General features: G+C 69.8%; 48 protein-coding genes and 1 riboswitch (2 of these 49 only partly in view). Of the genes, 19 read left to right on the top strand and 29 right to left on the bottom strand.

The annotated features are described in order from the left end of the window. Nucleotides 1-446 carry the 5' portion of an LOG family protein gene (locus tag I004_RS0109620; RefSeq protein WP_028435307.1) on the bottom strand. 79 nt of this gene lie to the left of the window's left edge, so only the first 446 of its 525 coding nucleotides appear in the window; it begins with the start codon at nucleotides 444-446; its stop codon lies off the left edge, out of view. A gap of 22 nt (nucleotides 447-468) precedes the next feature. Between I004_RS0109620 and I004_RS33160 the strand changes: the two genes are divergently transcribed. Further along, nucleotides 469-2,472 carry an NAD-binding protein gene (locus I004_RS33160; protein ID WP_486579881.1) on the top strand — a complete coding sequence of 668 codons (2,004 nt, stop codon included), beginning with the start codon at nucleotides 469-471 and terminating at the stop codon, nucleotides 2,470-2,472. 93 nt (nucleotides 2,473-2,565) lie between these two features. On the opposite strand, the gene I004_RS0109610 is transcribed toward I004_RS33160, so the two are convergent. Further along, a complete protein-coding gene (locus tag I004_RS0109610; RefSeq protein ID WP_486579880.1) occupies nucleotides 2,566-4,296 on the bottom strand; it encodes a glycine/sarcosine N-methyltransferase in 1,731 nt (576 codons plus the stop codon). A 227-nt stretch (nucleotides 4,297-4,523) separates the two neighbouring features. On the opposite strand from I004_RS0109610, the gene I004_RS0109605 reads away from it, so the two are divergent. After that, a complete protein-coding gene (locus I004_RS0109605; protein WP_028435305.1) occupies nucleotides 4,524-5,537 on the top strand; it encodes a rod shape-determining protein in 1,014 nt (337 codons plus the stop codon). A 128-nt stretch (nucleotides 5,538-5,665) separates the two neighbouring features. Here I004_RS0109605 and mnmA read toward each other — a convergent pair whose 3' ends face one another. Next, nucleotides 5,666-6,919 carry a tRNA 2-thiouridine(34) synthase MnmA gene (gene mnmA / locus I004_RS0109600; RefSeq protein ID WP_078510975.1) on the bottom strand — a complete coding sequence of 418 codons (1,254 nt, stop codon included), beginning with the start codon at nucleotides 6,917-6,919 and terminating at the stop codon, nucleotides 5,666-5,668. A gap of 111 nt (nucleotides 6,920-7,030) precedes the next feature. Here mnmA and I004_RS0109595 point away from each other — a divergent pair, with 111 nt between their 5' ends. Further along, nucleotides 7,031-7,711, top strand: coding sequence for a peptidoglycan recognition protein family protein (locus tag I004_RS0109595; protein WP_037975628.1), 681 nt, complete (start codon nucleotides 7,031-7,033; stop codon nucleotides 7,709-7,711). A gap of 19 nt (nucleotides 7,712-7,730) precedes the next feature. Here the strand turns inward: I004_RS0109595 and I004_RS0109590 are convergent, their stop codons facing one another. The 5 genes from I004_RS0109590 to I004_RS0109570 all read right to left on the bottom strand — a co-directional run bounded on the left by I004_RS0109590 (nucleotide 7,731) and on the right by I004_RS0109570 (nucleotide 15,443). Further along, nucleotides 7,731-10,466, bottom strand: a complete 2,736-nt coding sequence (locus tag I004_RS0109590) for a penicillin acylase family protein (protein ID WP_051344914.1) — start codon at nucleotides 10,464-10,466, stop codon at nucleotides 7,731-7,733. 149 nt (nucleotides 10,467-10,615) lie between these two features. Beyond that, nucleotides 10,616-11,020, bottom strand: a complete 405-nt coding sequence (locus I004_RS0109585) for a hypothetical protein (RefSeq protein WP_028435301.1) — start codon at nucleotides 11,018-11,020, stop codon at nucleotides 10,616-10,618. A gap of 121 nt (nucleotides 11,021-11,141) precedes the next feature. Beyond that, entirely contained in the window at nucleotides 11,142-12,758 is a 1,617-nt protein-coding gene (locus I004_RS0109580; RefSeq protein ID WP_078510974.1) for an aminotransferase class V-fold PLP-dependent enzyme, read from the bottom strand. Then, nucleotides 12,679-14,100 (bottom strand): MFS transporter, encoded by a 1,422-nt coding sequence (locus tag I004_RS33155; RefSeq protein ID WP_051344883.1) that lies wholly within the window; start codon nucleotides 14,098-14,100, stop codon nucleotides 12,679-12,681. Before I004_RS33155 ends, I004_RS0109580 begins: the two co-directional genes overlap by 80 nt. 164 nt (nucleotides 14,101-14,264) lie before the next feature. Then, a complete protein-coding gene (locus I004_RS0109570) occupies nucleotides 14,265-15,443 on the bottom strand; it encodes a cysteine desulfurase family protein (protein ID WP_028435299.1) in 1,179 nt (392 codons plus the stop codon). A gap of 221 nt (nucleotides 15,444-15,664) precedes the next feature. Here I004_RS0109570 and I004_RS0109565 point away from each other — a divergent pair, with 221 nt between their 5' ends. Beyond that, on the top strand, nucleotides 15,665-17,071 hold the full coding sequence (locus I004_RS0109565; RefSeq protein WP_028435298.1) for a hypothetical protein: 1,407 nt from the start codon (nucleotides 15,665-15,667) through the stop codon (nucleotides 17,069-17,071). Between the two features lie 21 nt (nucleotides 17,072-17,092). Here I004_RS0109565 and I004_RS0109560 read toward each other — a convergent pair whose 3' ends face one another. Continuing rightward, on the bottom strand, nucleotides 17,093-17,827 hold the full coding sequence (locus I004_RS0109560) for a Clp protease N-terminal domain-containing protein (RefSeq protein WP_028435297.1): 735 nt from the start codon (nucleotides 17,825-17,827) through the stop codon (nucleotides 17,093-17,095). Between the two features lie 99 nt (nucleotides 17,828-17,926). Here I004_RS0109560 and I004_RS0109555 point away from each other — a divergent pair, with 99 nt between their 5' ends. Further along, nucleotides 17,927-18,739: a prepilin peptidase gene (locus I004_RS0109555; RefSeq protein ID WP_028435296.1), complete on the top strand. Its 813-nt coding sequence runs from the start codon at nucleotides 17,927-17,929 to the stop codon at nucleotides 18,737-18,739. 146 nt (nucleotides 18,740-18,885) lie between these two features. Here the strand turns inward: I004_RS0109555 and I004_RS0109550 are convergent, their stop codons facing one another. Then, a complete protein-coding gene (locus I004_RS0109550) occupies nucleotides 18,886-19,362 on the bottom strand; it encodes a DNA starvation/stationary phase protection protein (protein WP_028435295.1) in 477 nt (158 codons plus the stop codon). A 194-nt stretch (nucleotides 19,363-19,556) separates the two neighbouring features. Here I004_RS0109550 and I004_RS0109545 point away from each other — a divergent pair, with 194 nt between their 5' ends. Beyond that, nucleotides 19,557-20,438 carry an alpha/beta fold hydrolase gene (locus tag I004_RS0109545; protein ID WP_037975626.1) on the top strand — a complete coding sequence of 294 codons (882 nt, stop codon included), beginning with the start codon at nucleotides 19,557-19,559 and terminating at the stop codon, nucleotides 20,436-20,438. Between the two features lie 155 nt (nucleotides 20,439-20,593). After that, nucleotides 20,594-21,943 carry an acyltransferase family protein gene (locus I004_RS33150; protein WP_199779360.1) on the top strand — a complete coding sequence of 450 codons (1,350 nt, stop codon included), beginning with the start codon at nucleotides 20,594-20,596 and terminating at the stop codon, nucleotides 21,941-21,943. Nucleotides 21,944-22,163: 220 nt separating this feature from the next. Here I004_RS33150 and I004_RS0109535 read toward each other — a convergent pair whose 3' ends face one another. After that, nucleotides 22,164-22,703, bottom strand: a complete 540-nt coding sequence (locus I004_RS0109535) for a hypothetical protein (protein WP_028435293.1) — start codon at nucleotides 22,701-22,703, stop codon at nucleotides 22,164-22,166. Between the two features lie 135 nt (nucleotides 22,704-22,838). Next, nucleotides 22,839-23,828 (bottom strand): ArsR family transcriptional regulator, encoded by a 990-nt coding sequence (locus tag I004_RS0109530; protein ID WP_028435292.1) that lies wholly within the window; start codon nucleotides 23,826-23,828, stop codon nucleotides 22,839-22,841. 393 nt (nucleotides 23,829-24,221) lie between these two features. On the opposite strand from I004_RS0109530, the gene I004_RS37495 reads away from it, so the two are divergent. Further along, complete coding sequence (locus I004_RS37495; RefSeq protein WP_051344880.1) at nucleotides 24,222-24,614, top strand: hypothetical protein; 393 nt, start codon at nucleotides 24,222-24,224, stop codon at nucleotides 24,612-24,614. A gap of 165 nt (nucleotides 24,615-24,779) precedes the next feature. On the opposite strand, the gene I004_RS0109520 is transcribed toward I004_RS37495, so the two are convergent. The 5 genes from I004_RS0109520 to I004_RS0109500 form a co-directional block, all read right to left on the bottom strand. Then, nucleotides 24,780-25,871 (bottom strand): tartrate dehydrogenase, encoded by a 1,092-nt coding sequence (locus I004_RS0109520; protein ID WP_028435291.1) that lies wholly within the window; start codon nucleotides 25,869-25,871, stop codon nucleotides 24,780-24,782. A 170-nt stretch (nucleotides 25,872-26,041) separates the two neighbouring features. After that, entirely contained in the window at nucleotides 26,042-26,953 is a 912-nt protein-coding gene (locus I004_RS0109515) for a LysR family transcriptional regulator (protein ID WP_028435290.1), read from the bottom strand. A 215-nt stretch (nucleotides 26,954-27,168) separates the two neighbouring features. Then, nucleotides 27,169-28,665, bottom strand: a complete 1,497-nt coding sequence (gene dctA, locus I004_RS33135) for a C4-dicarboxylate transporter DctA (protein ID WP_078510973.1) — start codon at nucleotides 28,663-28,665, stop codon at nucleotides 27,169-27,171. A 247-nt stretch (nucleotides 28,666-28,912) separates the two neighbouring features. After that, on the bottom strand, nucleotides 28,913-29,755 hold the full coding sequence (locus tag I004_RS0109505; RefSeq protein ID WP_028435289.1) for a thioesterase family protein: 843 nt from the start codon (nucleotides 29,753-29,755) through the stop codon (nucleotides 28,913-28,915). Nucleotides 29,756-29,835: 80 nt separating this feature from the next. Then, entirely contained in the window at nucleotides 29,836-30,504 is a 669-nt protein-coding gene (locus tag I004_RS0109500; protein WP_028435288.1) for a trimeric intracellular cation channel family protein, read from the bottom strand. Between the two features lie 491 nt (nucleotides 30,505-30,995). Here I004_RS0109500 and I004_RS0109490 point away from each other — a divergent pair, with 491 nt between their 5' ends. After that, on the top strand, nucleotides 30,996-31,736 hold the full coding sequence (locus I004_RS0109490; protein ID WP_037975621.1) for a transglycosylase SLT domain-containing protein: 741 nt from the start codon (nucleotides 30,996-30,998) through the stop codon (nucleotides 31,734-31,736). A gap of 75 nt (nucleotides 31,737-31,811) precedes the next feature. Here the strand turns inward: I004_RS0109490 and I004_RS0109485 are convergent, their stop codons facing one another. From I004_RS0109485 to I004_RS0109450, 8 genes are all read right to left on the bottom strand, one after another. Next, on the bottom strand, nucleotides 31,812-32,894 hold the full coding sequence (locus I004_RS0109485; protein WP_037975699.1) for a dipeptide ABC transporter ATP-binding protein: 1,083 nt from the start codon (nucleotides 32,892-32,894) through the stop codon (nucleotides 31,812-31,814). Between the two features lie 14 nt (nucleotides 32,895-32,908). Next, nucleotides 32,909-34,009: an ABC transporter ATP-binding protein gene (locus I004_RS0109480; RefSeq protein WP_028435285.1), complete on the bottom strand. Its 1,101-nt coding sequence runs from the start codon at nucleotides 34,007-34,009 to the stop codon at nucleotides 32,909-32,911. Continuing rightward, entirely contained in the window at nucleotides 34,006-35,004 is a 999-nt protein-coding gene (locus I004_RS0109475; RefSeq protein WP_028435284.1) for an ABC transporter permease, read from the bottom strand. The genes I004_RS0109480 and I004_RS0109475 overlap by 4 nt, the downstream gene beginning before the upstream one ends. Before the next feature lie 123 nt (nucleotides 35,005-35,127). Beyond that, nucleotides 35,128-36,897 carry an ABC transporter substrate-binding protein gene (locus tag I004_RS0109470; protein WP_028435283.1) on the bottom strand — a complete coding sequence of 590 codons (1,770 nt, stop codon included), beginning with the start codon at nucleotides 36,895-36,897 and terminating at the stop codon, nucleotides 35,128-35,130. Nucleotides 36,898-36,982: 85 nt separating this feature from the next. After that, nucleotides 36,983-37,981, bottom strand: a complete 999-nt coding sequence (locus tag I004_RS0109465) for an ABC transporter permease (protein WP_028435282.1) — start codon at nucleotides 37,979-37,981, stop codon at nucleotides 36,983-36,985. 310 nt (nucleotides 37,982-38,291) lie between these two features. Next, on the bottom strand, nucleotides 38,292-39,050 hold the full coding sequence (locus I004_RS0109460) for an enhanced serine sensitivity protein SseB C-terminal domain-containing protein (protein ID WP_028435281.1): 759 nt from the start codon (nucleotides 39,048-39,050) through the stop codon (nucleotides 38,292-38,294). Nucleotides 39,051-39,284: 234 nt separating this feature from the next. Next, on the bottom strand, nucleotides 39,285-40,055 hold the full coding sequence (locus I004_RS0109455) for an enhanced serine sensitivity protein SseB (RefSeq protein WP_028435280.1): 771 nt from the start codon (nucleotides 40,053-40,055) through the stop codon (nucleotides 39,285-39,287). 81 nt (nucleotides 40,056-40,136) lie between these two features. Further along, nucleotides 40,137-40,808, bottom strand: a complete 672-nt coding sequence (locus I004_RS0109450) for an AAA family ATPase (protein WP_028435279.1) — start codon at nucleotides 40,806-40,808, stop codon at nucleotides 40,137-40,139. Nucleotides 40,809-41,077: 269 nt separating this feature from the next. Continuing rightward, a riboswitch (glycine riboswitch) is annotated at nucleotides 41,078-41,187 on the top strand. A 144-nt stretch (nucleotides 41,188-41,331) separates the two neighbouring features. Between I004_RS0109450 and gcvT the strand changes: the two genes are divergently transcribed. From gcvT to I004_RS0109420, 6 genes are all read left to right on the top strand, one after another. Next, nucleotides 41,332-42,486, top strand: coding sequence for a glycine cleavage system aminomethyltransferase GcvT (gene gcvT, locus I004_RS0109445; protein WP_037975619.1), 1,155 nt, complete (start codon nucleotides 41,332-41,334; stop codon nucleotides 42,484-42,486). Nucleotides 42,487-42,624: 138 nt separating this feature from the next. Then, nucleotides 42,625-43,005 (top strand): glycine cleavage system protein GcvH, encoded by a 381-nt coding sequence (gene gcvH / locus I004_RS0109440; protein ID WP_028435277.1) that lies wholly within the window; start codon nucleotides 42,625-42,627, stop codon nucleotides 43,003-43,005. Nucleotides 43,006-43,134: 129 nt separating this feature from the next. Further along, nucleotides 43,135-44,409, top strand: coding sequence for a serine hydroxymethyltransferase (locus tag I004_RS0109435; RefSeq protein WP_028435276.1), 1,275 nt, complete (start codon nucleotides 43,135-43,137; stop codon nucleotides 44,407-44,409). Between the two features lie 87 nt (nucleotides 44,410-44,496). Next, nucleotides 44,497-45,879 carry an L-serine ammonia-lyase gene (locus tag I004_RS0109430; RefSeq protein WP_028435275.1) on the top strand — a complete coding sequence of 461 codons (1,383 nt, stop codon included), beginning with the start codon at nucleotides 44,497-44,499 and terminating at the stop codon, nucleotides 45,877-45,879. Between the two features lie 381 nt (nucleotides 45,880-46,260). Next, entirely contained in the window at nucleotides 46,261-46,926 is a 666-nt protein-coding gene (locus I004_RS33130; RefSeq protein ID WP_486579879.1) for a class I SAM-dependent methyltransferase, read from the top strand. 434 nt (nucleotides 46,927-47,360) lie between these two features. Further along, entirely contained in the window at nucleotides 47,361-48,734 is a 1,374-nt protein-coding gene (locus tag I004_RS0109420; RefSeq protein WP_028435274.1) for an ABC transporter substrate-binding protein, read from the top strand. Between the two features lie 81 nt (nucleotides 48,735-48,815). Here I004_RS0109420 and manD read toward each other — a convergent pair whose 3' ends face one another. Beyond that, nucleotides 48,816-50,057: a D-mannonate dehydratase ManD gene (gene manD / locus I004_RS0109415; RefSeq protein ID WP_028435273.1), complete on the bottom strand. Its 1,242-nt coding sequence runs from the start codon at nucleotides 50,055-50,057 to the stop codon at nucleotides 48,816-48,818. A 37-nt stretch (nucleotides 50,058-50,094) separates the two neighbouring features. Next, a complete protein-coding gene (locus I004_RS0109410; RefSeq protein WP_028435272.1) occupies nucleotides 50,095-52,044 on the bottom strand; it encodes a cellulase family glycosylhydrolase in 1,950 nt (649 codons plus the stop codon). Nucleotides 52,045-52,233: 189 nt separating this feature from the next. Here I004_RS0109410 and I004_RS0109405 point away from each other — a divergent pair, with 189 nt between their 5' ends. The 4 genes from I004_RS0109405 to I004_RS0109390 all read left to right on the top strand — a co-directional run bounded on the left by I004_RS0109405 (nucleotide 52,234) and on the right by I004_RS0109390 (nucleotide 56,494). Then, nucleotides 52,234-53,517: an extracellular solute-binding protein gene (locus tag I004_RS0109405; RefSeq protein WP_028435271.1), complete on the top strand. Its 1,284-nt coding sequence runs from the start codon at nucleotides 52,234-52,236 to the stop codon at nucleotides 53,515-53,517. Nucleotides 53,518-53,530: 13 nt separating this feature from the next. Continuing rightward, nucleotides 53,531-54,469 (top strand): carbohydrate ABC transporter permease, encoded by a 939-nt coding sequence (locus I004_RS0109400; protein WP_028435270.1) that lies wholly within the window; start codon nucleotides 53,531-53,533, stop codon nucleotides 54,467-54,469. Between the two features lie 163 nt (nucleotides 54,470-54,632). Continuing rightward, nucleotides 54,633-55,403 carry a carbohydrate ABC transporter permease gene (locus I004_RS0109395; RefSeq protein WP_051344913.1) on the top strand — a complete coding sequence of 257 codons (771 nt, stop codon included), beginning with the start codon at nucleotides 54,633-54,635 and terminating at the stop codon, nucleotides 55,401-55,403. A gap of 29 nt (nucleotides 55,404-55,432) precedes the next feature. Further along, on the top strand, nucleotides 55,433-56,494 hold the full coding sequence (locus I004_RS0109390) for a LacI family DNA-binding transcriptional regulator (RefSeq protein ID WP_028435268.1): 1,062 nt from the start codon (nucleotides 55,433-55,435) through the stop codon (nucleotides 56,492-56,494). Nucleotides 56,495-56,551: 57 nt separating this feature from the next. Here I004_RS0109390 and I004_RS37490 read toward each other — a convergent pair whose 3' ends face one another. Next, on the bottom strand, nucleotides 56,552-57,127 hold the full coding sequence (locus I004_RS37490) for a hypothetical protein (protein WP_051344879.1): 576 nt from the start codon (nucleotides 57,125-57,127) through the stop codon (nucleotides 56,552-56,554). A gap of 95 nt (nucleotides 57,128-57,222) precedes the next feature. Beyond that, nucleotides 57,223-57,532, bottom strand: the 3' portion of a protein-coding gene (locus I004_RS0109380; protein WP_037975692.1) for an ATP-binding protein. The gene runs 143 nt beyond the window's last position; the window shows 310 of its 453 coding nt (coding positions 144-453); the start codon falls outside the window, past its right edge; its stop codon occupies nucleotides 57,223-57,225.

The following is a 57,532-nucleotide window of genomic DNA, read 5'->3' as shown; positions in this document are numbered from 1 at the left end:
CCCTCGGCCTCCATGCGTTCGAGCTGCTGCCGCAACCCGTCGTAGAAGCCGGCCGTGTTCAGCAGCACGACGGGCTTGGCGTGCAGGCCGTGCTTCTTCAGCTCCAGGATCTCCGTTGCCTCGTCCAGGGTCCCGGTGCCGCCGACCATGATGACGAACGCGTCGGCGCGCTCCAGCAGTTGAGTCTTCCGTTCGGCCAGCGTCGCGGTGATGATCATCTCGTCCGCCTCCGCACGCGCCGAGCTCTGCAGGAATTCCACGGAGATGCCGACGAGGCGTCCTCCGTGACTGTGGACTCCGTCGGCCACGACCTTCATCAGCCCGACATCCGATCCGCCCCACACCAGGGAATGTCCGCGGCTGCCGATAAGCTCGGCGAACTCGCGGGCCGACTCCGTGTAGACGTCGGCGAGTTCGGCCGCGGAGCAGAAGACGCAGATGTTCAGGGGGGAACTGTCCTTGGAGACCATGGACAGCAGCCTAGGTCGCGGCCTGCGCGGACACATGGTGGTCTGCGGTGACAACGCTCTCGCACAGCGGGTCACCAAGGAGCTGGCCACGGTCTACAGGCAGCACGTGACGGTTGTCCTGCCCTCGCTGCGCGGGGGGAGCCACGGCCCGCAGATCGCGGGGCTCACCGAGAGGCCGGGGCTGTCGGTCGAGACGGTCGAGGCACGCGTCCCCGACGACGACGCGCTCATACGGGCGGGCATCCAGCGGGCCAGCGCGCTCGCGCTCACCTCCGGCGACGACCAGCTCAACATCTACATCGCCCTGCGGGCCCGCCGGATCAACCCACGCGTGCGGCTGGTCATCCGGATGTTCAACCGCAACCTGGGCCAGTATCTGACCGACCTGCTCGACCGGGCCGCACGGCTCAGCGGCAACCGGCGAACGGGCAGCGGTGCGGCGCAGGGCACACCGTCGGACGCCACGACGACGGTCCTCTCCGACTCCGACACCGCCGCGCCCTCGATCGTGGCGGCGGCCGTCGTCGGCAGCGACAAGGTGCTGTACGCGGACGGGCTGCTGCTGCGCGCGAAGGAACGCACGCTGCGCAACGTCGACCGCCGCAATCCCCTGTGCACGCTCGCGCTGATGCCCGCCACGGAGGACGAGGAGAACGACGAGGGCTCCTCCGACGACGACGAGGGCTCCTCCGGCGACAGCGTGAGCGAGGGCGCCGACCATGCGGAGACGAGCGCCGCGAGCGGCGACGGGGCCCGCCGTGGCCCCGTACTGCTTCCGGGCGAGGAGGACCTGAGGGGCCTGCCACCGGAACGGGAGGCCGTCGTGCTGGAGGCGATCACGCGCAGGGCCAGCCGCCCCGCCGCCGTCCGCGCCCGGCGGCTGCCCCGGATGCTGGCCTTCAAGGAGCTGTTCTCGAGACGTCTGCGGTACTCGCTGCTGGCCATGACCGTGGTCGTGTTCATCCTCGCCGCGGCGAACTGGGGGATCAGCCGCGACTCCCCTCTGCACGCCGGGTATGTGACGCTCCTCGACCTCTTCGCCATCAACGAGCCCAATCTGCATGATCCGCCGGGCGAGCAGGTCCTCCAACTGCTGGCCGGACTGGCCGGGATGATGCTGCTGCCGCTGCTTCTGGCGGTGGTCCTGGAAAGCTACGGGTCCTTCCGCAAGGCGACGGCTCTGCCGATACCGCCTCGCGGGCTGTCCGGGCACGTGGTGCTGGTGGGCCTCGGCAAGGTCGGCAAGCACGTGCTGGAGCGGCTGCTGGAGCTGAACATCCCCGTCGTGTGCATCGAGCAGAACGACGAGGCGCGGGGCATCGCCCTCGCGCGCAGGCGCCGGGTGCCCACGCTGATCGCCGACGTCACGGAGGACGGCGTCCTGGAGGACGCCAAGATCAAGCGCAGCCGCGCCCTGCTCGCCCTCACCAGCTCCGACGGCATCAACCTGGAGGCATCGCTCAACGCCAGGCAGATCAAGCCCGAACTTCGAGTGGTGATGCGGCTGTTCGACGACGCCTTTGCCGCCACGGTCTACCGCACGCTCCGCGACACCTATCCCGGTGCGCAGACCCGGAGCCGAAGCGTCTCGGCGCTGGCGGCTCCCGCGTTCGCCGGAGCGATGATGGGCCGGCAGGTGCTGGGGGCGATCTCGGTGGGCCGCCGGGTTCTCGTGTTCGCGGCCGTGGAGGCGCGCGGCAACCCGCTGCTGGAGGGCCGCACGGTCGAGCAGGCGTTCCAGCCGGGGGCCTGGCGGGTGGTGGCTCTCGACACGGCCTCGGAGGAGGAGCGGCAGCAGGACCTGTCGACCGTCTCGTCCACCGGCGCCGGCGAGCTCGAGTGGGGCCTGCACCCGGGATACGTGCTCAAGGACGGCGACCGCGTCGTGGTCGGCGCGACCCGCCGTGGCCTGAGCCGGCTGCTGGCGGCCGGCCCCACGCGCGACAGGCCGCGCATCCCGGGTACCGGTGAGCACCAGTTCCCGGATCCGCGCACGCCGTGACGCGCCCCCCGAAGGGGGTCCCCCGCGCGCATGCGAGGGGGACCGTGCCCCCGCCCTCGGTGGGAGGGCGGGAACAGACAGCAAAATCGTTTCTCAAAGCCTGAAGTGGAAGATCCCCCAGGTGAGTTGACGCTCGCTGCCACCGTTGACCCAGTGCCCCAGTCCCTTCTTCATGTTGGTCAGATACTCCGAACTCACCTTGCCGGCAAGCCCGCCGATGCCCTCGGCCTCCTGCCGCTCGGTCTCCTTGAGTACGCGCCCGTAGTGGTTGACGAGCTGCTCGCGGTGCTCCTCGAAGCCTCCGCTGCTGGCAGGGCTGAACCCGAGCCGCGCCAGCTCACGCCGGTAGAAGGCGGGCGAGCCCATCGTGTCCAGATGGATGCGCTCCAGGATCGGCTTCAGTACGGCCGTCGAGGTGCCGTCCGCGGCCATCGGGTCGGTGAAGACCAGCTGACCGCCCGGCTTCAGCACCCGCGTGATCTCCTCCAGCACCCGCGTGCGGTTGCCGCTGTGCAGGAAGGCGTCCTGCGACCAGACGACGTCGACGCTGTCGTCGGGGTAGGGGATGTTCTCGAAGGAACCGTCCACCACCTCGATCTTGCCGGTGAGCCCGCGCTGGGCGTTCAGTTCACGGTTCCGCTCGTTCTCGACCTCGCTGAGGTTGAGTGCGATCACGCTGCTGCCGTACGTCTCGGCCACGTAGCGCGCCGAACCGCCGTAGCCGGCACCGAGGTCGAGCACGACCGACGACTCGTCCAGGTCGAGCTTCTCCGCCATGCGCTGGACCGTGCGGCGGCTCGCCTGGGCGATGGGCTCGTCGTCGTCCTCGTAGAGGCCGATGTGGATGTCCTCGCCGCCCCACACCGAGGCGTAGAACTCGTCGGCGTCGGACGAGTTGTAGTACGTACGAGCGGTGCTGACGGCAGCTGAGTATGCACCCTCGCCTTCCTCGTCCGTGCGGTACTCCTTCTCCGCTACATGCACAAAGAAGTCCGGCTGTTCCTCACGGTAAGTGTGCTGGAAGTCGCCGTAGGTTTCTATGTGCTGGAATCCCACCTCGGACATGAGCCGGCGGGTGTAGTCCTTCCGCAGCGGAAACATGTTGAGGTGGTAGACGGAGTTGTCGGAGAAGTTGTACCGCATGCGGCACAATCCCTCGTCCAGGTACTCCGGTTCGACCGCGACGTCCTCGCCGCAGTAGTAGTACGTGTGCTTGCTGGAGAATCCTCGGTCCAGCATCGCGTCGTAGTTGCGCTGATCCAGGACGAGCACTCCGTCGTGCTTCAGCATCGCGTAGAACTCGGCCAGCGCCTTGCGGCGGTCACGCTCCGAGAAGAGGTGCGTGAAGGAGTTGCCCAGGCAGACGATGGCGTCGTACTCCCCGTGCACGTCCCTGTTGAGCCAGCGCCAGTCCGCCTGGACGACGCGGAGGATGTGGCTTCCGTTCTCCATTCCGTTCTTGAACGCCTTCGACAGCATGTCTGCGCTGCCGTCCGCACTCACGGCATCGAACCCTGCTTCCAGGAGTTGCACGGAGTGGAACCCGGTCCCCGTGGCGACATCGAGCACACTCTTCACGCCTCGCTTGCGCAGCAGGTCGATGAAGAAATTGCCCTCACTCTGTGAGCGCTTTTCCCAGTCAATGAGAGAGTCCCACTTGTCGACGAAGCTTGGGACGTATTCCTCCGTGTAGTGACCGGTTTCCCGGACGTCGACGGGGTTCTCTCCGAATTCCTGCGTCGGTCGCGCGGTAATGGGGTACCTCCGATTGCTGAGAGGGTGGCCTACGGCGCGGCCAACCCGGGACGCCAAGGCTTCAGTCACGGGCACCGCGCGCTCGGACTCCAGCGCATACCTATCCACCCACGCCCGGGCCTATGCCACCGAACCGAACGATCGGCTCCTTGTTCGACCGGGAACCGCGCTCCCACCAGCGCCTTTGCGATCTCAGGTTTCCGGAGGCCGAGTTGTCCCGAAACCAGGACAGTTGGGTATGCTGCAAGCCCAGCTAGACAATTCGGCACACCCTGCACCGAACACGGCGAGAACACATGGCGAAGAGCACCTCGTTCAGCACGCGTGACATCGGCATAGACCTTGGCACGGCCAACACGCTTGTGTACGCGCGCGGACGCGGCATCATCCTCAACGAACCGTCCGTCGTGGCGGTCGAGTCGCGCACCGGAAAAGTGCTCGCCGTGGGCACCGAAGCGAAAGAGGCAGTGGGCCGTACCCCTGGCTCCATCACCGCGACGCGCCCCCTCAAGGGCGGCGTCATCACCGATTTCGAAGCCACCGAGGGAATGCTCAGGCATTTCATCCGCGCAGCGAGGGTGGGGCGCGGCAGAGGGCCGAGGGTCGTCGTTTGCGTGCCGAGCGGTGTGACGGGCGTGGAACGCCGCGCCGTATTGCAGACGGCCGCGCGTGCCGGAGCGCGTTCCGTGCATCTCATCGAGGAGCCGATGGCCGCCGCGATCGGCGCCGGACTGCCGGTGCACGAGGCGCGCGGTTCGATGGTCGTCGACATCGGCGGCGGCAGCACGGAGGTCGCGATCATCTCCCTGGGCGGCACGGTCGTCACGCACTCCGCACGGGTCGCCGGGGACGCACTGGACGCGGCGATCGCGTCGTACATCGAGCAGAACTTCGCCATAGGGGTGGGGGAACGCACCGCTGAGGACGTCAAGATGTCGATGGGCAGCGGCGTTCCGACCCCGGTACGCGGACGGGACAAGGAAACCGGCATGCCCAAGACGGTGGAGCTGAGCGAGGAGGAGATCCGGGACGCGACGGAGAAGCCCGTCGCGGCGATCGTCGACGCGGTGCGCGCCGCCTTCGACGCCTGCCCCCCGGAGCTCTACGGCGACATCATGGAGCGCGGCATCGTCCTCACCGGCGGCGGAGCGCTCCTGCACGGCTTGGACGAACGGCTGGCGAAGGAGACGGGCATGCCGGTGTTCGTCGCCGAAGAGCCGCTCAGCTGCGTCGCGGTGGGCACGGGCCGCTGTCTCGAGGAGTTCGACAAGCTGGAGAAGGTGTTCAGCGGGACGGTCCACGGGGCGTAGGACTGCCGGACTCGGACCGGGCAGCGGGGAGCTCCCTTTCGCGGGCGAGCTCCCCGTCTCTGTGTCCGGGACCGTCGGCCACGGACGTACGTCGCCCCGCTGTCAGGGCAGTTCGACGCGGACGGGTGTCAGGACTTGCTGACGCCCGCACCTGCGGGCCGTGCCCGCTCCGTCGACGCGATCGTCGCGGAGCCGATCACGCGGGTTCCGTCGTAGAGCACGATCGCCTGGCCCGGGGCCACCCCCCGCATCGGTTCGGTGAAGCGGACCTTCAACTCCGTTCCGTCCCCGGCCGGTTCGGCGCTGACCTCGCACTCTCCGCCGTGCGCGCGCAGTTGGGCGGTGTACGTGCCGGGCCCTGCCGGAGCGGTGCCGCACCAGCGGGGCTTCACGGCCGTCAGCCCGCTCACGTCGAGCGAGGCGGCCGGGCCGACGGTGACCGTGTTGTCGACCGGCGAGATGTCCAGCACGTACCGGGGCTTGCCGTCGGATGCCGGGTGCCCGATGCGCAGGCCCTTGCGCTGGCCGATGGTGAAGCCGTACGCGCCCTCGTGGGTGCCGAGCTTGTGACCGTCCTCGTCGACGATGTCGCCCTCGGACGTGCCGAGACGGCCCGCGAGGAAGCCCTGGGTGTCGCCGTCCGCGATGAAGCAGATGTCGTGGCTGTCGGGCTTCTTCGCGACGGCGAGGTCGCGCCGCTCCGCCTCTTCCCGGATCTCGTCCTTGCTCGTGAGGGTGTCGCCGAGGGGGAACATGGCGTGCGCGAGCTGACCGGCGTCCAGCACGCCCAGCACGTAGCTCTGGTCCTTGGCCGCGTCGCTGGCGCGGTGCAGCTCGCGGGTGCCGTCGTCACGGGTGACGATCGTGGCGTAGTGGCCGGTGCACACCGCGTCGAAGCCCAGTGCCAGCGCCTTGTCCAGCAGCGCCGCGAACTTGATCTTCTCATTGCAGCGCAGGCAGGGATTGGGGGTGCGGCCCGCCTCGTACTCGGCGACGAAGTCCTCCACCACGTCCTCGCGGAAGCGCTCGGCCAGGTCCCAGACGTAGAAGGGGATGCCGATGACATCGGCGGCGCGGCGCGCGTCTCGCGAGTCCTCGATCGTGCAGCAGCCACGGGCGCCCGTGCGGAACGACTTCGGGTTGGCCGAAAGGGCCAGATGCACCCCGGTGACGTCGTGGCCCGCGTCGACGGCGCGGGCCGCGGCGACGGCCGAGTCGACGCCGCCGGACATGGCGGCGAGCACACGCAGCCTGGGGCCACCCTCCGCCGCGGAGGACTGGGCAGGCGTGCCCGAGGTGCCGGGACGGGAAGGAGCACCCCCGGCCGGAGGCTGGGTGAGGGCACCCCCGGCCGAAGGCTGGGGGATGGAAGTGTCAGTCATAACCCGTCCAGCGTAGACGGAAGGGCACCCCGCGCCGTAAGCGAGTAAGGGCCGCGGCACGCGGCGGGCAGGTGCGGAACCGGGACCCTGGTCGCACGCGTTTGCAGAGGTATGGCTTCGATCTCTCGGCGCGCTGCGCTCATCGGCGGGGGCAGCGGTGTGGTGCTTGCCACCGCGGCTGCTCTGACCTGGGACAAGACCTCGCGCCTGTGGTGGCGGCTGCCGGGGGTCGACAAGCAGCGCAAGAAGGGCGAGGTCGATCAGCCGGGTGTGACCTGGATCGCGGCCTCGGAGGCGAATCTCCGCTTCGCGGACCGGCCCGACGACTACGTCATCGACCGCATCGTGATCCATGTGACCGAGAGCGACTTCCGTACCGCCGTGAAGGTCTTCCGCGATCCGCTGCACGCGTCGGCCGCGCACTACATCGTGCGGGCGAGCGACGGGCGGACGGTGCAGATGGTGCGGGAGCTGGACGTCGCGTACCACGCGGGGAACCGCGGCTTCAACGAGCGGAGCATAGGCATCGAGCACGAGGGCTTCGTGGACCGCCCGCAGAACTTCACGGAGGAGATGTACCGCTCCTCCGCGAAGCTGACCGCCCGCATCTGCAAGCGGTACCGCATACCCGTCGACCGGGAGCACATCGTCGGTCACAACGAGGTCCCCGGCGCCGACCACACCGACCCGGGCCGGCACTGGGACTGGAAGCGCTACATGAGCTACGTGCGGCAGGCGCGGGACGAGGCTTCCCGGAGTTCCGGTGGTTCCGGGAACTCCGGGAAGGCCTGAGGTGCGGGCGCCTGCCGGCTCAGCGGCGGGCGGGGAACTCCACGACCTGCTGATAGGTGGGCCGGTTCTGCCAGGCGATCCGCGGAACGGTGATGCCGCCCATGGCCCGGTGCACGATCGAGTCGGCGCACACCTGGTCGCCGGGCTCGCACTCGTCGTCCCCCGGGTAGGTCTTCTCGGCGGGAGTCGCGGCCGCCTCGGACAGCGTCGCCAGGAGCATCTCCCGGCACTTCTCCAGCGAACCTCCGCCGCAGTACGGCCTGTCGAGCGGTGAGCCGACGTCCTCGCCCTGCACGCTCCGCAGGTCCTTCTGGACGAAGGACCACCAGCCGGTCTGGAGCGCCGATCCCTTGTGCGGCTGGCTCGCTCCAACACCTCCGCCGGAGCCGCCGCCGTTCTGGCCGCCGGAGGGTGACTCGTTGATCGGCGCGAGCGATGTGAGCGACTTGTACAGCTCGTCACCGAGCGCGGGCTTGAACTGGCCCTCCACCAGCAGCGGCCACCAAGCGTCCAGCACCCTTGCGGCTTCGGCGTGTTCGTACTTGCCGTCGTCCTTCGCGGCCTCGCGGCGCTGCGATCCCGATTCCTTCCAGGCGCGCAACTCCTTGACCGTCCCGGCCAGTTCGGGGTCGGTGACCTCGGACGAGCCGATGACGTCGAGGAGTTCGGGCAGCACCTTCTCTGCACGCAGGTCGACGGCGGCCGCCTCCTCCATCGCCTGGACGAGCTTGGCGCGCGTCACGGAGCCGTCCTTCACGAGCCTGGCGACCCGGCTGTCGAGCAGATCGCCCCTGTGCACGGGGCCGTTGGCCCAGCCGGCGGAGTAGCCCTTGGCCTGCTTGTTGTTCCAGTTGACGAAGTAGCCCTGGTCGACGGACTGCGGATGCTCGGCGGGTGGCGTGACGGCGGAGGTGTTGGCCTCCGGGTCCCAGTCCTTCCACTCGTACGACTTGTCCGCCCGTATCGGCTGGTCCGGGTCGGTGTTCTTCGAACGGACCGGGTTGTCACCGGAGTTGTAGTACGCGGTGTGGTCGGCGTCCGCGTAGAACCAGTTGAAGGTGTAGCCGATGTCCTGCGCGGCCCGCTGGAAGCTGCGCGCCGAAGTGATCGCGGACGGGTCGTTGAACTTCTGGAAGCCGATCACGGAGTCGGCGTCGTGGTGGTAGGTCGAGCGCAGCGCGGTGAAGGCGACGGGCTTGCCGTCCACCTTGCCCGTGTGGCTGACCAGACCGTAGGCCGAGCGCAGACTCACCACGTCGTACGAGCCGGCCTTCGTGCCGTCCGCCAGCGTGGGCTTCCACTCGTTGTGCTTGGAGAGCTTCTCGAAGGGTGTGCACTTCCCGCGCAGCATGTAGCTCTGCGACTCGGTGGTGGGCTCGGCTCCCGACTCCTCGCACAGTTCGACGGCGAAGGTGTCGGTGATGTCCTGGCTCGCGGAGGTGGCGCTCCAGGAGTAGTCCAGACCCCGGCCGAGTTCCACGTAGAAGCTGAGGCCCGGGAAGGAGGCGCCGCGTGAACGCAGCCCCGGCCCGTCGAGTTCCTGCACCATCATGATCTGCGGCGAGTAGTAGCCGGTCTGCGGCCCGAACACGGCAACGGGATTTCCGGATGCCGTGTGCTTGCCGGAGACCAGCAGGGCGTTGGACATGCCCTTCTTCGAGGTGATGAGGTCTCCGGGCAGCACGCCCTTCGACTTCACTCCGTCGTCCTTGCCAGACTTCTTCTTCGCGGCGGCGCCGGTGCCCTCCTCGTTCTGCGAGTGGTCGAAGGGCGTGACCGAGCCGCTCTCCGGGGTGGCCACGCCGCGCGGGTTCCGCGGCGACTGCGCGTACGGAAACTCCTTGCCGTGCACGGTCGTTGTGGCCCCGGTGTCGTTCTGCGCCCGCCAGGCCGTGTACGCCTTCTCGCCGCCGACCTTTCCGTACTGCTTCTCGAAGGCCAGCTTTGCCAGCGCGTTGCCGACCTCACCGCCGCCTCCGTTGCCGAAGATGGCACCGATCACCGAAGCGATGGCGACGACGTCCGTGACCGTGAAGTCCTTGATCTTCGAGCCGTTGCCGGTGAGGACGTACTCGCCGGGGTAGTTCAGCGCACCGAGCGTGTCATCGATGAAGGTGTTGATCCCACTGACGTAGTCCTGGATGTCCTGGTAGGCCTGCGCGCCCCGCTCGCCGGAGCCGCGAATGCGCTCGACCTGCCGCTGAAGATCGTCCTCGGTGTAGGGGGCGGTGGCCCACAGGCTCTGCTCGAGCGCCCGGTTCCCCTCGGCACCGCCCGCGAAGGACGACAACTCGCCGCGTCCGACGTGCCGCAGGACGTCGATCAGCCACAACCGGTCCTGCCCGGCGGCGTACCCGGCGCCGAACTCCGTCCCGGAACGGGTCGTGCCCTTGATGTGCGGTGTCCCGGTGGCCTTGTCGCGCGTGATGGTGACGTCGGCACGGGGCTTCTTGACGCTCTCGACCTGGTCCTCGGGCACACCGAAGGAGGCGTCGTTGAAGTAGTCGGAGAGCTTCTCGTCGCTCAGGCCCGAGTACTCGTGCAACAGCTTGTCGTACGGGCCGAGTTGGTCCGCGGAGTGCTTCGGCCGGGTGCCGATGGCCTTGTGCAGAAGGATCTCCACGAGGCTGGCGTGGCCGTTCTGTCCGGCGGGGAGGATGTCGCGGCACTGGCTCCCGCACGGGTCCTCCGCCGCGCTGACCGCGGCTTCGTCTCCGGCTCGGGTACCGGCCGCGAACGCCGGCGAGCTGCCCATGAGCGGGGCGAGGAGTGCGGCGGCGGCGACCGCGGCGAGCACGCCGCGCAGCCTCGCGAGCCGGCTTCTTGTGGAACCTCCGGACGACGCACGGGAGTTGATCACCGGGATCTCCTGTGGGGGTGAGACGCGGCAGCGTGCGACGAACGTTAACGCTCGGTACTACTCCTGGGTAGAGGGTCGGTCGGCGGTATTTCGGCCAGGACCGGGATCGTCTCGTTCTGGTCGCCGGGCGGCCCACCCACCCCGCACGGTCCGGACCGCTCCCCGCGTCCGGTGCGGGGAGGCGCCGGGAGCGGTCGAGTGGACTGGCCGGCGTCGTAGCTCAGCACCGCGCCACGGCGGAAGTTCGCGTCGCCGTACGCGCCGAGCTCGATGACGCCCACGCTCCACACCTGCCGCGTACCGGGGACAAGGACCGTCTCCGAGGGCCAGAAGCGCTGCTTCTTGTCGACCTCCTCGACCTTTCCCGACCTGCCGAGCACCGGCTCGTGCTCGGCGATCTCATGGAGTTCGCCGTCCGCGGCCATGTGCCAGTAGCGGCCCAGCACCATCCCGCCGTCACCGTCGGAAGCCGCCTCCGTCGATGCGGTCCACTGACCGGACGACGCGTCAGGCGGTGCCGGTTGCAGGGGCGTCGGACCGCATGACGATTGCCATGCGGGGCGACCGGTGTCAGATCCGGAAGATCGACCCGACGTACTCCGCCAGCAAGCGTTCCTTGAGCGGCACGGGGAGTGCGTCCAGCAGAACGAGCACGGGTGCCATACGTCCGACGGTCCCGGCTTCGGTGCCGGCGCCGGTGCCGGCGGTGTCGCCCGCGTCGCCGTCGCCGCCCAGCCCTGCGAAGGCCAGCACGGCGGCGACCTCTTCCGGCCCGATGGCAACGGGGTCGAGGGTCTCGGCCAGACGCGCCAGCTCCGGGTCGGCGCGCACAGGGGTCAGTGCGTGTGCGGCCGCCAGCGCCTCGCCCAAGTCGGCGAGCAGCGCGTCCACTTGGCCGACGGTGGCCGGGGTCAGTGTGAGATGCAGGTTGGGCGGCATGCCGTCGAAACCCAGCTGCGGCTGGAGATACCAGCCGCGTATCCGCATCTCGTCGGCGAGGTGGAGCACGAGGCTCAAGTCGCCCCCGGCGGCGGCCCGTTCGGAGCCGGGGCCGGCTCCGCCGGCGCCTCCGTCCAGCGTGAACGCGACCAGCCCCGCAGCCGGCCGCCCGAGTATCCGCACGCCCTCGATGCCGCCGAGCCCGTCGAGCAGCCGGTCCGACGCGCCCGCGACCTGCCGTGCCAGCTCGGTGTAGCCGTCCTCCCCGACATGCCTGAGCACCGCCCACGCCTGAGCGAGCAGCCCCGCCGACTTCGTGCCCTGAACCGTCGGATTGACGACGGGATAGCCCGGCCACCCGGCATGCGCGAAGTACTGGTACCTGCGCAGCTCCGCGTCCCTGTGGAGCAGCACCGACGCGCCCTTGTCTGCGTATCCGTACTTGTGCAGGTCGACGGAGAGCGAGGTGACACCGGGCAACGTCAGCTCGAACGGCGGCACTTCGCGCCCCGCGCGGCGCAGATACGGCAGCAGCCAGCCCCCGATGCAGGCGTCGACGTGGCACAGCACGCCCTGTTCCTCGGCGGCCGCGGCGATCTCCTCGACCGGGTCGATGACACCGTGCGCGTAGGAGGGCGCGGACGCGACCACGAGCACGGTCCGCTCGTCGATCTCGGCGGCCATCGCCGCGGCGTCGGCCCGGTACGTCTCCCTGTCGACGGGCACGACCGCGGGCTCCACCCCGAGATACGCGGCCGCCTTGTGGAACGCGGCGTGCGCGGTGGACGGCAGGACCATGCGAGGCTCGCCCACGTCCCGCACTGCGCGTGCGTGGTCGCGTGCCGTCTTGACCGCGAGCAGGATGCTCTCCGTGCCTCCGCTGGTGAACGTCCCCTGGGTGCCGGGCACTCCGAGCAGGGCTGCGGCGCTGCGCACGAGGTCGTTCTCCAGGCGCGCGACGCTCGGGAAGACCGTCATGTCCAGGCCGTTGACGGTCGCGTACGCCGAGTACGCCGCGGCCGCCAGTTCGTCGAGCCCCTTCACGCCGGCGTCGTAGACGTACGCGAAGGTCCGGCCACCGCGGGTCGGTGCGTCGGCTTCGCGCAGCGCGCTCAGTTCGGCGAGCACGTCGTCGGCGGGACGGCCCTCGGGCAGGCGGGAGGCGGATTCAGCGGTCACGGTCGGTCTCGTCCTCCAGCGTCTCGGGGATGGCCACCTCGGGTGCGGACGTGCGCGGCTCCTCCGCATCCTCCTGATACCTGTTCAGCAGCCAGAGGCTGGCGAGCGCCAGCACGGCGGGCAGCAGGCTCATGCCGAGGACGATTCCGGTCACTGCCGAACCGGGCTGCTCCACGGCGTGTGCCGCGTCGGAGGAACGGAAGCCGCTGACGGCCAGCACGGCGGCGAAGGCACCCGCGCCGAGAGCGAATGCAAGCGTCTCCACCGCGGTCCACAGCCCGGTGAAGGTCGCGGCGCGCTGCCGTCCCGTGCGGACGGCGTCGGCGGCGAGGTTGTCGGCGAGCATGCGCAGCGGCAGCAACTGCATCCCGCCGTAGGCGACTCCGACCGCGGCGATGGTCGCGTACGCCGGCCACGCCCCGCCCCACGGCGTGAGGACGAGCACGACCGTCGCGCCGAGGAACACCCAAGAGGCGCAGAACTGTGCGTACTTGACGCCCCGCGCACGCGCGATCCGGTTCCACAGCGGCATGACGAGGGCCAACGGGCCGATCATGCAGACGAACAGCGGCGTGACGGCGCCCGCCGAGCCGAGAACGTAGGTGGCGAAGTACTGAACTCCCGCCAGCATCACGCCGATTGCCAGCGCCTGCGCCGTCCACATCCCGGCCAGATACAGGAACGGCTTGTTGCTTCGGGCGGCGGTGAGCTGTGCTCGCAGCGACGGTTCGGCCTTGGTGTACGCGACTGCCGGCGCCCTCCGCGTCCCGGCCCACGCCGCGAACATCCCGCAGGCCAGCACTGCTGCCACGGCCACGCCCATCAGCCGGTAGCTCGCCGGGGTGTCACCGCCGGTGTGAGCGATGGCCGGTGCCGCCGCACCGGACAGCAGGATCGCCACACCGAGGAAACCCACCCGCCAGGCGAGCAGTCGGCCGCGCTCGGCGCTCTCGTCCGTCATCTCCGCGGGCATCGCCACGTAGGGCACCTGGAAGACGGCGTAGGACGTCGCGGCCAGGAGGAAGAGCAGCGCCACGTAGACGGCCGCGGCCGTGCCGCGCAGCGGGGGCGCCGCGAAGAGCAGCGCGAACAGCGGCGGCAGCGTGCACGCCCCCGCCAGCAGGAACGGGCGGCGCGGCCCGCCGCGCAGCCGGCTGCGGTCGCAGAGGACGCCGACGACCGGATTGACCAGTACGTCCCAAGCCTTGGGGAGGAAGAGCGCGAGGCCGGCCACCGCCGCGGGGACGGCCATGACGTTGGTGAGGTAGTAGAGCAGCAGCAGCCCGGGCACCGTGGGGAACGTCCCTGTGCACAGCGACCCCAGTCCGTAGCCGAGACGCACGGAGGCGGGCAGCGGCGCACTGACTCCGCGTGCCGGTGCGTGCGCGTGATCCCGGGGTTCACCGCCCACTGCGCTCTCCTTCGCCGCACCCGTGACGCGAGCGTGCCGCTCATCGACCGGTGCGCGAGGCACACCGGTCGGATGCCTCAGTCAACGGCACAACGGTCCGGTCGTCCAGACGGTGATCGGGAAATCGTCTCGCCCGGCAGGTCCGGAGAGGGCCGGGCGGGGTTTCAGCTGAGCCCCGCGCCGCGGGCGCGCTCGACGGCCGGACCGATCGCGGTGGCCAGCGCCTCCACGTCCGCCTCGGTGGAGGTGTGCCCCAGCGAGAAGCGCAGTGTGCCCCGCGCGAGATCCGGATCGGCGCCCGCTGCAAGCAGCACATGGCTCGGCTGGGCGATCCCCGCCGTGCACGCGGAACCGGTCGAGCACTCGATGCCCTGCGCGTCCAGCAGGAGCAGCAGCGAATCGCCCTCGCAGCCGGGGAAGGAGAAGTGCGCGTTGCCGGGGAGGCGGCCCGCCGGGTCCGGGTCGCCGTTGAGCACCGCGTCGGGAACCTCCGTGTGTACGCGCTCGATCAGCTTGTCCCGCAGGGTGCCGATGTCCCGCTCGAAGTCCGTGCGCCGCTCGGCGGCCAGCTCGGTGGCCACGGCGAAGGCGGCGACCGCGGGCACATCCAGCGTCCCCGAGCGCACGTCGCGCTCCTGGCCGCCGCCGTGCAGCAGCGGCACGGGCGTCTGCTCGCGGCGCAGCAGCAGCGCGCCCACGCCGTAGGGGCCGCCGATCTTGTGGCCGGTCAGCGTCAGCGCGGCGAGCCCGGACGTGGCGAAGTCCACCTCGGTCTGGCCCACCGCCTGCACCGCGTCCGCGTGCAGCGGGACGCCGAACTCCTCGGCGGCAGCGGCGAGTTCCACCACCGGCATGATCGTGCCGATCTCGTTGTTCGCCCACATGACGGTGGCCAGGGCGACGCTGCCGGGGTCGCGCGCGATCGCGTCGTGCAGCGCCGGCGCATGCACCCGGCCGTGCTCGTCGACCGGCAGCCACTCCACATCGGCGCCTTCGTGATCGGCGAGCCAGTGGACCGTGTCCAGGACCGCGTGGTGCTCGACGGGGCTGGCCAGGATGCGCGTACGGGCGGGGTCGGCGTCCCTGCGGGACCAGTACAGGCCCTTGACCGCGAGGTTGTCGGCCTCCGTCCCGCCCGCCGTGAAGACGACCTCGCTGGGCCGGGCCCCTAGCGGGGCCGCGAGCGCCTCTCTGGCCTCCTCGACGGTGCGCCGGGCCCGGCGGCCGGACCCGTGCAGTGACGAGGCGTTGCCGGTGACGGCGAGTTGGGCGGTCATCGCCTCGACCGCCTCGGGGAACATGGGCGTCGTGGCGGCGTGATCGAGGTAGGCGGAGCGAGCCATGATTCCTCGATTCTACGTACGTGGGCGGGCATCTGCGTGCGACGGGAAGGCGGGTGACCGCCTCGGGCGGCATCGGCCCGCACCCGTCTGACTGTTACTGTTCCAGCACCGCTACCGGGGGCGACGAGCCGGGACACAGTCCGTCACAACACCCCTGTGTGCGGCCGTATTCCACGTGGGCGCTGGGTCACAGGAGAACAGGGGCAGGGGGGTGTGGCGCGATGCCACAGGTGCGGGTGCTGGGCAAGGGCGCGCGGATCACCGGGGGGATCTTTTGTCTCCTCTTCGCGCTGCACACATGGATCTGGGTGCTGAGGGACCTCCTCGAACTCGACTTCGCCGACACCTGGAAGGTGTGGACGGGAGCGCTCGGGCCGACCGCGGCCGGGCTGACGGACATCCCTGCCACCACCGCCGACGACATCGGTCTCGGCCTCCTCCAGATCGCCGCGGCCTTCGCCGCCCTCACGGGCGCCTGGGCGGCCGGCGGTCTCCTGGCCGTCACCACGGTGCTGACCCTCGCCTGGCGGCTGCCCGTGATCTGGCATGCGGGCCTGCACTCGGAGACATCGGCGTACTACGCGCTCCAGGGCTTCCACGACGACCCGTCATTGGACGCCGCCTGGTCGAGCTGCCTCTGGGTCGTGCTCTTCTGCCTGCCGCTCGCGATCGTCCTGATGGCAGGCATCCGGCGCTGGACAGGGCAGCCGGCCCTGACGGCACAGCCGTACGGGGCTCCCGCGCATGCCTACGGGCAGCCGTACGGCCAGCCGTTCGGGCAGGGGATGCCGCCGCAGCCTCCGCAACCCGCGCAGCCCCCGGAGCCGCTTCTCCCGAGCGAGTGCCCGCAGCGCCCGACCAGGGTGCACGCGGTCGTCGCGGCGGTCTTCTTCGCAGTGCTGATGATCTTCAGCTTCGGCTGGAGCATCCACGCGTTCGCCACGGCGGGCGCCGACTACTGGTTCCGCCTCTTCACCGGCCGGGGCACCGTCTTCACACTGCTCGACGTGTCCCCGGGCTGGGACTGGCTCACCCTGATCTTCGTGGGCGGCGCCGCCTGCGTCCTGGCCATGCTCCGCACTGCCTCCGCCCGGGGCTTCTCCCTGGGCCTCGCCATCGTGCTGCTGCCGCAGGCCATCACCGTGCTGTGGGGCTACATCGAGGGTGGCTTCTTCGAGCTGGGCGACGCGGCGCCGGTCGTGATCTTCTTCGGGCGCCTGGAGCTACTGATCACGCTGGCTGGAGCGGTGACGCTGATCGTGCTGGCGCTGCGCCCCGGCATTCCGGCACAGCCAGGGCCCGCGCCGGTCGCGGGAGGAGCACCGCCCTTCGGGGCGTTCCCCGTCCAGGCGCCGGGACAGCCGCCGATGCAGGCACACGCCCAGCCGTACGTCCCGCAGCAGCCGGGGCCCGTCTCCGCGGGCCCAGGTCCCGCAGGCCCCGCGTACGCCTATCCCCCGGCCCAGCCCGCCGGGCCACCGCCGAGCGGGCCCTTGCCCGCGGCGCCACCGGTCACACCTCCGGGGACGCCGCCGCCTCCGGCAGGGCCGCCGCCTTCGGCGCCGCCGTCCCAGGGCGGTGGCGACGGTGCCGCAGGCGGCACGTTCGGGCCGCCGCCCACGTACTGATCCGGGGTCGGGCGGAACTCGTCAGCCTCCGGCGGCGGCCTCCAGCGCGGCGGTGATCTCGGCCTCGGCGCCCGCCTTGTCGACGCCCAGGCCCGTCAGCGTGCCGTCCCCGTCCTCGAGTTCCAGGAGCGCGAGGAGGATGTGTTCCGTACCGACGAAGTTGTGGCCCAGGCGCAGCGCCTCCCGGAAGGTGAGTTCCAGCGCCTTCTTGGCCCGCGCGTCGAAGGGGATCAGCTCCGGCACCTCGTCGGCACCCTCCGGCAGCGTCCCGGTCACCGCCTCGCGGACGGCTTCGAGGGACACCCCCCGCGCGACGATCGCCTTCGCGCCGATTCCGTCCGGCTCGCGGAGGAGGCCGAGAATCAGGTGGCCGGGGGCGATCTCGGTGTTGCCTGCCCGCCGCGCCTCGTTCTGGGAGCACACCACGACGCTCCGTGCGCGCGGGGTGAAGCGGCCGAAGCCCTGCGAGGGGTCGAGATCGGCACTCTCGCCCGGCACGGGGGCCTTGGGCACGAAACGCTTCTGGGCCGCCTGCCGCGTGACGCCCATGCTCTTGCCGATGTCCGTCCAGGACGCACCCGAGCGGCGGGCCTGGTCCACGAAGTGGCCGATGAGGTGGTCCGCGATGTCACCGAGGTGATCGGCGGCGAGCACGGCGTCCGAGAGCTGGTCGAGTGCGTCGGAGTGGACGTTCTTGATGGCCTCGATCAGGTCGTCGAGCCGTACCCGACCGGCCATGGGAATGGGATCCGTCATGTGGCAACCTTAGGTTGACATCCCGGAGAGCGTCAACTCGTAGTTGACACTGACCGCGCTCCGGGTGACCGCACTGTCTGTTCCAGGGGGTGGACACCGATGCCCGTACTCGTCCCGCTACTGACGATGTGCGCGGCGGCGTACGGCGCGGCCGCGGGCTCTCTTCTGCCGCGCGCCGTCTACCGGTTGGCCGTGCCGCCGGAGGCGCCCTGGCGCGGAGCATGCCCGGCGGGGCATGAACTCACCGGCGCCGCACGCGGATGGCTCGGCCGCCCGCGCTGCCCGTCGTGTCCGCCCGCGGCGGTGGCAGCGGTCGCGGAGAGCGGTGGTCCAGGAGTGGCCGAGGCACCGCACGAGTCCTCGCGGCCCTTCGGCGTCTCCACCGGGTCGTTCACCGTCGTCTGCGCGTCGGTCTGCGCGGCGCTTGCTCTCTTCGTGGGCCCGCGGCCGGAGTTGGGCGTCTGGCTGCTGGCCGCGCCCTTCGGGCTGCTGCTCGCCGCCGTCGACGTCCGTGCCCAACGGCTCCCGGACATACTGACGTTGCCGCTGGCCGGGGCGACCGCCGCCCTGCTAGGTCTCGCGGCTCTGGCACCGCGCGCAGGCGGCGAGTGGACGGACGCGCTGCTGGGCGGAGGCGTCCTCGCCGCCGCCTATTTCGTTCTGTTCCTGCTGAATCCCCGCGGGATGGGCTTCGGCGACGTGAAGCTCGCCGTCGCTCTCGGCCTCGCCCTGGGCTGGTACGGCTGGGAAGTCCTCTTCACCGGGACGTTCCTCAGCTTCCTGCTCGCCGCCGGCTACGGACTGGTGCTGGTGCTGGCCAGGCGGGCGAGGTGGAAGACAGCCGTGCCCTTCGGTCCGTTCATGCTGCTGGGCACACTGGCGGGGCTGCTGCTCGGGGGCGCCACGGTCTGACGCGGCCGCCTCCCGCAGACCGGATCCCGAAGGCCGGCTGCGGACCGGCTCCGGCCGCCGTTCCTGGCGACCGGAGCCGTCTCATGCCCGGGGAACCCTCATCACGTCCGGGCCGACGGGGCCCGGAGCCACCCCGGACTTCCTCCTCAACTGCCGTTCTCTGCCTGGAACATCCAGTGATGCTTCTCGAGATCGGCAGTGAGCTGTATGAAGATGTCCTCGGTCACGGGGTCCGGTTCGCTCACCGAACGCATGCGCTCGCGGGCGCCGCCTATGGTCGCCTCCAGGGCCTTGACCATCGTCCGTACCGCGTCGGTGTCCTTCTGCCAGCCCTCCGTCACCCGCTCTATCGCGCTCGCCGCCGCGACGGTCGAGGAACGGCCGTCCGGGGGCAGGCCGAGCGCGGACGCCCGCTCGGCCACGGTGTCCGAGTACGAACGCGCGGTGGAGACCACGTCGTCGAGCTGGAGATGGATGGACCGGAAGCGGGGGCCGATCACATTCCAGTGGATCTGCTTCGCGACGAGGGAGAGATCGACCAGGTCCACGAGCTCACCCTGAAGGGCTTCGCCGACGGTCTTCAGGTCGGCGTCCGGGAGCGTGCTCTTCACTGCGTAGGTCACAACCTTCTCGCTTTCTCTCGGCCGGCCCTGCATTTCTCACATGCCGGGTATCCGATTGAGTGGCAGCGATTCATCACGCAGCAGATCCGCCCCGGGGCGGGCAATCACCTGGCGGACCCAAGCAGTCACCGTCCGCCATAACGGCAGTCCGTAAATGCCGTGCATGTCCGTCCCGCCTTGCGGAGACTGTGCGGATGACGGAACGCATCGCCGGTGAGTCCGGCAACTGGGCCGCGGCCCTGGACCGCGCCTACGAGAGCTCGTCCGGCACCGTGCGGTGGGGCCGGCTCGGCCCCGCGGACGGGCCCCCTGTCGTGCTGCTGCACGGAACGCCGTGGTCGTCGTACACGTGGCGCGCCGTCGCCCGCGCACTCGCGCAGACGTTCCGCGTCCATGTGTGGGACATGCCGGGCTACGGCACTTCCGCGATGTACGAGGGCCAGGACGTGTCCCTCGCCGCGCAAGGCCTGATCTTCGCCGAACTGCTCGACCACTGGGGCCTGTCGACCGCGGGCGCACACCGGCCCGCGGTGCTGGCCCATGACTTCGGCGGCTGTGTCGCCCTGCGCGCACATCTGCTGCACGGCGCCGAGTACGGACGTCTCGCGCTCGTCGACCCGGTTGCCCTGGCCCCCTGGGGGTCACCGGCCTACCGGCTGCTGGGCGAACAGGCAGAGGTGTTCGGGCAGTTGCCGCGCGCGCTGCACGAGGCGCTGGTGCGCGAGTACATCCGCTCGGCGAGCGCGCACGGGCTGGGCTCCCGTGTGCTGGACGGGCTGGTGGCGCCGTGGCTGGGAGAGGCGGGCCAGAGCGCCTTCTACCGTCAGATCCGGCAGAACGACCAGCGCTTCACGGACGAGATCGAGGGACGCTACGGCGAGATCCGGCCGCCCGTGCTCGTCTGCTGGGGTACGGCCGACACCTGGATCCCCGTCGACCGCGCGCACCGGCTGGCGGATCTGATCCCCGGTGCACGGCTCCAGTTCGTCGAGGGCGCCGGACACTTGGTGCAGGAGGACGCTCCGGCCCAACTGACGGCCGCACTGGTGGAGTTTCTGCACGTCACGGAGGTGTAGCGACCCGGCGGCACCAGCGGCTCCCGGTCACGGTGCGGGCGGGGTCACCGGTCGCTGAACGCAGAAGGTACCCGCAACTCTCCTCGCTCTTCGCGAAATCGCTGCATCGTACAGAAAAACTCCGGACGCCGGCCTCCGCTTCTAGCGTGCGGCAGATGCTGCAGGCCGGTACCGAACGCGCGCCGCTCCCCCCGCTGCGTACTGAACCCGCCGCTGCTGCCCGTGAGTTACCGGCGAGAGTGCCGGGCCACGCGGACGGTGTGGACCGTACGGACGAGGTGGATCGCCCCGTCCAGGTGGACGAGAAGCAGGCGGGACAGAGGGACGGGCCGCCCCGCGACCCGTATCTCGACAACGCCAAGTACCTGACCATCGTGCTCGTCGCAGTCGGGCACGCGTGTGCGCCGCTGACGATCGGCAGCCGCCCGACGACGGCGCTGTACTACCTGCTCTACACGTTCCACATGCCGGCGTTCGTCATCATCTCCGGTTATCTCTCCCGCCGTTTCGAGTGCCGGCCGCGGCAGATCCGGCGGCTGCTGACGGGCATCGTCGTCCCGTACCTCGTTTTCCAGACGCTCTTCACGTTCTTCATGCGATGGGCCGCTGACGACCCGGACCGTGAATTCAGCTACCAGGAACCGGGGTTCGCCCTGTGGTTCCTGGTCGCGCTGTGCCTGTGGCGGATGACGACGCCTCTGTGGAGGATCCTGCGGTGGCCGCTGCCCGTGGCCGTGGCCATCGCGGTCGCGGCGAGCGTGACGCCCAGCATCAGCGACGATCTGGGACTGATGCGGACCGCGCAGTTCCTGCCGTTCTTCGTGCTGGGGCTCCGACTGCGGCCCGAACACTTCGAGTTGGTGCGGCACCGCATCGTACGGATCCTCGCAGTGCCGGTCGCCGCGGGTGCGCTGGCGGTGTCGTACGCGGCCGTGCCGTACATCTCCGGGGCCCCGTTCCTGCACGACAAGGACGCGCAGAGCCTGGGCCTGCCGTCGTGGCTGGGCGCGGTGATGACGCTGACGGCGTTCGCCTGCGCGCTGGTGATGACGGCGTGCTTCCTGTCCTGGGTCCCGCGCAGGCGCATGTGGTTCACGTCCTTGGGTGCCGGGACGCTCTGCGCGTACGTGCTGCACGTCTATCCGGTCCAGTACGCCAAGGAACTCGGCTGGTTCGAGCACGAGGGGGCGCAGCATCCGCTCGACCGATTCGCCATCACGGTGATCGCGGCGGGGCTCATGACCCTTCTCTGTACGGCGCCGGTGCGGCAGGGGCTGCGCTTCGTGCTGGAGCCGAGGATGAGGTGGTTCTTCACCACACAGGCGAACGCACCCTCCACCGACTCGCAGGCTCCGAATCCACCAGCGCCCGACGCACCGACCGCGAGCCCGCGCCAACTTCCGCCCGCTCCGTCCGCCCGGCCCCTGGAACTGCCCCCGGCGCCGCCGAATCCGGACGGGGACACCGAGGCCGGCATGAAGGGCACGGCACGTGGGAGCCCTTAGACCGTGTCCCGTGCGGTGAGGCGGCATCAGGCCAGGGAGCCCGGCGAAACCCGTTGGCGAGCCACGGCTACCACTGTTGCTTTCCCGGGGGATGCCGCCCAGCCGTTCGTCGTCCGGGCTGCCGCCCTCCCCCGCGGGGCGGCAGCACCGTCCGCACCGGCAGAAGCCGGCCGGCGCCGGTCGGACGGCGGTCCGACCGGCGCCCCCGCGTGGAACGGGCTCAGCAGTTACGGATGCTCCACACGGGCGTCCAGTCGTAGTCCGAGGCGCCTTCGCCGGGACCGACGGCCAGCAGGTGGTTGCCGGTCTTGCCGTAGAAGTGCGCGACGGCGCCGCCGGTCTGGGAGTTGCGGTAGGACCCCGAGCCGACGAAGTTCGACAGCGCGTAGGTCTCGCAGTAGTAGAGGAAGAAGACCGCCACGTCCCCCCTCGTGGGGTCGTAGGCGGCGACGCACAGGTTCCCGCTGTCGCACGTGAGGCTGCCGCCCAACGGCACATGCACGATCTTGTTGGCCTTCGGCCAGGTCGTCGGAGGCTCCGCGAGCACGGATCCGGCCGGGAGTGCCGACTCTCCCCCTGGGCCTTGTGCCCCGGGATGTTCCCCAAGGGGCGGCGCCGTCGGCATGGTCAGAACCTGACCGGCGTTCTTCTTGTGGTCGTTCTCCGAAGAGGCGGCCTGTGCCGGTGCGGTCGTGGCGAACACTGCCGACAGCAGGCACGCCAGGCCGATGACGGCATGGATGGAACGTCTCTTGCGCATTTCTGTGAATCCCCCCTGTGATGGCGGAAATCGGGCCCCGCGTGACGAATGCGGACCGTTTCCGTGCTGACAGGCTGGCGTCGGACGTCGCGGTGCCGCCACACGTTGAAGCTGTGGCTTAGACGTCCTGCGCGCTCAGTGGTCGTCGAGCAGGGCGAGCCCCGCGGGGGTGATGGTGTGCAGCATGTGCCGGCTCCGGCGCACGCTCAGCAGCAGGCCCGCCCCGCGAAGAACTGCGGTGTGCTGACTCACGGCCGCGTCGGAGATGCCGAACCGCCGGGCGAGTTCACCGGTCGTACGGCCCGTCACGACGTCCTCCAGGATCGCTGCCCGGGTACGCCCGAGCAGAAGACTCAGGCCGGCGTCCAGTTCCGTGGCGCTCCTCCCCCGGGCCCAGCCGAGGGTGTGCTGGATGGGATAGACGAGGACCGGGGTCAGTTCGGGGGACGGGCGGGCGAGCATGACGGGACTCCGGGAGCAGAAGAACGACGGCTGAAGCACCAACCCCCGTCCTTCGAGCCGCAGTTCGCGTTCGACGGGATAGTCGGCCTCCAGCACCGGCGGCTTCCAGCGCAGCAACGGCCGGAAACTGGCCAGGAGTCCCTGCGCGCCTCCCGCCAGGGCCGCCCGGGCACGGACCGCCCGGTCGGCGTCGACCTGCGCCTGGACCTGGGGGAAGAACGGCATGAGCGCACGCCGGTGGTAGGCGTGCAGGGCGGAGCCGAGCCGGCGCAGGGCCTCGGGTTCGCCCTCGGCAAGAGCACGGGCGCCCGCCGGTAACGGCCGCCGCCCCCGCACCGGGGAGGCGGCGAGCACCGCGAGGTCGTCGCGCAGTGCGGTCTTGGGCGTGCGGAGCACGGTGTCGACGGCGCTCTCCAGGTTCGAACCGCCGGAGCCGGGCGTGAGGAAGTCCGGCGAATAACCGCGCGACGGCAGGAGCGACGGCAGCAGGCCGTCCGCCGGGCTCAGCCGCGGCCGGACCAGCCGCCGCCAGTCGCCGAACGCCAGCACGTCGTCCTCCCGGATCAGCGTCTGGAAGCTGTTGGCGATCTCCCAGAGGTGGTCGGGCGTCGCGGCGACACGGACACGCGCGATGTCGTCGGCCGTGAAGTGCATCCGCAGCATGGGGTCTCCGATGCGGCTCGGTCACCGGGCGTATCGCGGTGCTCCATGACAGTGTCCGAGCCCGTCCGGCGAGGCAAGGCTGCATTCGGACACCGACGCGTGGAAGGGACGGGCATCGGCCCCGCCACGGCAAGAGCAGCGGTGCCGGAACCGGCGCTGCCCTCGGCGGCATCGACGGCTCGAGCCGTAGCCGCGGCAGCCGCCGCACAGAGCTGTGTGACCTGCTGTCCGCGGTGAGTTGGGTCTCATTCCGGCCGGTCCGGCGCTCGCGCAGTGTCATGTCCGCAAGGCTGACCACCAGGTTCGGTTCGATGACCGGGTCCGGTCCGACGACGAAGTACGCGGCCGGTTACAGGTGTTCGGCCACCGCCCCGGCAAGGCAAGGAGGACAGGGTGCCCTGGGAGACCCCGTACGAGGAGATGGAGCGTCTGGAAGGCGAACGGCGCCGCTTGGAGCTGCAGTTGGCCGCCACCCCGGAGTCCGAGAGGGACCGGCGCGCCCACCTGCGGGAGTGGGCGGACCGCCGCACGGCCGAGATCGACAAGCTGTACGACCGACGACCCCTCGACCGCTGGGACAGGCTCGCCCTCGGCACCAGCGGCGTGCTCTGCGCCGCGGGTTCCTTCGCAGTCGGCACGTTCTGGGAGCGCATCGCCCTCTCCGCTCTCGCCCTGCTGATCCTCGACTCATTCAGAACCGGCCTCCTGGTGCATCTGGCACGGAAGACGACCAGGCGCCTGACACGCCGTACCCATTGGGACAAGACACGGCATACCTCGGTGTGATCAACCGCCGGACGACGCCCGGGAGTTGACCGAGCGAGGGCGTGTCCGGGCGACCGCAGTCGCGCGATGCCCGGCCGAGACCCGCCGCCCCGGGCCAGGCGGTCACGCCGCACGGCCGTGGCACGTGATCGAGAGCTGCCCTCCGTCGCCGACCAGCTCTCACCCTCACACGCTCAGCGCGTCGATCAGCGCCTTGGTGACCTCCTCCGTGGAGGCGGTGCCGCCGACATCGCGAGTGAGGATCCCCGTGGCCGTGGTGGTCTCGATCGCCTTCCGCAGACGGGCGGCCTGCTCCGGGAGCCCGAAGTGGTCCAGCATCAGTGCACCGCTGCCGACCGCGCCGATCGGATTGGCGAGGCCCTGGCCGGCGATGTCCGGGGCGGAGCCGTGTACGGGCTCGAACATGCTGGGGAAGCGGCGCTCGGGGTTGAGGTTGGCGCTGGCGGCCAGGCCGAGGCTGCCGGACAGGGCGCTGCCGAGGTCGGAGAGGATGTCGGCGTTGAGGTTGGAGGCGACGACGACGGAGAGGTCTTCCGGCTGGAGGACGAACTTCGCGGACATGGCGTCGACGAGGACGCTCTCGGTCTCCACGTCCGGATAGTCGGCGGAGACACGCGTGAAAACGTCGTCCCACAGGACCATGCCGTACTGCTGTGCGTTGCTCTTGGTGACGGACGAGACCTTCCGCCGGTCCCGCGTGCGAGCGAGGTCGAAGGCGAAGCGCATGATGCGTTCGCAGCCCACCTCGGTGAACAGGGCCGACTGGACCGCGACTTCACTGCCCTGACCGCGGCCGGAGAAGTTGCGGCCGCCGAGACCCGCGTACTCTCCCTCGCTGTTCTCCCGTATGACGACCCAGTCGAGGTGGATGTCGTCGGCCTTGCGCAGCGGACTCTGCACGCCGGGCAGGAACTGCATCGGGCGCACGTTGGCCCACTGGTCGAAGGTCTGGCAGATCTTCAGGCGCAGACCCCAGAGACTGATGTGATCGGGGACGGTGGGCCAGCCGACGGCGCCGAAGTAGATGGCGTCGAACTCCTTGAGGCGCTCCAGACCGTCGCCGTCGATCATCTCGCCCGTCCGCTCGTAGTACCCACAGCCCCACGGGAACTCCTCCCAGTCGAACGCGAAGGCGTCCGCCGAGCCACGGGAGCCGTCGGCCAGGGCGTCCAGGACCGCGCGTCCTGCGGCGACGACCTCCTTGCCCACTCCGTCGGCGGGGACGGCGGCTATGCGGAACGTGCGGGGTGTGCTCATCGGTGCCTCCGGCGCATGGCAGATGTGGGGCGGTGAACGGTGCGGCGCGGACCGGCGGACGGACCCCGGCGTACGCGACGCTTCCGGGATCCGAGTCAACACACCAGGTTCACGGCACGTCCAAGACCTGCTTTCGATGCGAGCCATAGGCACCGCCGATGGGTCGGTCGTCAGCCCTCCGGCGACGGGGGCCGGGCCCGGTGCGCGGCCAGGGATCCGGTGAGGGAGAGGAAGGCACGCGCGGCCGGAGTGAGATGAGCCGGGAGGCTCACCATCGCCACATGAAGATGCGCGGTTGGCTCGATCGGTGCGACCACGGCACCGCAACGGCGCGCCAGCCGCGTCCAGGCGGAAGGCAGCACGGCGACCCCCACTCCGGTGAGGACGAGGGGCAGGATCGAGGTCCGGTGGTCGACCACCGTCACGATCTCGGTCCCTGTTCCGCCCGCGGTGACGTCGTCGACGATGCTGCGCATGAGGCTGCCCGTCCGGGACGCGATGAGCTTCTGGCCGGCGAGATCGTGAGGGGACAGTGCGACGTCGTCCTCGACAAGGCCGCCGGGCGCAGCCACCACCACGAACGGCTGGTCCTCGACGTTCAGCACGTCCAGCCCGGACGGGCTGACGGGGCTGGCGGAGCCCAGCAGCCCCAGCTCGCAGGCGCCGCTGCGGACCAGCGAGACCACCTCGTCGGGTGTGAAGGCAGCCTGCGTGGACACCGTCACGGACGGGTGCAGCTCGGCGAACCGCTGGACGAGGGTGGTCAACGGCTCGATGCCGGGCGACGGCATGGTGGCCACCTCGACGGTCCCGCCGTGCAGACCTGCGAGGGCGGCAGCTGTGTCGCGCACGGCCGCCAGGTCCCGCAGCACGCGCCGGCTGGGTTCCAGCAGCTCCGTACCGGCCTCGCTGAGGACGACCCCTCGTCCCACCCGGTGGAAGATGGCCACCCCGAGATCGGCTTCCAGGTTGGCCATGGCCTGGGAGAGGGACGGCTGCGCCACGTGCAGCGCGGCCGCCGCCTTGCTGAAGCCGCCGTGCTCGACGATGGCGAGGAAGTACTCGAGCTGCCGCGCGTCCACGGCGCCTCCCGGGTCTTGACCTGGATCGACAGGCGCAGCCTAGTCACCGCCCGGGCCGTTCAGCTGTTCGTCGAGCTCCGCGGTCCCCGGGCGCCGGGCCGGCCACCCGCGGACCGGTCAGCGATCCGTGGCGGGCGCACGGTCCTCAGCGGCCGGGCGCGCACAAGCCCTGCGCTCGTCACGGGAACGACCACAGGGCTCACGCCGTCAGGACGTCACTTCGCCACCTCCGCGGAGCCGCCGGCCTTCGCGCCCGCCTTGACGCCTGTGTTCGCACCGGCTTCGGGACGGTCCGCGGAGGAGGAGTCCCCGTGCCCGTCTCCGTCCGCGTCTCCGTCCATGGCTGTTTCCCGGTCTTCCCGGCCGCCTGCCGCCGTGACCGGCGGGGCCTCGGCCCGGCCCGCCAGCACCTCGCGCGCCCTGGCCAGGTCGAGCCCCCGCTCCCACTTGGCGATGAACAGGGTGGCGACGGCGTTGCCGCAGAAGTTGACCAGTGCCCGGCACTCCGACATGAACTTGTCGATCCCGAAGATGAGCATGATCCCGGCGGCGGGAACGGTGCCGACCGTCGACAACGTCGCGGTGAGGGCGATGAACCCGCCCCCGGCGACACCGGCCGCACCCTTGGACGTCAGCAGCATGACGGCGAGCAGGCCGAGCTGCTGCGTGGCGGACAAGGGGGTGTCGGTGGCCTGGGCGATGTAGAGGGTGCCCAGCGACAGGTAGATGGACGCACCGTCGAGGTTGAAGCTGTAGCCGGTCGGCACGACAAGGCCGACCGTGGAGCGTTCGACGCCCATGAACTGCAGTTTCCGCATCAGACCCGGCAGCGCGGGCTCGGCCGTGGACGTTCCGAGGACGAGCAGGAGCTCCTCCTTGAAGTAGCGGAAGAGCTGGAAGATGTTCAGCCGCACGTACGCGGCGAGCACTCCGCCCAGGACGACCACGACGAACAGAATGGACGTGACGTAGAAGAGGACGATCAGCGAACCGAGGCTGGTCAGCGTGGACAGGCCGAACTTCCCGATGGCGAAGGCCATCGCGCCGAAGGCGCCCAGCGGAGCGGCCTTCATCACGAACGCCAGCACCTTGAACACGATCTCGGTGAGCCGGTTGACGGTCGCGATGACCTGCTCGCCCGCCTTGCCCACCGACTTGAGCGCGATGCCGAAGATCACGGCCAGGAAGATGATCTGGAGGATGTCGCCTTCGATGAAGGGCCCGAAGAAGCTCTCCGGCACCAGGCCGGTGAGGAACTCCCACCAGTGCTGGTGCTCGCCCTGCTGGATGTACTGGCCGGCCTCGCCCGAGGTGTCCAGCTTCGAGGGGTCGGCGTGCACTCCGTCGCCGAGGCGGAAGATGTTGATCGCCACGAGCCCCGTCAGCATGGCGACGATCGTGCCGACCTGGAAGTAGGCCAGGGCCTTGATGCCGGTGAGACCGACCGTCTTCAGATTCGCGACCCCGGCGATGCCGCCGATGATCGTCAGGAAGACGATCGGCCCGATCAGCATCTTCATCGCGGTGATGAACGTCGTGCCGATGGGCTCCATGGACTCGGCGAGATCCGGCCACCGCCAGCCCAGCACGATGCCGAGGACGATCGCCACGAGCACCTGTATGTACAGCTGCCGGTACCACGGCGCCGGCGCGGCGCGGGTGCCCGGTGCTCCCCGTCCATCCTCCGCGGCGCCGTCCGGGGTCTGCGTCATTGCAACCTCCCTGATCGCGCGACACCGGAGCCGTCCGGCATCGCGCTGACTGTGCGCCACAGTGAACTGGAGCACGCGGCAGGGGGTCCACGACCAAAAATCGATGCCCCGCATAGGCGGGTCCTATCGATCCCGGCGCCGCAACAGCCGGGCAGGCAAACACGCAGGGAGGGAGGAACGGGACGGGAACGGCCAGCGGCTGCCATCTGATGTGCCGGCCACGTCTGCCCCGGATCCCGTCCGGAAGTCAGCCCAGCTTCGCGCGCGCCAGCTGCCGGGACTGGGCGACGAGGCGGTCCGCGCTGTCCCAGACCTCCACGTCCTCCTCCAGGAAGCCCCCGGCGAGGTTGACAGTGGTGACGGAGACACGCAGCGGCCCGGGCGCCGGGCGGGCCCGGACGTGGACGGTGAGCTCGACAGTCGGCACCCAGCCGCTCAGGCCCATCTCGAAGGCGGTGGGCGGCAGCGCGTCCACCGCCATCAGCAGGGACATCGGGTCCGGGTCGCGGCCGTCGGCCAGTCCGAGCCAGGCGCGCATCTCGCCGCGACCGCTCGGCGCTCCCACGGCCCAGCCGCATGTGGCGGGGTCGAGCCGCAGGTCGAGACGCTTGCCCATCTCGGGACCGGCGTCCGGGCCCGCCGGGTTGTCCCGGGCGCTGAAACACTGCCCGCGGGGCGGAATCGCGGGCGGCTCGGCGCTCGTACGGATGTCGCCCGTGACGGAGTCCAGATCCCCATAGGAGGCGAGGACGCGGATGCGCTCGACCTCGCGGCCGTCAGCGGCTGTCTGGAAGAGGCCGGCCGTGCCGGTGGAGAGAGTGCGGCCGGTACGGACGACCTCGCTGCGGATGACGGCGGGACCGTGGCTGGTGGCCGACAGGTAGTGCGCTGTGATCGTGAACGGATCGGGGTGCGGCAGCGTCTCGCCGAGTGCCCGGCCGAGGGTCGCCAGCAGATAGCCGCCGTTGAGGGCGTGGCCGATGGCCCAGCCCTGGGAGAGGTCCGTGTCGTGGACACCGGGCTCACGCTGCCGTACGGAGGTGTCGCGGTCGAACTCGCTCACGGTGACTTCGCAGATGGTGTCGGACATATGAGCACCGTACACGGAGAAGTTACTCGCGGGTAGTCGCGTCTCGGGCTCCTCGGCGGCCGGGCCGCCCGCGTGGCCCGTCAACTTCCCGGCTCCGCGTCCGCGACCGTGGACCGGCGGTGCCAGGCCCGCGGCGCGCGCCACCCGAAGCGCAGCGCCAGCAGGCGCACGACGAACGCCAGGGCGGCGGCCCCGAGCATCGTCGCGGCGTTGAGGGCGCCGGCGTCCAGCAACAGGGCGGTCACGGTGGCGCCGATGATGGCGGGCACGGCGTAGAGGTCGCGGTCCCAGCGCAGCAGCGACGGCACCTCGTTCGCGAGCACGTCGCGCAGCACCCCGCCCCCGGCCGCCGTGGCCAGGCCGAGCACGGCGGAGGCGAAGAGCCCCAGCCCGTACTCGTGGGCCTTGACGGTGCCGGCGACGCAGAACAGCCCGAGACCGGCCGCGTCGAAGACGTTGATCGCCTTGTTGATCCGCTCCACGTGAGGGTGCAGAAAGAAGACGAAGACCGTGGCGATCAGCGGGGCATGGAAGTATCCGGCGTCCGTGAACGCGGCGGGCGGCACGGCCCCGATCACGACGTCGCGGAAAAGGCCGCCGCCGAGCCCGGTGACTTCCGCCAGCACGGCCATTCCGAATACGTCGAAGTTCTTGCGCACGGCGAGGAGGGCACCGGATATCGCGAATACGAAGATCCCGACGATGTCGAGCCAGTGCTGCACGGCCGGGTCGAGCAGGTGCTGATTCACGGGCCCATTCTTCCCACGCCGCCGCCCGCACGGGACACCCGGTGGAAGCGTGGAGCCGGAGCTCTTCCGGACCGGCTCACGAGGGGCGCGGCGGGCCCTGGACACGCCTCCGAGCTGCGGCGATGCCGGTCGGCGACGAAATGGGACAAAGCGTGACACCTGTCAACCGGAATGTGCTTCCTTCGCCACGCAGCGTTCATACGGAACCCGCTGAATGTGAGGCGGCGCATAAGACGCACGTCACATCCGAATCCGTTTAGTGGGCACCTCTCGCCGACCCTTCAGCTCCAGCGGCATATCGATGGTTCCGTCCTGGATGTCCGCATACATATCGGCATTTCTCTCCGTAGTCGCTTAGTAGGTCACATATTTGGCACCAGCATCAGGGACCTTTACCAATGGCAGCGTCGCTTCGCGCCGGGAACCGAACTCGGCGCCACCGCCCAACCGGCAAATACGCGACGCAGCCAACGAAAGGTATTCGCTCTTCCATGCGCATCCCCAACCGCCTGACCAGGACCCAGAAGTCCGCCGCTGTCGGCCTTGCGGCCGCCGCAGGAATTGCTGCCCTCGCCGGCGCGGCGCCCGGTCACTCGGACGCACACACGGACCGGGGCCAGGCCAAGCCGGTTGCCGGACATTCGGTGAACGTGGCCGACCATCCGTCGACGAAGGCCGCCAAGGCCGCGACGGGTGATCACACCACCGACAACACGCGCAGCCACGCTCCGGCCAAGACCCTCGTGAAGGGTGAGGAGACCAAGCAGGTTTCCGCAGCCAAGCCGGCCGCCACATCCGACAAGGCTGACCAGAGCGAGAAGGCTCAGAAGGCCAAGCAGGCCAAGCAGGCCAAGCAGGCCGAGAAGGCCAAGGAGGCCCGTACCAGCACGAAGGCCGACCGCACGACCCGCGGCGACAACCTGGACGGCTGGATCAAGCAGGCCCGTGCCGTCATGAAGGAAGAGGGCATCCCGGGCTCGCACCAGGGCATCAAGAAGAACATCATCCGTGAGTCCGGTGGTGACCCGAACGCGATGAACGACTGGGACATCAACGCCCAGAAGGGCACGCCTTCGAAGGGTCTGCTCCAGACCATTCAGCCGACGTTCGACCAGTACCACGTCAAGGGCACCAAGCATGAGGTGACCGACCCGGTCGCCAACATTGTCGCCGCCTGCAACTACGCGGCCGACAAGTACGGATCGATGGACAACGTGAACTCCGCGTACTGATCCGGCGCGGAACGGCAAAGGGCGGCTGCGGTCACGCAGCCGCCCTTCTGCGCGCTCCGAGCCCCCGCGCCGCGCCTAGCCGACGACCGGCGTGCTGTCCTCGGGGTGCTGGTCGGGGGCGTTCTCCGGGTGGTGGCAGGCAGCCTCGTGTCCCGGGGCCAGGGAGACCAGCGGCGGCTCGGTCGTCCTGCAGATCTGCGTCGCCTTCCAGCACCTGGTGTGGAAGCGGCAGCCACTCGGCGGCTTGATCGGCGAGGGCACGTCGCCCTGGAGCAGGATGCGGTCGCGTCCGCCCTGCGCCTTGCGCCGCGGGTCGGGCACGGGAACGGCCGAGAGGAGCGCCCGCGTGTACGGGTGCATGGGCGACTCGTACAGCGACTTCCGGTCTGTCAGCTCCACGATCTTGCCGAGGTACATGACCGCGATCCGGTCCGATACGTGGCGGATCACCGAGAGGTCGTGCGCGATGATCACGTACGTGAGGCCGAGCTCGTCCTGCAGGTCGTCCAGCAGGTTGATGACCTGCGCCTGGATGGACACGTCCAGCGCCGAGACCGGCTCGTCGGCGACGACGAGCTTCGGGTTGAGGGCGAGGGCGCGGGCGATGCCGATGCGCTGCCGCTGCCCGCCGGAGAACTCGTGGGGGTAGCGGTTGTAGTGCTCCGGGTTCAGGCCGACCAGGTCCAGCAGCCGCTGCACCTCCTTCTTCACACCGCCCTCGGGCGCGACGCCCTGGAGCTTGAAGGGGGCGCTGACGATCGCGCCGACGGTGTGCCGGGGGTTCAGCGACGAGTACGGGTCCTGAAAGATCATCTGGACGTCGCGCCGCAGCGGGCGCATGCCGCTCACGCCGAGGTGAGTGATGTCCCGGCCCTCGAACTCGATGGCGCCGGCGGTCGGCTCCAGCAGCCGCGTGATGAGCCGGCCCATCGTGGACTTGCCGCAGCCGGACTCGCCGACGACGCCCAGCGTCTCCCCCGCCCGCACGTCGAAGTCGATGCCGTCGACAGCTTTGACCGCACCGACCTGCCGCTTGAGGATCCCCTTGGTGATCGGGAAGTGCTTCTTCAGGCCGCTCACCTTCAGCAGCGACTCGCCCGGCTCCGGGTCGGCCTTGGTCTGCACGGCGTCCGTCACGCGCTGGGACGGGATCGTCATCTGCTCGTCCTCACTCACAGCTTCGGGGCAATCTCTTCGTTCCAGATCCGGTCCCGGTCCGTGCGGTCCAGGTGGCAGGCGGACAGATGGCCGCCGCCCACGTCCTGCAGCTCGGGCCGTTCGGTGCGCGTGACATTGCCCTTGGGCACATCCGCGTAGGGGCAGCGCGGGTTGAACGCGCAGCCCTTCGGGATGTTGATCAGGCTGGGCGGTGAGCCCTTGACGGGGATGAGCCGTTCGCCCTGCGCGCGGTCGATGCGCGGCATCGAGCCCAGCAGACCCCAGGTGTAGGGGTGCTGCGGCTGGTAGAAGACCTGCTCGGCCGTCCCGTACTCGACGCAGCGGCCCCCGTACATCACGAGGATGTCGTCGGCGAGCTCGGCGACCACGCCCAGGTCGTGCGTGATGATGATGACCGCGGAGCCGAACTCCTTCTGCAGGTCCCTGATCAGGTCGAGGATCTGCGCCTGCACGGTGACGTCCAGGGCGGTCGTCGGCTCGTCGGCGATCAGCAGCTCGGGGTTGTTCACCAGCGACATCGCGATCATCGCGCGCTGCCGCATGCCACCCGAGAACTCGTGCGGATAGCTGTTGACGCGCTCGTCGGGCTGCGGGATGCCGACGCGGTCGAGGAGTTCGACGGCTCGCTTGCGGGCCGTCTTCTTGTCCACGTCGTGATGGACGCGGTACGCCTCGATGATCTGGCTGCCGATGGTGAAGTACGGGTGGAGCGCCGAGAGCGGATCCTGGAAGATCATCGCCATCTCGCGGCCGCGCAGCCTGCGCACCGAGTCCGGGTCCGCGGACAGGAGTTCCTGTCCGTCGAGCCAGATCTCGCCCGACAGCTGCGCCTTCCGCCGCCCGTACTGCCCGACGGTGTGCAGGCCCATGACGCCGAGCGAGGTGACGGACTTGCCCGAGCCGGACTCGCCCACGATGCCGAGCGTCTTGCCCTTCTCCAGCTGGAAGGAGAGCCCGTCGACGGACTTGACCAGGCCGTCCTCCGTGGGGAAGTGCACGTGCAGATCGCGCACTTCGAGGAAGGAGCGGGCGGGCGCCCGGTCGGCGACGGGTTCGCCGACCGCCGAGGTACCCGTCTTGTGCGTTTCCGTCATGCGAGCCTCACTCGGGGGTCGATCACGCCGTACAGCAGGTCCACGATGAGGTTCGCCACGACCACCGCGGAGGCGGTGATCAGCGTGACGCCGAGGATCAGCGGCAGGTCCTTCTCCCCGATCGCCTTCAGCACGGCCTGGCCGAGTCCGGGAAGGCTGAAGGTCGTCTCGGTGAGGATCGCACCGCCCATGAGTGCTCCGAGGTCGACTCCGAGGAGCGTGATGATCGGGGTCATCGTGGAGCGCATGGCGTGCTTGCGGATGACGACCGGCTCGCGAACGCCCTTGGCGCGGGCGGTGCGGATGTAGTCCTCGCCCATCACCTCGAGCATGGTGGCGCGCGTGAGCCGGGCATACATGGCGCCGAAGAGGAACGCCAGGGTCAGCCAGGGGAGGGTCATCCCGCTGAACCACGCGGTGAAGCTCTCCTCGATCGGCGTGTACTCGTTGCTGACCAGCCCCAGCCCGTAGGAGAAGATCGCCAGCGAGAGCAGGCCGGTGAAGTAGATGGGCAGCGAGACGCCGCTGAGGGCGAGGCTCATGGCCATGCGGTCCCAGATGGAGCCGCGGCGCAGCGCCGAGACGACGCCGGCAGCCAGACCGATGACCAGCCAGATGATCGCGGCACCGACGGCGAGGCCCAGGGTGACGGGCAGCCGGTCGGCGAGGATCGGCCAGACGGCCTGCTCGGTCTTGAAGGAGTACCCGAAGCACGGCGCGGAGCAGTGGATGGTGTCCCCCGCGCTGACGTAGTCCCGTCCGACGAGGATGCCCCGGAAGAAGTCGAAGAGCTGGACGAGGATCGGGTCGTCCAGGCCGAGCTTCTGCCTGATGCCCTCGAGCGCGGCGGCGTCGGCCTGCTTGCCGACGAACATCGTGGCGGGGTCGACCCCCGTCCACTTCGGGATCAGGAAGAAGATGCCGAAGACCGCCAGCATGACGACGATCAGCATCACTACGACGGCGAAGAGCCGCCTGATGAGATATGTGAGCACTGCTTCCGGCCCGGCGGGGCCCGGTGAACTCCCCGAGGTTGTCGGAGTGTTCACCGGGCCACCACTGCGGCCCTCACCTGCCCTTCGTGACTGGCGGCGGGTGCGCCGGCGGGGTCGGACGGATCACTTGACGCCGAGCACGGCGTAGTCGTAGCGACCGCTGTACGCGTCGGTCGTGCCGACATTGGTCAGCCTGCTGGAGCGCCAGATGATGTTCTTCTCGAACGTGAAGGGCAGGTAGTAAGCGCCCTTCATGACCTCGGCGTTGATGGCCGCGTACTTCTCGGCCGCCTTGTTCTTGTCGAGTTCGGCGATCGCATCGGCGAACATGCCGTCGATCTTCTTGTCATCGATCATGGCGTAGTTGTTGTTGCCGTTGTCCAGGATGTACTTGCTGTGCCACAGCGGCATGCCGTACCCCTGGCCGGACGGGAAGTCCGGACCCCAACCCATGATGATGATCCCGTAGTTCTTCTTCTTGACCACGTCGGGGTTACCGATGATGCCGGTGGTCTGCGCGCCGTCGTACTCGTCGACCTCGGCGGTGATGCCGACCTTCTTGAGCGACGCCTGCATGGCCTCGGCGGAGGCGACCTCGACCTGCTTGTTGTTGCGGACCGCGATGGTGGTCTTGAAGCCGTTCGGCTTGCCGCACTTCTTCAGCTCGGCCTTGGCCTTCTGCACGTCGGCCGCGCCCTGGTTCTTGGCGATGCCGTACGGGTCGAACTTCAGGTCGGAGCCCGGGACGAGCGCCGGCAGCATGTTCGTGCCGATGTCACCGCCGGCGAGCGGGCCACCGCGCGCGTTCTGGATCGACTTGTGGTCGGAGCCGTAGATCATCGCCTTGCGGCAGTGGATGTTGTCGAAGGGCTTCACCGTCTGCGGGAAGACCGCGTAACGGATGTAACCCGTGCTCGGGTTGTCGACGTTGCCCTTGTGCTCCTTCAGGGCCTTCTCACGGCCTGCCGCCTCCATGCCGGTGGCGTTGATGTCCAGGTCGTAGTCACCGTTGATGAGGCGCTTGTCCATCTCGTCGGAGTTGGTCAGCAGGGTGACGGTGACCTTGTCCGGGAGGGCCTTGCGGATGGAGTCCGAGGACTTCTTCCACTCGGGGTTACGGACGAGCGTCAGCTTCTTGTTCGGCGTGTACGACTCGAACTTGTACGGGCCGCTGGAGAAGGGCTTCAGGCCGTACTTCGACTTGGTGTCCTTGTCCTGGCGCACCGGGGAGGCCGACGGCATGCCCAGCATCTGCTCGAAGTCACCGTTGCGCTTGGGCAGATGGAAGATGATCTTGGTGTCGCTGGGCGTCTCGATGGCGTCCAGGCCGAGCTTGTCCTTGGCCTTGTCCTTGTAGGGGCCCTTGTACTTGCCGTCCGGGTCCAGTGTGTCCTTCAGGTAGATGGGACCGCCGGAGAGAACGTCCTGCGCCCACTGCCGCTCGATGCCGTACTTGATGTCCTTGGAGGTGACGGGCTTGCCGTCCTCCCAGGTGATGCCGTCGCGCAGCTCGTAGGTGTAGGTCTTGCCGTCGTCCGAGATCTTCGCCCTGGACTTGGCCAGGTCCGGAACGAGCTCCGCACTCTCCTTGCCCGCGACGGGCTTGCTGCTGACCAGGGTGCGGCTGTAGTAGCGCATGAAGTCCCAGGCGAACCCGTAGTAGCCACGGGTCGTGTCCCAGGAGTCGGCGTCCTGGGTGCCGATGAACTTCAGCGTCCCGCCCTTCTTGTCGGACGCGTTGGCCGTCTTCGCCTTGGCTGCGTTGAATCCGGGCGCCTTGCCGTCGCCCTCGCTGTCACTGCCGCCGCCACCGCACGCTGCGGTGGTCAGGAGGGCCGCGACCGCGACGGCCGACGCGGCGATCCTGCGCCTCGATGAGCGTTGGGTTGTCACGATCTGCATCCTCCGGTGTAGGTCACGGCCCGCACGGCTGCGCCGGGCCGGGGACAGAACCAGGACACGCCTGGTGGTGTGGGGGTCATCGGGAACCCTTGGGGTCCAGCGCGTCGCGCACGCCGTCGCCGAAGAGGTTGAAGGAGAGAACGGTGATGAAGATGGCCACACCCGGCACCACCATGAACATCGGATCCGTCTCGTAGTAGCGCACAGCCTGGGAGAGCATCTGCCCCCAGGAGGCGGTCGGCGGCTTGACTCCCACGCCGAGGAAGCTGAGCGCGGCCTCGGTGAGGATGTTGGTGGGAATCATGAGCGTGGTGTAGACGGTGATCGGCGCGATCAGGTTCGGCAGCAGCTCCTTGAAGAGGATGTAGCGCCGCCCCGCACCGAGGCTGCGCGCCGCCTCCACGTACTCCCGCTCGCGGAGCGAGAGCGTCTGGCCGCGCACGATGCGGCCGATGTAGGGCCACCCGAAGAAGCCGATCACCAGGATCATGACGGTGAGCCGTACGCCCGTGCCCGTCAGCCCGAACATCTCGTTCGGCACCACGGAGATCAGGGAGATGATGAACAGCAGTTGAGGGAAGGCCAGCAGCATGTCCATCACGCGGCTGATGACGGCGTCGAGCCAGCCGCCGAAGTAACCGGCGAGAGCGCCGAGCACGGTGCCGACGACGACGGCCACCACTGCCGAGAGGAAGCCGACGAGCAGCGAGACGCGCGCGCCGTAGACGATGCGGCTGAAGATGTCGCGGCCGTTGCCCGGTTCGACTCCCAGGAGATGGTCGCCGCTGATACCGCCGAGCGCACCCTTGGGAGTCTGGAAGAGGGGGTCGATCATCTCTTCGTGGTGCTGGTCCGGCGGATGTCCCAGGAGGCTCACGATGAACGGCGCGAAGAACGCGACCAGGATGAGCAGCAGGACGACGCCGCCGCCGATGAGCGCCACCTTGTCCCGCTTGAGGCGGTTCCACGCGATCCGTCCGAGGGAGCGCCCTTCGATGGACTTGCCTTCCACGCCACCGAGTGCCGGGTCGACGGGCGCGGTCTCCGCGGACGTGTCGTGCAGTGGTGCCGTCATCGTGGGGAAACCCTCTCTCGGCCGGGGGTGACCAGCCACGCCCGCCGCTGTAGCGGCCAGTTCGCAATTCGCACGTTCACAAGGCCGATGCCTCAACGCTCGGGAGTCTCATCGGCCGTGCGATCACCCGCCAGTCCCCCCGGGGAAAGGATGCTCAACTGTGATGTGACGCGTCAGATTCCGTTATACGAACGGCAACTCGCGACTATCGGAATCCCGTCAATGCGCGTGGACAACCGCCCACCTGCGCTTCCTTCCACCAGGCATCCCTGGAGGAAGTCCGGTTGCGTACCGACCGGGCGGACGGGCGTCAGGAGCGGGGGAAGCCGTAGCCGTGCCCAGGAGCGGCGTCGGCCGTCGGCACGTCACGGTCGAAGAATGGCCGCGAATTGCGGCGCAGCCACATCGCCACGGGGTCGTAGTCGTCCGACATCGCGACGCTGGAGACCGGCAGCCCCTCGGGGACGGCCGCCACCGACTGACGCATCATCTGCTGCGCCGACTCCACGGACTGCCGGCCCGTGTCGTACAGGTCGAGGCCGATCGCGAGATAGCCGGCGCCGAGTGCCGGCTGCACCCAGGCGCGGCGCAGGGAACGCACGACGGGCGTGCGATGAGCGTTCTGGCTGAGTAGCGCGTAGAACTGCGCGACGTCCAGGCTCGGTTCGCTGATGCGCAGCGGCCCCGCGGGCAACTGGTCCAGGCCCAGGGCGATGCGCCGCAGGTCGAGCCACGGGATGCCGACCCCGCCGCCCGGGGCGTGCGGGTTGAGCCAGATCCCCCAACGCTCCGGGAAGAGCGCGGAGGCGATCTCACGGCCGCTGACGATCTCGTGCGAGCGGTCCCAGCCGGAGGCGGCCAGCTCCTGGGCGGAGCTCACGCACGGGGCGTAGCCGTACCCGCCGACCTCCATGTTTCCGTACTGGGCGTCGGGCGCGCCCGGACGTCCGTTCCAGAGCAGCATCCACACTTCGCCCTCGGCGAGCGCATCGAGCAGCGCCTCATAGGTGTCGTACCTCCCCGGCGACACCTGCCCCAGCAGCTGCTCGACGCCTGCACCCGCGCTCACCTGGCCGTCCTTCCACCGGAACCGCTCCGACGCCTCGCCGGCCTTCCCAAGAGCCTCCGGCCCTGGGAAAGACCGGCGAGGAAGCCGTCCTTCTCAATGATCTGTACCGGGCCCGCGAACGCGGCCCTCCCCGTTGTCCCCGTCATCCAACCAGCTTACGAGCAGGGACCGACATGGGGCGTCGTGCTGAAGCGCTACGTCCTGGGGCGGAGCACGCCCGGAAGGACCCGGACCTCAGTCCCGTGTGTAGAAGGGCCGCACGCAGTGCCGCATCCAGTCGACCACCGGGTCCTGGGCGGCGTCCATCAGCACGAGCTGTACGGGCCATCTGGACTGGGCGCGGCCCAGCGCACGCGCGAGCGCGTCGTGCGCGGCCTGGCGGATGTCCGGGTCGAGGTGGTCCAGCTCGACGCCGACGAAGAGCGACGGCGGATCCCCCTCGGAGCTGGCGAGTGCGCGGCGGGCCGTGCGCATCCACGGCAGAACGGCGAACTCCCCGGCCGCGGCGGCGAGGAAGTCCACCGGTTCCTCCTGCCAGTCCGGCTCGTAGAGCCGCACCCGCGCGCCGCGCGCCACGCCCCACGCGGCCTGCTCACCCGGGGTGTTGGCGCACAGCTCGGCGACGGCCTCGGGCGGCAGCGGCATGCCGACGGTGCCCTCCGGGTTCACGGCGATGCCCACCTGCGGCGGCAGCCCGCGGGCGAAGTCGCGTGCGGGTGCGACGGTGAAGGACATATGGCCCCCGACGACTTGCAGGAACTGCTGCTCGGAACTGAAGACCGGAACATAGACGCCGCCGTTCAGCTCCACGGTCGGCAGATCCAGGTCGGGGCTGTCGGGGCCGCCGCCCTCGGGCAGCGGCACCCAGACGCTGCTGCGTCCGAGCACCTCAAGCAGCCGGGCACCGGCGCCTGGCACTTCGAGGGAGGCGGCGAGGGCCTCCTCCAGCTCGTTGCCGGGCCAGCCTCCGCCATGGCCCGGTCCGTACTGCTGAGGAATGGTCATGACGGCCACCCTAGTGCGGTGGTCACACCGGGTTGCGAGCGGTCCGGCCCTGCGCGCCGGGCGTGCGCCTTCGGCGTGTTGCTACTCGAACGCCATGCCGGCGAGTGTTCCCGCGGCACCCCGGTCCAGGAGGACCACCGACTGGCATCCACGCGGCAGCCGCCCGGACTCCGCGTTCACGATCAGCCGCCGCACGGCCCTGCGGTGGCGCATGAACGCGTAGCCGGAGACGGTGCGTCCGCGCTCGGCCTGGCTGCGCAGCGCCGTCGCCGCCGGTACGTCCAGCAGGACGAGGTGGAGGGCGCGGCCGCGCCGAAGGGCGTCCCGGCCCAGCCAGTTGCGCACCCACGCCTGGCTGCCGCAGTCGTGCACGACGACGCTCGCGCCGGAGGAGAGCGCCCGCCGCAGTCCCGCGTAATGCGCGATGCGGGCGAGGGGCCGGTACGCGGCGTAGGGCAGCCAGCGCGGCAGCGCGGACCCCCAACGCTCGCGCACGTCCTGGGAGTCGATGCGGCGGACGGTGTCCTGGAGGGCGACGACGCGCCGGATCAGCGTCGACTTGCCGCTGCCCGGAAGCCCGGAGACGACGACGCGGTCGCCGGTGGGATACCGCAGCGTCCGCCGGACGGCCGTACCGCGAAGGTCCACGGAGGCGGCCGGAGGGGGTGAGACCGCCGGAACGGCCGCGGCGCCGGCCTCGACGGGCGCCGAGGCGCCGGGAACAGCCGTCCCGACGGGCGCCGGTGGCGGCACCGTCGCCTGTACAGGAGAGTCGGCGGCGTCTCTGGCCTGGCCGGAAGGCGAGTACCCCCAGCCGGTCACGGTCGCGTACGCACTGCGCAGGCTGCCCACCTGATCGCCCCTCCCCGGATATGGCCGCCGTCCGGCGGCTCGCCTCCGAGAGTGTCAAGAAATGGTAATGCGCAGCAAGGCGGCATCGCAGCCGGCGAAGGCATGCACCGTCGACGCCTCTTCGCCGCCATGCCATGATGAGCGGGCCAGTCAACTGGATACCGGCCGTTTGAATCCACGCGGGAGAGTTCCCGGCCGCGCTCGGAGCGCGGTCCCGCCGGGGCGCCGAAGGAGCAAGTCCTCCCTTGAATCTCTCAGGCACCGATACCGCGCAGGACGAGGCAGATCTGAAAAGCGGGCCGCCCGCAGGCGGCTCCACCCAAGGTGCAAGCCACCGCCCGTGCACGAGGGCTCGTGGCGAACCTCTCAGGTTCCGATGACAGATGGGGAGGACATCCGCGTCACCGAGTCACGGGAGCCTGACATGAGCGAGACCAACGGCGGGGCCACCGGCGGCGGCCCACGCACCACCGCCCTCGACGCGGTACACCGCGCGCTCGGCGCGACGATGACCGACTTCGCCGGCTGGGACATGCCACTGCGCTACGGCAGCGAGCGGGACGAGCACGTCGCCGTGCGCACGCGCGCGGGCCTCTTCGACCTCTCACACATGGGCGAGATCACCGTCACCGGGCAGCAGGCCGGCGAGCTGCTGGACTACGCGCTGGTCGGCAACCTCTCCCGGCTGGCCGTGGGACGCGCCCGCTACACCATGCTGTGCGACGCCTCGGGCGGAATCCTCGACGACCTGATCGTCTACCGCACCGGCGACGACACGTACATGGTCGTCGCCAACGCCTCCAACGCTCAGACCGTGCTGGACGCGCTGCGTGAGCGCAGCGCCGGCTTCGGCGCCGAGGTGCGCGACGACCGGGACGCCTACGCGCTGATCGCCGTGCAGGGCCCGGAGGCCGCCGGCATTCTCAAGGGCCTCACGGACGCCGACCTGGAGGGGCTGAAGTACTACGCGGGGCTGCCGGGCACGGTCGCCGGCCGGGACGCCCTGATCGCCCGCACGGGATACACCGGCGAGGACGGCTTCGAGCTGTTCGTCTCCCCCGCCGACGCCGTCGCCGTGTGGGAGGCGCTGACCGGCGCGGGCGCGCCCGCGGGCCTCGTGCCGTGCGGTCTGAGCTGCCGTGACACGCTCCGCCTCGAGGCGGGGATGCCTCTGTACGGGCACGAACTGACCACGCGGACCACGCCGTTCGACGCGGGCATGGGCCGGATCGTGAAGTTCGAGAAGACCACCAACGACGGTGCCTTCGTCGGGCGCGAGCCACTGGAGGCCGCCGCCGGCCAGGCGGAGACATCGCCGCCGCGCAAGCTCGTCGGGCTGATCGCCGAGGGCAGGAGGGTGCCGCGTGCCGGGTACGAGGTGGTCTCCGCCGCGGACGGTTCGGTGATCGGCGAGGTGACCTCGGGAGCCCCGTCGCCCACCCTCGGCAAGCCCATCGCCATCGCGTACGTCGACCCGGCGTTCGCGGAGCCCGGCACCGAAGGGGTCGCGGTGGACATCCGCGGCAGCCACGAGCCGTACGAGGTCGTGGCGCTCCCCTTCTACAAGCGGCAACGCTGACAAGGGCGCCGGCGGGACGACCCGTGCCCGCCTCCCCGGCGCCGGGACGCGGCGTGGCCCGCGCCGCTCGACGTGTCCTGCGTCCCACTGACCAAGACTGATTCCCTCCGTTCCCCTCTCATCCAGGAGAATCGCACCATGAGCAACCCGCAGCAGCTGCGCTACAGCAAGGAGCACGAGTGGCTGTCGGCCGCCGATGACGGCGTCTCGACGGTCGGCATCACGGCCCACGCCGCCGACGCGCTCGGCGATGTCGTCTTCGTCCAGCTTCCCGAGAACGGGGACACGGTGACCGCGGGCGAGCCCTGCGGCGAACTGGAGTCGACCAAGTCGGTCAGCGACCTCTACGCGCCGGTCTCCGGCGAGATCACCGAGATCAACCAGGATGTCGTGGACGACCCGGCACTGGTCAACTCCGCCCCGTTCGAGGGCGGCTGGCTGTTCAAGGTGCGTGTCACGGACGAGCCGGAGGGGCTGCTGACGGCCGACGAGTACGCCTCGTTCACCGCCGGAAGCTGACGCCGGGCCCGCACCGACCGGCCCCTGTCGCCCGGAGCCGCAAGAGCGGCCCCCTACGCCCGAGCAGCAACGACTGAACGCCGTATGTCCGCCAATGTGCCCGACCGGCCTGCCACCAGGGATGGTTCCATGTCGCTTCTGAACAGCTCTCTCCACGAGGTGGACCCGGACGTCGCCGCCGCCGTCGACGCCGAACTCCACCGCCAGCAGTCCACCCTCGAGATGATCGCGTCGGAGAACTTCGCGCCGGTCGCCTCCCTGGAGGCCCAGGGATCCGTCCTCACCAACAAGTACGCGGAGGGCTATCCGGGGCGTCGCTACTACGGCGGCTGCGAACACGTCGACGTCATCGAGGACATCGCGCGCGAGCGCATCAAGGCCCTCTTCGGGGCGGACGCCGCCAACGTGCAGCCGCACTCCGGGGCGTCCGCGAACGCCGCCGCGATGTTCGCGCTGCTCAAGCCCGGTGACACGATCATGGGCCTGGACCTGGCGCACGGCGGTCACCTCACGCACGGCATGAAGATCAACTTCTCCGGCAAGCTCTACAACGTCGTCGCCTACCACGTGGACGAGAAGACCGGCCGGGTCGACATGGACGAGGTCGGCAGGCTGGCGCGCGAGCACCGGCCGCAGATGATCATCGCCGGCTGGTCCGCGTACCCGCGGCAGCTGGACTTCGCCGCCTTCCGCCGCGTCGCGGACGAGGTGGACGCCCTGCTCATGGTCGACATGGCGCACTTCGCGGGTCTGGTGGCGGCCGGGCTGCACCCCTCTCCGGTGCCTTACGCGGACGTCGTGACCACGACCACGCACAAGACCCTCGGCGGCCCGCGTGGCGGCGTGATCCTCTCCAAGAAGGAGTACGCCAAGAAGATCAACTCCGCGGTCTTCCCCGGTCAGCAGGGCGGTCCGCTGGAGCACGTCATCGCGGCCAAGGCCGTGTCGTTCAAGATCGCGGCCTCCGACGAGTTCAAGGAGCGCCAGCAGCGGACCCTGACCGGTGCCCGGTTGCTCGCCGAGCGGCTGCTGCAGCAGGACGCGGTGGACGCGGGCGTCTCCGTACTCTCCGGCGGCACGGACGTGCACCTGATCCTCGTCGACCTGCGCAACAGCGAACTGGACGGCCAGCAGGCCGAGGACCGGCTGCACGAGATCGGCATCACCGTGAACCGCAACGCCGTGCCGAACGACCCCCGCCCGCCCATGGTCACCTCCGGCCTGCGCATCGGGACGCCCGCGCTGGCGACCCGGGGCTTCCAGGAGGAGGATTTCCGCGAGGTCGCCGACATCATCGCCGAGGCGCTGCTCCCCGGCTTCGACGAGGACAAGGCCAAGTCCCTGAGCGCGCGCGTCACGGCGCTCACCGAGAAGCACCCCCTCTACCCCGGCCTGAACAAGTAACAGGCCCCGGTGCCGCGGCGCGGACCGCGCCGCGGCACCGGTCATCCGGCCACAGCACGGGCCCCGCACGGAAAGGAGGCGCCCGCCATGGCGGTCTCCGTCTTCGACCTCTTCTCGATCGGCATCGGCCCGTCCAGCTCCCACACGGTCGGCCCGATGCGCGCGGCCCGCATGTTCGCCGTGCGGCTGAAGAACGAGGGCGTGCTCGCCCATACGGCGTCCGTGAAAGCCGAGCTGTACGGGTCGCTCGGCGCGACCGGGCACGGGCACGGAACCGCGAAGGCCGTGCTGCTCGGGCTGCAGGGCGAGTCACCGCGCACCGTCGACGTCGAGGGCGCCGAGGACGAGGTCGAGCGGATCAGGGCCTCGAAGCGGCTGCGGCTGCTGGCCACGGAGATAGGGGACGCCCACGAGATCGCCTTCGACGAGCAGTCCCAGCTGATCCTGCACCGCCGCCGCTCGCTCCCGTACCACGCGAACGGGATGACGCTCTTCGCGTACGACGCCTCCGGCGCCACGCTTCTGGAGAAGACCTACTACTCGGTGGGCGGCGGATTCGTCGTCGACGAGGACGCCGCCGGCTCGGGCCGCATCAAGCTCGACGACACCGAACTGAAGCACTCCTTCCGCACCGGCGACGAGCTGCTGCGGCTCACGCGGGAGACGGGTCTGTCCGTCTCGGAGCTGATGCTCCAGAACGAGAAGGCCTGGCGCACGGAGGAGGAGATCCGTACCGGTCTGCTGGAGATCTGGGAGGTCATGCGGGCCTGCGTCGCCCGCGGACTGAGCCGCGAGGGCATCCTGCCGGGCGGCCTGAAGGTGCGCCGCAGGGCGGCGACGGCCGCTCGCCAGCTGCGGGCGGAGGGCAGCCGCGAGACGCACGCGACCGAGTGGCTGACGCTCTACGCGATGGCGGTGAACGAGGAGAACGCCGCCGGCGGACGCGTGGTCACGGCTCCCACCAACGGAGCGGCGGGCATCATCCCGGCCGTCCTGCACTACTACACCGAGTTCGTGCCGGGCGCCGACGAGGACGGCATCGTCCGCTTCCTCCTCGCGGCAGGCGCCGTCGGGCTGCTCTTCAAGGAGAACGCCTCGATCTCCGGCGCCGAGGTCGGCTGCCAGGGCGAGGTCGGCTCGGCCTGCTCCATGGCGGCGGGCGGCCTGGCCGAGGTGCTGGGCGGCGGTCCGGAGAAGGTGGAGAACGCCGCGGAGATCGGCATCGAGCACAACCTCGGGCTGACCTGCGACCCGATCGGCGGGCTCGTCCAGATCCCCTGCATCGAGCGCAACGGCATGGCCGCCGTGAAGGCCGTCACCGCCGCCCGCATGGCGCTGCGCGGCGACGGCCGGCACCACGTCTCGCTCGACAAGGCGATCAAGACGATGAAGGACACCGGCGCCGACATGAAGGTCAAGTACAAGGAGACGGCCCGGGGCGGACTCGCGGTCAACGTCATCGAGTGCTGACCCCCGCGGTCGGCCCGCACCGCCGCGACGGGAGGACCGGGCCCGTTGCCCCTCATCCGGGCTGTGGCTGGAATCACACCCCTAATCGCCTGCTTCCTCCACTTTCCTTCCACTCCGCCCACGACTGCGGCATCAGCGGCCGCCCGGCCGTTTCGGGGAGATGCTCCATATACGGCACCCCAGGGTTCTGAGCACGAATCCACAGGTCAGACGGGTTACCGACCATTAGCTCCCCCGGTATGGCCGTGATCTGCGGATCCATGGGTACGGTTGTCCACGCGAGGTCGTCCGTTCCCCGCCGCAGCCCCTCATGTCAGCCACCGAAGGCGCTGCTCACCTGGCCGGTCTCGAGCCCTTGACGTCCCCGAGAGGCAAAGAGCGTTGACGAGCGAGACCGGCACGATGCTGCGCGAGTTCCTGCGATCGCCCGCCGACATCGGCGCGGTGGCCCCCAGCTCCCCCAAACTCGCCGCGGCAGTGACCGCACCCGTACCCGAGCTCGGCGACCCGGTCGTGGTCGAACTGGGCCCCGGAACAGGGGTGGTCACCAGCATCATCGAGGAGCAGCTGAGCGGTCGCGGACGCCAGCTCGCCATCGAGGCGAATCCGCGGCTGGCCGACCAGCTGCGATGGCGCTGCCGCAAGGTGGAGGTGCTCCACGCCGACGCCTCCGCGCTGCCGCAGCTGCTCACCGAACGCGGCCTGGAGAAGGCTGACGTGGTCGTCAGCGGCCTTCCCTGGGCGTCCTTCTCCAACGACGTGCAGCGCGAGATCCTCTCCGCCGTGAGCCATGTGCTCGCGCCGGACGGAGCGTTCACCACGTTCGGCTATGTCCATGCCCTGCGGCTGTCCTCGGCTCTGCGCTTCAGGGAGCTGCTGCACGCCACCTTCGAAGAGGTGGTGCCGGGCCGCACGGTGTGGCGCAATCTGCCGCCGGCGCTCGTCTACCACGCGAGGCGTCCCAGGACGACCGCGTCCCACCGCGAGGCCGTTGTTCCGGCAAGCCGGACCCCGGACGGTGTCGCCGACACGACGACGGTGGGCTGAACCCGCGCACGGCGCGCGCCGGGGCACTTCCGGCCCCGGCTCCCGCCTCCGGTGGCGGAATCGCGAGGGCGTGACGGAAGACCTGTGAACGGTCTTCCGCCGCGCCCTTTTTCCTCAACTACCCGCGTAGCGGCGGGACTTGGACTAGGCCAGAGTCCTACCTGCGGAAGCGGAACGGGCGCTCCGAGAGGGGAAAACGGGCGCCCGGTGAAGGAGTGCCGCTCTCTTCCTGCTGGTCAGCAGAGTCGACTCCGTCCTCAACTCGGGCAGAAGCAGGCAGGATTGGCGACCATTCGGACTGTTTCCCGACCATCACGGGCATGTAGAACTCTCCGCATGATCGGCGTCTCGCTGCGTCCGGGTGCCTCGGAACTCCCGGGTGCCGTCGGACACCCCTCGCAGGGTCGCGCCAGGACCACGACGAGGAGAGCCCCGTGTTCAAGTCCCGGTTCACACCCGGATGCAGAGGAAGGACGGTAAGGATCGTCGCCGCGGCAGCCGTCACGGCGAGCCTGCTCACGGCATGCAGCTCGCAGGACCAGGAGCGGCCGGAGAAGAAGTCCTTAGAAGTCCTGATGGTGGACAACCCGCAGATGCTGGAGCTGAAGAAGCTCACCGCCCAGCACTTCACGAAGAGGACGGGCATCGACGTCCACTTCACCACGCTGCCGGAGAACGAGGTCCGCAAGGAGGTCCACTCCGACTTCGCCCTCCGGTCCGGCCGCTACGACGTCGCGACCATCAGCAATTTCGAGACGCGTGACTTCGCACGCCGCGGCTGGCTCAGACCCCTGGACTCCTTCATCACCAAGGACCGTTCCTTCGGCCAGAGCGACATCATGCTGCCCATACAGCTCTCCCTGAGCGGATCGGACGGCAAGGTCTACGCGGAGCCCTTCTACGGGGAGTCCTCGTTCCTGATGTACCGCAAGGACGTCTTCCGCACGCTCGGGCTGGAGATGCCCGAGAAGCCCACCTGGAGCCAGATCGCCGCGCTGGCCGAGCGTGCCGACCGCCCTGAGAAGGGCATGAGCGGCATCTGCCTGCGCGGCCTGCCGGGCTGGGGCGAGATGACAGCTCCCCTGACGACGGTGGTGAACACCTTCGGCGGCACATGGTTCGACAGGGACTGGAACGCCAGGCTTACCGACCCCGGCTTCGCGGAAGCGGCGCGGTTCTACGTCGGCCTCGTACGCCAACACGGCCAGGAGAACCCCACGAAGTCCGGCTACGCCGGCTGCCTGCGCAACATGAAGCACGGCAAGTCCGCAATGTGGTACGACGCGACGGCCGGCGCCGGCCCGCTGGAGGCCGACGGATCACCCGTCAAGGGCAAGATCGGCTACGCGCCCGCGCCGACCGAGGAGACCGGGTCCTCGGGATGGCTCTACACCTGGGCGTGGGGCATGCAGAAGTCCACCGAACAGCCCCGTTCGGCATGGGAGTTCATGTCCTGGGCGTCGAGCAAGGAGTACGAGAGCCTCGTCGGCCGCGAGATCGGCTGGGAGAACGTGCCCGCCGGTAAGCGCGAGTCGACGTTCGACCGCCCTCAGTACAAGAGGGCCGCGGCCGGCTTCGGCGACGCGACCGAGAAGGCGATCCGCGAGGCCGATCCGCGCAGGCCGGGCGTGCAGAAGCGGCCCACCCTCGGTATCCAGTTCGTCGGTGTCCCGGAGTTCACCGGCCTCGGTGACCATGTCTCCCGGGAGTTGAGCGCCGCGATCGAGGGGAAGCAGTCCGTGACCGCGGCTCTGCGAAAGTCGCAGCGCGAGGCCCGCAAGGTCGGCGCCCGGTACGAGAAGCGCTGACCGGCCCGCGCCCTCCCCCGGCACCGGCCGCTTGCACCCGGCCCGTACGCCCGCCGCTCCACCGGCGGGCCGCCGCGCGGCTCACCAGTCGTGGACGGTCCCGTCGGTGAGCCGGTTCACGGGCAGATAGGCGGGCTCGTACGGGAAGCGGGCCGCCGCGTCCGTGTCGAGCTCGACGCCCAGCCCGGGGTTCTCGGACGGATGCAGCAGCCCCTCCTCGAAGGTGTACGAGGTGCGGAAGACCTCCAGGGTGTCGGCCGAGTGCCGCATGTACTCCTGGATGCCGAAGTTGTGCACGGCCAGGTCGACATGGAGCGCCGCGGCCATGCCCACCGGGGAGATGTCGGTCGGCCCGTGCATCCCGGAGCGGATACCGTAGACGGCGGCGAGGTCGAGCAGCTTCTTCATCGCGGTGACACCGCCGGTGTGGGTGATCGCGGAGCGCACGTAGTCGATCAGCCGCTCGCTGAGCAGAGTCGTGTAGTCGTGCACCGAGTTGAAGACCTCGCCGATCGCGAGCGGCGTGGTGGTGTGCTGCCGGATCAGCCGCAGGGCGGCCTGGTCCTCGCCAGGTGTCGCGTCCTCGAGCCAGAACAGGTCGTAGGGCTCAAGGGACTTGCCGAGCTTCGCCGCCTGGATGGGCGTCATCCTGTGGTGCCCGTCGTGCAGGAGCGGCAGCTCGGGCCCGAACTCCTCGCGTACCGCCTCGAAGACGCGCGGCACATGACGCAGATAGGCCCGCGTGTCCCAGGTCTCCTCCACCGGCAGGGACGGGCCGCCGGCGGTGCGGCGGGCCGGCTCGTAGTCGTAGCGGTCGCCCGACCCCGCGCCGGAGGCGGCCACACCGTAGACGGAGCCGAGGCCGGGGATGCCGGTCTGCACGCGGATGGCCCGGTAGCCGTCGTCGACGTGCGCGCGTACGGAGTCGAGGAGTTCGGGGATGTCCCGCCCCGAGGCGTGCCCGTAGGCGAGGGCGCCGCGGCGGCTCGCGCCGCCCAGCAGCTGGTACAGCGGCATGCCCGCCGCCTTCGCCTTGATGTCCCACAGGGCCGTGTCGACAGCGGCGATCGCGGCCATCGTGACCGGGCCGCGCCGCCAGTAGGCACCGCGGTAGAGGTACTGCCAGGTGTCTTCGATGTTGCGCGCGTCGCGGCCGATGAGCAGCGGCGCCACGTGGTCGCTCAGGTACGAGGCGACGGCCAGCTCACGGCCGTTGAGCGTGGCGTCGCCCAGACCGGTGATGCCGTCGGCCGTCACCAGCCGCAGGGTGACGAAGTTGCGCCCGGGGCTGGTGACAACTGTGTCGGCGGACTCGATCCTCATCCGGCGTGTTCCTCTCCTGATCACGTGCCTGTGGTGCTCACGGTGTCATCTCGGCGACGATCACGCCGTACGGGGGCAGCTCGACGGCGTCGATCCCGGCCCCGTCGAGGTCCTTCAGCGCCCCGCCGCCCGTGAGGACCGGCTCCGCCGTGAGCGGTTCGTCGTGCTGGCTGATGAACCACACGAAGCTCCGCCCGTCCTCGTGTTCCATCCGTCCGGTCATGACCCGCGGGTCGGCCACCGACACCTCCGGGGTGGCACCCGCCTCGGCGGCGAGCGCCGCGTACAGCCGCCAGGTCGGCTCCGGATTGACGCCCGGTGAGACGGCGGCCATGTGCTCGACGGGATAGGTGCACAGGACGAGTGCGCCCGTACCGGTGCGGCGGCGCAGCAGTGCGGGACGGCCGTGGGAGTCGGTCGCGAGGACCTCGGCGCCGTCCGGTTCGACGGGCAAGTATGAGCGCGAGTTCGCCGTGCCCGCGACGGGGAAGACCAGCTCCTCGCCTGCGTTGATACCGCCGAAGTCGCGTTGGAAGACCATGTGCAGCTCGTCGTCCTCGATGGGGTCGGCGACCCCGTAGCGCAGCTTCTTGCGCACTCCGAAGGTCTCGTCGAGCTTCGGCCACCACGTGCCGCGCTGGTTCATGTGCTCGCCGAGGAAGTACGAGGCGTAGACGGTGGCTCCGCCCTCCGCGAGCGCCCGCAGCCGGGACCAACCGGGCGCCGTGAGCTGCTTGGCCGAGGGCAGCAGGTACAGCGCGCAGTCGCCGGGAAGTCCGTCGGCCTCCCTCGCGACGCCGACGCCCAGGTCGGCCTCGCGGGCCGCGACGTATGCCTGGCGGGTGTTGGTGAGGACGCTGGTGCGGTCGTCCGGCTGGGTGAAGGGATACATCTTCTCCAGGAAGGAGGAGACGACGAGCGCGACCCGGGCGTCGGGGCGGCTCAGCCGGGCGGCGTCGGTGCGCCGCAGCACGTCGGTGAAGCGCTTGACCTCGCGCAGCTGCTCCTTGGGACGCCCCTCGCAGTCGGTGATGCCGAAGTGCATCTCGAACGGGTGGTGGCTGTAGGGCTCCTGGCTCTCCAGCGCGTCGTAGTCCGTGTTGTTCCAGGGCATCCAGCCAGTGGCCCCTGCGAGCAGGGTGCTGTGGAGGACCTGCCGGTAGTAGTGGGCCGCGTTCTCCTCGGAGACGAAGTCGGACGTCAGCCCGAACTCCTCCATGATCACGGGCTTTCCGCCGATGTCGAGCAGTTCGCAGACGAAGGCGGCGCCCAGGTGCTGGCGCACGACGTCGGTCTCCATGCGGTAGACGTGCGGGCCGTGGAAGTCGACGAGCTCCGCGAGGTCGCGGATGCGGAAGCCGTTGTCCGCGCCGGAGGTCTCCACGCCCCAGGCTCCGTCGCCGATGGAGACGGGCTGGGTGGCGCCGGCCGAACGGACCGCGCCGGTAAGGGTCTTGGCCCAGGCGGTGACCTCGTCGGAGTCGAGGGTGCCGATGCCGCGCGAGGGCCAGTCCGCGTAGATGGGAACCTCGTTGGTCAGCAGCCAGCCCGCGATGGCGGGGTGGTCCTTCCAGCGCGCGGTCGTCTCCCGCACGTACCACTCCTGCTGGGCGACGAAGGAGGCGTCACCGAAGACGTCGCGGCCGCCACGCCAGGCCGGGTCCCAGTTCTGCCCGGACATGTGCCCGACGAGGAATGTAGGGATGGTGTGCATGCCGAGCGCGGCGTGACGCTCCAGGAAGTCGTCGTAGCGCTCCAGCATCACCGGATCGAGGGTGTTCTCCTCGGGCATGAAGTCCGGCCAGTACAGGAAGCTGCGCGTGATCGTGATGCCGTGGTCGCGCATGGTGCGCAGCTCCTCGTCGACCACTGCGGCGTCGTAGTTCCGCCACATGAGCGGACCGCCGGTGCGGGACCAGTAGTTGACGCCGACCCACAGCAGCGGGTCGCCCTCGGGGGTGGCGAGTTTCGCGGAGTTGCGCTGCATGCCCTGCCCTTCCTCGTACTGTCGCGGCCCTGCGCGGCCGTCTCCCAAGACCCTCCCCGGTATATCGTTTAACTTCTTCCATGTCGACCCATTGTTATGCCTTCTTGGTCGCTGCTACGGTCCGCTGCCATCTCTCGTAGAACGTTTAACACGAGACGGACGGTTACCCGAACCAGAAGGGGAGAGCCGATGAGCATCCGGTGGGCGGCGTGCGCGGGCGCAGCCGTCATGGCACTGCTTTCAGGACTGCTGTCGGGCTGCGGAGGACCGCTCGACCCGAAGACGGACGACCCGAACACCCTCGTCGTCCACAGCAGATTCGCCCCCGGAACCTCCGGCGCGGCCGTCTACGCCGCCGCCATAAGGGAGTTCGAGCGCGAGAACCCGGGGACCGAGGTCAAGAACGTCTACAGCGCGGACGACATCTTCAACGTCTTCGAGACGGCGCGGCTGGCGGACAAGGAAGCCGACGTCATGCTCGTGAACCTCTACGACAAGTCCTTCTCCTGGACCGAACTCGGCGCCACGCTCCCCGTGAACAAGTACATGAAGGAGTGGCACCTGAAGGAGCGGGTCCAGCCCGGAGCGCTCAAGGCGTGGACGGACAGCAAGGGTCGGGTGCGTGGCTTCCCCTGGTCCGGCTTCACATGGCCCGTCCTGTTCAACTCGAAGCTGCTCGCCCGCGCCGGCATCGACGAGATGCCTCAGACGCTGCCCGCGCTGCGCTCGGCCGTGAAGGCGCTGCGCGCGAAGGGCATCACGCCCATGGCCATCGGCGGGAACGACTGGTCCGGACAGAAGCTGCTCATGCAGATCGTGCAGGGCTACATGGAACCGTCCGTCACCAGGCGGGTGTTCGCCGAGGCCGGCTTCTGCAAGGAACCGCAGGCCATGCGGGGGCTGAAGCTCTTCGCGCAACTCCGTGACACCGGGCTGTTCGGCAAGGGCGCCCAGGGCTTCACCGCCGACGAGATGAACGCCGAGTACTTCAGCGAGCGCGCCGCGATGATGTCCGCGCTGACCTCCACCATCGCCGCCGTGCCGAAGGGCGTCGCGGGCCGCACCGAGGTCGGGGGCTTCCCCATGCCGTCCGACGGCGAGTACGGCAAACCGTCCGTCTACACCGGCGCCACCTCGACCGGCATCTGGATCACCCCCAACGGACGGAAGAAGATCGGCATGGTCGAGAAGTTTGTGAAGTTCTTCTACCGCAAGGACTCCGTGCAGCGATTCGTCGACGACAGCGGGTACGCCATGGGTCTGCGCGGCCAGCGGGGTTCGGCCAAGTTCCCGCTCGTCACCAAGTCCACGCGGGTCTCCTTCAGCGACGACGTGGAGCGCGTGGTGATGCCCGACAGCCTGGTGCCGGCCGCGGCCTCCGCCCCGCTGAACCGAGCGACCTCCATCGCCTTCTCCCCCGGCGCGAGTCCGCAGAGGATCTGCCGCGCCCTCGATGTCGCGTACCGAAGCTGAGGGGTGACGAGTCATGACTGCAGCCACGATTCCCGGCGCCCCGGCCCCGGCACCCGCGTCCGCCCCGTCCTCCTCGCGCACCCGCCGGGCCGGGCGCTCCCCGCGCACCACCGTGATGGCCGTGCCCGCACTGCTCTGGTACGCGGTGTTCATGATCGGCCCGATCGGGGCGATCTTCGTCATCTCGATGCTGCGGTGGCCCGGCATGCTCGCCCGTGTCGGATTCGCCGGCCTGGACAACTACAGGGCGGTGCTCTCCGACAGCCTCTTCTGGTCCGCCGTGAACAACAGCGTCGTCCAACTCGCCGTCGCCGTACCGGTGATGATCGTCGGGGCGTTCATGCTCGGCTACCACATCTCGACGCGGCCACGCGGCTACCAGGTGCTGCGCGTCATCGTCTTCACCCCGGCCCTCATCTCGGCCTCCGCCAAGGCCATGATCTTCTACGGGCTCTTCGCTCCCCGGGGCATGATCAACCATGTGCTCTCCGGCGTGGGTCTCGACGGGCTCACGCACACCTGGCTCGCGGACACCTCGACCGCGTTCGGCTGCATCATCGCCATCGACGTATGGGCCGGCATCGGGTACACGGCGACGCTGTACGCCGCGCGCCTCTCGGCCGTACCGGAATCGGTGTACGAGGCCGCCGAGTTGGACGGCGCCGGACACTGGCGCCGCATGTGGGGGATCGCCTTCCCCATGGTCAAGGACTACGTCGGCGTGACCGTCATGCTCCAGTTCCTCTGGACGCTCTTCACCTCCGCCCAGAACGTGCTGCTGCTGACCCAGGGCGGGCCGGGGAACGCGTCGACGAACCTCTCCTTCCTCGTCTACCAGAAGGCGTTCCTCCAGTCCGACCTCGGCTACAGCCAGGCCGCCGGTGTGCTGCTCTTCGTCTTCGGGCTGATCGGCATGCTCGTCATCAGGAGGGTCTTCCGGCAGTCGTACTGAGCCCCTCCTGCCTCCGTTCAGCCTCCATCCCGACACCTCGATCTCAAACGGCCCCACGGGACTTGCCATGACTTCGACAGCCGCCCGCAGCTCCTCCGCCCAGGTACCGGCGCGCCGCACCGGCCGGACCGCCGCCCAACTGTGCGCCTGGCTCTATGCGTTGATGCTCCTGCTGCCGCTGTACTACCTGCTGGTCTCGTCGTTCAAGACGAATGCGCAGATCTTCGCCTCGCCGCTGAGCCCGCCCACTTCACTCTCCTTCGGGAAGTTCGCCTCGGCCGTCAGCGACGCGCGCCTGGACCTGGCGATCCTCAACTCCCTGATCGTCACGGTCTCTTCGCTGGCGGTCGTCCTGCTGCTCGCGCTGCCGGCCTCGTACGCGCTCGCACGCGCCGGAGGCAGGGCGGCGGCCGTCATCGAGCGTGCTTTCTCGCTCGGCTTCCTCATCCCGACCTTCGCGGCGCTGGTGCCCACATTCCTGCTCGCCGCGCAGCTGGACCTCTTCCACACCCGTACGTTCGTGATCCTCTTCCTGCCGGCGACGTCGCTGCCGCTCGCGGTCGTCCTGCTGACGCAGTTCATGCGAACCGTGCCGCAGGAGGTGGAGGAGGCGGCGCGGATGGACGGCGCGGGCAGCCTGACCATCCTCGTCCGCGTCTATCTGCCCATGGTGGTACCGGGGGTCGCCACGGTCGGGATCCTCAGTTTCCTGACGTACTGGAACGAGTACCTGTACTCGCTCGTCCTCATCGGCCCCGACCAGGCGCAGCGCACCATCCAGGTCGCCGTGCCCACGCTGCGCTCCCCGCTGGAGACGGATTTCGGCATTCTCGCTGCTGGTACGGTGGTGACCCTTCTGCCCGTCTACGTCGCCTACGCGTTCCTCCAGCGCCGCATGGAAGGCGCCATGATCGGCAGCGCGGTCAAGATCTGATGACAGGTCACGGGGTTCGAGGAGACGGGATGGCCGGTACGGCCCGGGGGAGGAAGAGCTCCGGAAAGGCGACCATCACGGATGTGGCCGCCGTCGCGGGGGTCTCCGTCGCAGCCGTCTCGAAAGTGATCAACGGCAAGGGCGGCATCTCCGAGCCCACGCGCCAGCGCGTGCTCGCCGCCGCCGACAAGCTCCAGTGGTCGCCGTCCGCCGCCGCCGTGGCGCTGCGCGGCGCCCGCACGCGAGCGCTGGGCATGGTCGTGGGCCGGGGGGCCGACCTGCTGACGGCCGACCCGCACTTCGCGCTGCTCATCTCCGGCGTCGAGAGCGAACTCGCCCCGCTGGACTACGGACTTCTGCTGCACATCGTGGGCGAGGAGCCCGAGGCGGAGGTGCGGGCGTACCGCAGGCTCGCCGAGGAGCGGCGCGTGGACGGGGTGATCCTCACCGAGAGCCGCATCGGGGACCCGCGCTTCGATCTGGTGCGCCGGCTCAGGTTGCCGGCGGTGCTGGTGGGGCGGCCCTGGCAGGAGGACCCGATCCCCCACGTGCAGGCGGCCGGGCAGGACGCGGGGCTGCGCGAGGCGATCGGGCACCTGGTGGAGCTGGGGCACCGGCGCATCGCCTACGTCTCGGGCCCCGAGGACAAGGTGCACACGACGTTCCGCCGTAAGGTCGTCGAGTCCTGCCTCTCCGAGCACGGGCTGCGCCCGAGCCACGTCGTCGTGGGCGAGTTCACCGCGCAGGACGCCACCGCCGCCGTGGGACGCATGGCGGAACCGGCCGACGAGAGGCCCACCGCGATCCTCTTCGGCAACGACACCATGGCCGTCGCCGGCATCAACGCCGCGCGCAGGCTGGGCCTCGACGTGCCGCGGGACCTGTCCGTGATCGGGTACGACGACCTCCCGCTCGGCGAGCTCGTCTATCCGCGGCTGACCACGGTCAACCAGGACATCGAGCAGCTCGGACGGGCGGCCGCAGGCGAGTTGCTGGGACTGCTGGAGGAGAGCGGTGCGGGCCCGGTGGCCGCGCCCAGGCCCCCGCGGCTGGTCGTCCGGGAGTCGACGGGACCGGTGCCGCCGTCCTGACGGGCCGCCCGCACGCACGGACCGGCCCGCCCGGCGGCGGCACCAAGTGAGGCCGCGTCACTTCCTGGGCGAGATCCTCGCGACAGCGCGGTCCTCGCCGATCGCCGTGAACTCGATGATGAGCCGGTTGATCTCGATCTTGCCCTTGGTCCTGCCCAGCTTGCCGCTGCAGGAGCCGTTCGTGCAGCTCGTGGAGGAGTTCTGGGCGCCCCGGGCCGACGTGGAGACCTGTCCGCCGCTGAAGAGCGCCTTCCACGTGACCACGTGGTCCTTGATGTCCTGGACGGTGAACGCGTCGACGCCGTAGGAGGACGGGGGACGGATCTGATCGCCCTTGGACAGTTCGACCTCGCAGTCACCGTCGGCGCAGGCCTTGGTGTCCGTGCCGTCTGCGGCCTTCGGCAGGGTGGAGGACGCGGAGGGCCCGGCACTGGAGGAAGGCTTGTCCTTCGTCTTCGGTGAGGGTGATGAACCGCCCTTGGCGTCCGGCGGCCTGCTCGGCGCCGCGTCGGCCCTGCCGTCGCCTCCGTCCGCACCCGTGCAGCCGGTGAGCCCTGTGAGCAGGGCGAATGTCAGCAGCGGTGCACAGAGCACCGCCTTCCCGTGGGGTCCACGACCCAGCACGCCGATCATGTTTCCCCCGTGATCGCCGGCGGGCGGCGGTCATGCCGCCCGGCTTCCTTGTCCGGCGCACGGTAGCACCGATCACGCCCGTTACTGACGAGCCGTCAGCCGGCGATCCGCATCTCGAACCAAGTGGTCTTACCGCGGGGCAGAAGGTCGACTCCCCATCGGTCGGAGAGCGTGTCGACGAGGAAGAGACCGCGGCCGCTGGTGTCGAGGTCCTGCACGGGCAGCAGACACGGCAGACCACGGGACGGGTCGCGCACCTCGACGCGGATCCAGCCGCGGCGGCGCATCATCCGCAGCCCGAAGACGAGAGCTCCGGTGTGGCGCACGGCGTTGCCGACGAGTTCGGAGACGAGCAGGACGGCGTCGTCGGTGAGGGGGCCCGGCAGCGACCAGTGCGACTCGAGG

Source organism: Streptomyces sp. TAA486 (assembly GCF_000426165.1).
The sequence above is the reverse complement of the archived record's forward strand: the minus strand, read 5'-3'. Positions and strand labels throughout refer to the sequence as shown.

Excerpts from the sequence above, each read along its gene's own strand:
- I004_RS0109535 (WP_028435293.1), bottom strand. The coding sequence starts at position 22,703 with ATGCGCAAGAGACGTTCCATCCATGCCGTCATCGGCCTGGCGTGCCTG.
- I004_RS0109560 (WP_028435297.1), bottom strand. The coding sequence starts at position 17,827 with ATGACGGATCCCATTCCCATGGCCGGTCGGGTACGGCTCGACGACCTG.
- manD (WP_028435273.1), bottom strand. The coding sequence starts at position 50,057 with ATGAGGATCGAGTCCGCCGACACAGTTGTCACCAGCCCCGGGCGCAAC.
- I004_RS0109580 (WP_078510974.1), bottom strand. The coding sequence starts at position 12,758 with ATGCGGAGGAGCCGCGCACGTCCGCACCCGAGGTGGCCATCCCCGAGA.
- I004_RS0109505 (WP_028435289.1), bottom strand. The coding sequence starts at position 29,755 with ATGTCCGACACCATCTGCGAAGTCACCGTGAGCGAGTTCGACCGCGAC.
- I004_RS0109410 (WP_028435272.1), bottom strand. The coding sequence starts at position 52,044 with ATGCAGCGCAACTCCGCGAAACTCGCCACCCCCGAGGGCGACCCGCTG.
- I004_RS0109595 (WP_037975628.1), top strand. The coding sequence starts at position 7,031 with ATGGCTTCGATCTCTCGGCGCGCTGCGCTCATCGGCGGGGGCAGCGGT.
- I004_RS33150 (WP_199779360.1), top strand. The coding sequence starts at position 20,594 with ATGCTGCAGGCCGGTACCGAACGCGCGCCGCTCCCCCCGCTGCGTACT.
- I004_RS0109520 (WP_028435291.1), bottom strand. The coding sequence starts at position 25,871 with ATGAGCACACCCCGCACGTTCCGCATAGCCGCCGTCCCCGCCGACGGA.
- I004_RS0109530 (WP_028435292.1), bottom strand. The coding sequence starts at position 23,828 with ATGCTGCGGATGCACTTCACGGCCGACGACATCGCGCGTGTCCGTGTC.
- mnmA (WP_078510975.1), bottom strand. The coding sequence starts at position 6,919 with ATGACTGACACTTCCATCCCCCAGCCTTCGGCCGGGGGTGCCCTCACC.
- I004_RS0109545 (WP_037975626.1), top strand. The coding sequence starts at position 19,557 with ATGACGGAACGCATCGCCGGTGAGTCCGGCAACTGGGCCGCGGCCCTG.
- I004_RS0109585 (WP_028435301.1), bottom strand. The coding sequence starts at position 11,020 with ATGGTGCTGGGCCGCTACTGGCACATGGCCGCGGACGGCGAACTCCAT.
- I004_RS0109555 (WP_028435296.1), top strand. The coding sequence starts at position 17,927 with ATGCCCGTACTCGTCCCGCTACTGACGATGTGCGCGGCGGCGTACGGC.
- I004_RS0109485 (WP_037975699.1), bottom strand. The coding sequence starts at position 32,894 with ATGACGATCCCGTCCCAGCGCGTGACGGACGCCGTGCAGACCAAGGCC.
- I004_RS0109480 (WP_028435285.1), bottom strand. The coding sequence starts at position 34,009 with ATGACGGAAACGCACAAGACGGGTACCTCGGCGGTCGGCGAACCCGTC.
- gcvT (WP_037975619.1), top strand. The coding sequence starts at position 41,332 with ATGAGCGAGACCAACGGCGGGGCCACCGGCGGCGGCCCACGCACCACC.
- I004_RS0109565 (WP_028435298.1), top strand. The coding sequence starts at position 15,665 with ATGCCACAGGTGCGGGTGCTGGGCAAGGGCGCGCGGATCACCGGGGGG.
- I004_RS0109570 (WP_028435299.1), bottom strand. The coding sequence starts at position 15,443 with ATGGCTCGCTCCGCCTACCTCGATCACGCCGCCACGACGCCCATGTTC.
- I004_RS37490 (WP_051344879.1), bottom strand. The coding sequence starts at position 57,127 with ATGATCGGCGTGCTGGGTCGTGGACCCCACGGGAAGGCGGTGCTCTGT.
- I004_RS0109455 (WP_028435280.1), bottom strand. The coding sequence starts at position 40,055 with ATGACCATTCCTCAGCAGTACGGACCGGGCCATGGCGGAGGCTGGCCC.
- I004_RS0109430 (WP_028435275.1), top strand. The coding sequence starts at position 44,497 with ATGGCGGTCTCCGTCTTCGACCTCTTCTCGATCGGCATCGGCCCGTCC.
- I004_RS0109490 (WP_037975621.1), top strand. The coding sequence starts at position 30,996 with ATGCGCATCCCCAACCGCCTGACCAGGACCCAGAAGTCCGCCGCTGTC.
- I004_RS0109400 (WP_028435270.1), top strand. The coding sequence starts at position 53,531 with ATGACTGCAGCCACGATTCCCGGCGCCCCGGCCCCGGCACCCGCGTCC.
- I004_RS33160 (WP_486579881.1), top strand. The coding sequence starts at position 469 with ATGGACAGCAGCCTAGGTCGCGGCCTGCGCGGACACATGGTGGTCTGC.
- I004_RS0109590 (WP_051344914.1), bottom strand. The coding sequence starts at position 10,466 with ATGGGCAGCTCGCCGGCGTTCGCGGCCGGTACCCGAGCCGGAGACGAA.
- I004_RS0109405 (WP_028435271.1), top strand. The coding sequence starts at position 52,234 with ATGAGCATCCGGTGGGCGGCGTGCGCGGGCGCAGCCGTCATGGCACTG.
- gcvH (WP_028435277.1), top strand. The coding sequence starts at position 42,625 with ATGAGCAACCCGCAGCAGCTGCGCTACAGCAAGGAGCACGAGTGGCTG.
- I004_RS0109465 (WP_028435282.1), bottom strand. The coding sequence starts at position 37,981 with ATGACGGCACCACTGCACGACACGTCCGCGGAGACCGCGCCCGTCGAC.
- I004_RS0109395 (WP_051344913.1), top strand. The coding sequence starts at position 54,633 with ATGCTCCTGCTGCCGCTGTACTACCTGCTGGTCTCGTCGTTCAAGACG.
- I004_RS0109390 (WP_028435268.1), top strand. The coding sequence starts at position 55,433 with ATGGCCGGTACGGCCCGGGGGAGGAAGAGCTCCGGAAAGGCGACCATC.
- I004_RS0109605 (WP_028435305.1), top strand. The coding sequence starts at position 4,524 with ATGGCGAAGAGCACCTCGTTCAGCACGCGTGACATCGGCATAGACCTT.
- I004_RS0109435 (WP_028435276.1), top strand. The coding sequence starts at position 43,135 with ATGTCGCTTCTGAACAGCTCTCTCCACGAGGTGGACCCGGACGTCGCC.
- dctA (WP_078510973.1), bottom strand. The coding sequence starts at position 28,665 with ATGACGCAGACCCCGGACGGCGCCGCGGAGGATGGACGGGGAGCACCG.